The organism is Micromonospora sp. WMMD723, assembly GCF_049863385.1.
Classification (GTDB): Bacteria; Actinomycetota; Actinomycetes; order Mycobacteriales; family Micromonosporaceae; genus Micromonospora; species Micromonospora wenchangensis.
Genome location: NZ_JBMKNR010000001.1, coordinates 4,074,876 through 4,132,546, shown reverse-complemented (window position 1 = coordinate 4,132,546; position 57,671 = coordinate 4,074,876). Strand labels below are relative to the sequence as shown.

Annotated in this window: 28 protein-coding genes (2 of these 28 cut by a window edge); 7 read left to right on the top strand and 21 right to left on the bottom strand. The window is 73.9% G+C overall.

Going from position 1 to position 57,671, the window contains the following annotated elements; genetic code table 11:
- The 9 genes from ACN261_RS18365 to ACN261_RS18325 all read right to left on the bottom strand — a co-directional run.
- A protein-coding gene (locus ACN261_RS18365; protein WP_425851230.1) for an SDR family NAD(P)-dependent oxidoreductase crosses the window boundary here: on the bottom strand, positions 1–7,100 show its 5' portion. 8,917 nt of this gene lie to the left of the window's left edge; only the first 7,100 of its 16,017 coding nucleotides appear in the window; it begins with the start codon at positions 7,098–7,100; the stop codon falls past the left edge of the window.
- Between the two features lie 59 nt (positions 7,101–7,159).
- Positions 7,160–11,923 carry a type I polyketide synthase gene (locus ACN261_RS18360; RefSeq protein ID WP_425853622.1) on the bottom strand — a complete coding sequence of 1,588 codons (4,764 nt, stop codon included), beginning with the start codon at positions 11,921–11,923 and terminating at the stop codon, positions 7,160–7,162.
- 37 nt (positions 11,924–11,960) lie between these two features.
- Complete coding sequence (locus ACN261_RS18355) at positions 11,961–20,984, bottom strand: type I polyketide synthase (RefSeq protein ID WP_425851228.1); 9,024 nt, start codon at positions 20,982–20,984, stop codon at positions 11,961–11,963.
- Between the two features lie 48 nt (positions 20,985–21,032).
- The gene (locus tag ACN261_RS18350; RefSeq protein ID WP_425853621.1) at positions 21,033–26,414 is read right to left on the bottom strand and encodes an SDR family NAD(P)-dependent oxidoreductase; all 5,382 of its coding nucleotides are present in this window, start codon (positions 26,412–26,414) and stop codon (positions 21,033–21,035) included.
- Positions 26,415–26,779: 365 nt separating this feature from the next.
- On the bottom strand, positions 26,780–28,045 hold the full coding sequence (locus tag ACN261_RS18345) for a family 16 glycosylhydrolase (RefSeq protein ID WP_425851226.1): 1,266 nt from the start codon (positions 28,043–28,045) through the stop codon (positions 26,780–26,782).
- A gap of 279 nt (positions 28,046–28,324) precedes the next feature.
- A complete protein-coding gene (locus tag ACN261_RS18340) occupies positions 28,325–28,543 on the bottom strand; it encodes a hypothetical protein (RefSeq protein WP_088642133.1) in 219 nt (72 codons plus the stop codon).
- 75 nt (positions 28,544–28,618) lie between these two features.
- Positions 28,619–29,722, bottom strand: a complete 1,104-nt coding sequence (locus ACN261_RS18335; RefSeq protein WP_425851225.1) for an NYN domain-containing protein — start codon at positions 29,720–29,722, stop codon at positions 28,619–28,621.
- A 162-nt stretch (positions 29,723–29,884) separates the two neighbouring features.
- On the bottom strand, positions 29,885–30,898 hold the full coding sequence (locus tag ACN261_RS18330) for a cupin-like domain-containing protein (protein ID WP_425851224.1): 1,014 nt from the start codon (positions 30,896–30,898) through the stop codon (positions 29,885–29,887).
- Entirely contained in the window at positions 30,895–31,173 is a 279-nt protein-coding gene (locus ACN261_RS18325; RefSeq protein ID WP_363657283.1) for a hypothetical protein, read from the bottom strand. Before ACN261_RS18325 ends, ACN261_RS18330 begins: the two co-directional genes overlap by 4 nt.
- Positions 31,174–31,290: 117 nt before the next feature.
- On the opposite strand from ACN261_RS18325, the gene ACN261_RS18320 reads away from it, so the two are divergent.
- Both ACN261_RS18320 and ACN261_RS18315 read left to right on the top strand, forming a co-directional pair.
- Positions 31,291–31,980, top strand: coding sequence for a YoaK family protein (locus tag ACN261_RS18320; protein WP_425851222.1), 690 nt, complete (start codon positions 31,291–31,293; stop codon positions 31,978–31,980).
- 204 nt (positions 31,981–32,184) lie between these two features.
- Positions 32,185–37,650 (top strand): carboxyl transferase domain-containing protein, encoded by a 5,466-nt coding sequence (locus ACN261_RS18315; RefSeq protein WP_425851220.1) that lies wholly within the window; start codon positions 32,185–32,187, stop codon positions 37,648–37,650.
- 162 nt (positions 37,651–37,812) lie between these two features.
- Here the strand turns inward: ACN261_RS18315 and ACN261_RS18310 are convergent, their stop codons facing one another.
- The 4 genes from ACN261_RS18310 to ACN261_RS18295 form a co-directional block, all read right to left on the bottom strand.
- A complete protein-coding gene (locus ACN261_RS18310; RefSeq protein ID WP_421487040.1) occupies positions 37,813–39,426 on the bottom strand; it encodes a class I adenylate-forming enzyme family protein in 1,614 nt (537 codons plus the stop codon).
- A gap of 188 nt (positions 39,427–39,614) precedes the next feature.
- On the bottom strand, positions 39,615–40,379 hold the full coding sequence (locus ACN261_RS18305) for an ABC transporter permease (protein WP_145918663.1): 765 nt from the start codon (positions 40,377–40,379) through the stop codon (positions 39,615–39,617).
- 25 nt (positions 40,380–40,404) lie between these two features.
- Positions 40,405–41,385 carry an ATP-binding cassette domain-containing protein gene (locus tag ACN261_RS18300; RefSeq protein ID WP_425851218.1) on the bottom strand — a complete coding sequence of 327 codons (981 nt, stop codon included), beginning with the start codon at positions 41,383–41,385 and terminating at the stop codon, positions 40,405–40,407.
- 93 nt (positions 41,386–41,478) lie between these two features.
- Positions 41,479–42,660: a glycosyltransferase gene (locus ACN261_RS18295; protein ID WP_425851216.1), complete on the bottom strand. Its 1,182-nt coding sequence runs from the start codon at positions 42,658–42,660 to the stop codon at positions 41,479–41,481.
- A 168-nt stretch (positions 42,661–42,828) separates the two neighbouring features.
- Between ACN261_RS18295 and ACN261_RS18290 the strand changes: the two genes are divergently transcribed.
- A complete protein-coding gene (locus ACN261_RS18290) occupies positions 42,829–43,773 on the top strand; it encodes a 3-oxoacyl-[acyl-carrier-protein] synthase III C-terminal domain-containing protein (protein ID WP_421486574.1) in 945 nt (314 codons plus the stop codon).
- Positions 43,774–43,854: 81 nt separating this feature from the next.
- Positions 43,855–44,766, top strand: coding sequence for a 2-hydroxy-acid oxidase (locus ACN261_RS18285; RefSeq protein WP_421486573.1), 912 nt, complete (start codon positions 43,855–43,857; stop codon positions 44,764–44,766).
- A gap of 121 nt (positions 44,767–44,887) precedes the next feature.
- Here ACN261_RS18285 and ACN261_RS18280 read toward each other — a convergent pair whose 3' ends face one another.
- The 6 genes from ACN261_RS18280 to ACN261_RS18255 all read right to left on the bottom strand — a co-directional run bounded on the left by ACN261_RS18280 (position 44,888) and on the right by ACN261_RS18255 (position 52,197).
- Entirely contained in the window at positions 44,888–45,913 is a 1,026-nt protein-coding gene (locus ACN261_RS18280) for a histidinol-phosphate transaminase (RefSeq protein WP_425851214.1), read from the bottom strand.
- Between the two features lie 6 nt (positions 45,914–45,919).
- Positions 45,920–47,194: an FAD-dependent oxidoreductase gene (locus ACN261_RS18275; protein ID WP_425851212.1), complete on the bottom strand. Its 1,275-nt coding sequence runs from the start codon at positions 47,192–47,194 to the stop codon at positions 45,920–45,922.
- On the bottom strand, positions 47,191–48,891 hold the full coding sequence (locus ACN261_RS18270) for a prenyltransferase/squalene oxidase repeat-containing protein (protein WP_425851210.1): 1,701 nt from the start codon (positions 48,889–48,891) through the stop codon (positions 47,191–47,193). Before ACN261_RS18270 ends, ACN261_RS18275 begins: the two co-directional genes overlap by 4 nt.
- The gene (locus ACN261_RS18265) at positions 48,888–49,925 is read right to left on the bottom strand and encodes a UbiA family prenyltransferase (RefSeq protein ID WP_425851208.1); all 1,038 of its coding nucleotides are present in this window, start codon (positions 49,923–49,925) and stop codon (positions 48,888–48,890) included. Before ACN261_RS18265 ends, ACN261_RS18270 begins: the two co-directional genes overlap by 4 nt.
- Entirely contained in the window at positions 49,922–50,941 is a 1,020-nt protein-coding gene (locus ACN261_RS18260; RefSeq protein WP_357933093.1) for a polyprenyl synthetase family protein, read from the bottom strand. Before ACN261_RS18260 ends, ACN261_RS18265 begins: the two co-directional genes overlap by 4 nt.
- A gap of 230 nt (positions 50,942–51,171) precedes the next feature.
- Positions 51,172–52,197, bottom strand: a complete 1,026-nt coding sequence (locus ACN261_RS18255) for a methyltransferase (RefSeq protein ID WP_421486567.1) — start codon at positions 52,195–52,197, stop codon at positions 51,172–51,174.
- Positions 52,198–52,365: 168 nt separating this feature from the next.
- Between ACN261_RS18255 and ACN261_RS18250 the strand changes: the two genes are divergently transcribed.
- Positions 52,366–53,229, top strand: coding sequence for a TauD/TfdA dioxygenase family protein (locus tag ACN261_RS18250; RefSeq protein WP_421486566.1), 864 nt, complete (start codon positions 52,366–52,368; stop codon positions 53,227–53,229).
- 49 nt (positions 53,230–53,278) lie between these two features.
- On the opposite strand, the gene ACN261_RS18245 is transcribed toward ACN261_RS18250, so the two are convergent.
- Positions 53,279–54,451: a cytochrome P450 gene (locus ACN261_RS18245; protein ID WP_421486565.1), complete on the bottom strand. Its 1,173-nt coding sequence runs from the start codon at positions 54,449–54,451 to the stop codon at positions 53,279–53,281.
- A 187-nt stretch (positions 54,452–54,638) separates the two neighbouring features.
- Here ACN261_RS18245 and ACN261_RS18240 point away from each other — a divergent pair, with 187 nt between their 5' ends.
- Positions 54,639–55,820, top strand: a complete 1,182-nt coding sequence (locus ACN261_RS18240) for a nucleotide disphospho-sugar-binding domain-containing protein (RefSeq protein WP_421486564.1) — start codon at positions 54,639–54,641, stop codon at positions 55,818–55,820.
- A gap of 30 nt (positions 55,821–55,850) precedes the next feature.
- Positions 55,851–57,056, top strand: a complete 1,206-nt coding sequence (locus ACN261_RS18235; RefSeq protein ID WP_425851205.1) for a cytochrome P450 — start codon at positions 55,851–55,853, stop codon at positions 57,054–57,056.
- A gap of 82 nt (positions 57,057–57,138) precedes the next feature.
- Here the strand turns inward: ACN261_RS18235 and ACN261_RS18230 are convergent, their stop codons facing one another.
- Positions 57,139–57,671: the 3' portion of a condensation domain-containing protein gene (locus tag ACN261_RS18230; RefSeq protein ID WP_425851203.1), read on the bottom strand. The gene runs 865 nt beyond the window's last position; only the last 533 of its 1,398 coding nucleotides appear in the window; its start codon lies off the right edge, out of view; the stop codon is at positions 57,139–57,141.

Here is a 57,671-nt window from a genome sequence, read left to right as displayed (position 1 = left end):
TTGACGGCCGCAACGTCGATGTCGCCGAGGTCCAGCTCGGCAAGCGGCGCGGCGATCGCCAGCATCGCGCCACCGGCCGGAAGGGCCTGCATCAGACCACCCCGGGCCGCCACCACCTGGCAGGCGTCCTGCAGGGACCACACGCCGGCGACGTGGGCGGCGGCCAGCTCACCGATCGAGTGACCCGCCACGAAATCCGGCTTGAGACCCCACGACTCGGCCAGGCGGAACAGGGCCACCTCGACCGCGAACAACGCCGGCTGCGTCCACCCCGTCTGATCCAGCACCCCGTCCGGGTCGGTGAACATCACCTCCCGCAGATCACCATCGAGCAACGGCCCGAACGCCGCACACACCTCGTCCAACGCCTGCGCGAACACCGGGAACGCTTCGGCCAGCTCACGACCCATCCCGACCCGCTGCGCACCCTGACCGGTGAACAACACCGCCGTACGACCGGTGGTCAGGTGGCCGTGCACACCCTGTCCGGCGGCGAGGGCACGGAGACCGGCGACGCCGTCACCGACGGCCACCCCCCGGTGCTCCAGGGCCGCCCGGCCGGTGCCGAGGGTCAGCGCCACGTCGGCGGGGTTCAGGTCGGCGTCGACGAGGAAGTCGGCGAGGCGGGCGGCTTGGGCGGCGAGGCCGCTGGCCGACCGGCCGGAGACCGGCCACAGCGGCACCGGCGTCGGTGCCGGCGGGGCGGGCGGCGCGGTCTCGGGGGCCTGTTCCAGGATCAGGTGGGCGTTGGTGCCGCTGATGCCGAACGACGACACCGCCGCCCGACGGGGCCGGTCCAGCGCCGGCCACCGCACCTCGTCGGTGGCGAGCCGTACGTCACCGGAAGACCAGTCCACGTGCGGGCTCGGCGCGTCCACGTGCAACGTACGGGGAACCACCCCGTGCCGCATCGCCAACACCATCTTCATCACACCCGCCACACCAGCGGCGGCCTGCGTGTGACCCAGGTTCGACTTCACCGAACCCAACCACAACGGCTGCTCCCGATCCCGACCGTACGTCGCCAGAATCGCCTGCGCCTCGATCGGATCACCCAACGTCGTACCCGTACCGTGCGCCTCCACCACATCCACCTCGGCCGCCGACACCCCCGCGTTCGCCAGAGCCTGCCGGATCACCCGCTGCTGGGAGGGACCGTTCGGGGCGGTCAGCCCGTTCGACGCGCCGTCCTGGTTCACCGCCGAACCGCGAACCACACCCAGCACCCGGTGCCCGTTGCGCACCGCGTCGGACAACCGCTCCAACACCAGCACACCGACGCCCTCGGACCACCCCGTCCCGTCAGCCGCCGCCGCGAACGGCTTGCACCGACCATCAGGCGCCAACCCCCGCTGCCGCGAAAACTCCACGAACGTCTCAGGCGTCGCCATCACCGTCACCCCACCGGCCAACGCCAGATCACACTCACCCGACCGCAACGCCTGACCCGCCAGATGCATCGCCACCAACGACGACGAACACGCCGTGTCCACCGACACCGCCGGCCCCTCCAGCCCGAGCGTGTACGCCACCCGGCCGGTGACGACACTGCCGGCGCTGTGCCCGGAGACGTAGTCGTGGTACATCACCCCGGCGAACACGCCGGTGGACGAGCCGCGCAGGGTGCCCGGGTCGATGCCGGCCCGCTCGAACGCCTCCCACGACACCTCCAGCAGCAGCCGCTGCTGCGGGTCCATGATCACCGCTTCGCGGGGGGAGATACCGAAGAAGACCGGGTCGAACTCGGCGGCGTCGGTGAGGAACCCACCCCTGTCCACGTACGTGGTGTCGGGGCGGGTGCTGGTCGGGTCGTACAGCCGGGCCAGGTCCCAGCCCCGGTCGGTGGGGAAACCGTCGATGGCGTCCGCGCCGTCGGCGATCAGCCGCCACAGGTCCTCCGGGGAGGTGACGCCGCCGGGGTAGCGGCAGGCCATCCCGACGATCGCCAGCGGCTCGTCCTCGGCGACGGCCGTGGCGACCTTCCGGACGGCATCGACGCCGTCCGGGCCGGCGATCCCGCTGAGCAGGTGCCGGGCCAGGTCACGCGGCGACGGGTAGTCGAAGATCAGGGTGGCGGGCAGCCGCAGGCCGGTGGCGGCGGAGAGCCCGTTGCGCAACTCGACGGCGGTGAGCGAGTCGAAACCCAGCTCCTGGAACGCCCGGCCGGCGTCGATCCGTTCGGCGGAGGCGTGCCCGAGCACCGCCGCCACCTGGCTGAGGACCAGGGCGGTCGCGGCGCGGTCGCGTTCCTCGGTGGACAGCGCGGCGAGGTCCGCCGCCCACCCGGTGGCGACGCCCGCGGCGGCACGGGCGGCCGTCCGCCGGGCCGGGCGGACCAGGCCGTGGAACGGCAACGGCAGGTCCTCGCCGAGGGTACGCAGGGCAGCCAGGTCGAGCCGGGCCGGCACCGCGGTCGGGTACGGGTTGGCCACGGCGGCGTCGAGCAGGGCCAGCCCGTCGGCGGTGGCCAGCGGCAGCACCCCGCCCCGGGACATCCGCTCCCGGTCGGCGTCGCCGAGCCGGTCGGTCATCGCCGAACCCTCACCCCACAGGCCCCACGCCAACGACACCGCCGGCAACCCGGCGGCGCGACGGGACACCGCCAACGCGTCGAGGAACGCGTTCGCCGCCGCGTAGTTGCCCTGCCCCGGCGCACCCAGCACCCCGGACAGCGACGAGAACAGCACGAACGCCGACAGGTCCCGGTCCCGGGTGGCCTCGTCGAGCAGCCACGCCGCGTCCACCTTGGGCCGCAGCACCGCCGACAGCCGGGCGGTGGACAGCGACGACACCACGCCGTCGTCGAGCACGCCTGCGGTGTGCACCACCGCCGACAGGTCGGCGCGGGCGTCGAGGAGCGCCGTCACCTGCGCCCGGTCGGCCACGTCGGCGGCGACCAGGTCGACCTGCGCGCCGGCTGCGGTCAGCTCGGCGACCAGGTCGTCGGCCCCCTGCGCGGCGGGGCCCCGGCGGGACACCAGCAGCAGCCGGGTGACCCCGTGCGTGGTCACCAGGTGCCGGGCCACCGCCGTGCCGAGGGCACCGGTCGCGCCGGTGACCAGCACCGTGCCGCTGCCGTAGAGCGGGGCGTCGGGGGAGGCCGGCTCGACGACCTGACGGGTGAGCCGGGGCACCGAGACCACGCCGTCGCGGACCCGTACCTGCGGCTCGCCGGTGGCCAGGGCCAGCGCGAGCGTCCCGGCCACGTCGGCGGCGGGGTCGGTGTCGACCAGCAGCAGCCGGTCGGGGTTCTCGGCCTGCGCCGAGCGGAGCAGACCCCAGACGGCCGCCCCGGCCAGGTCGGTCCCGTCGCCGCCGACGGCACGCCGGGTGAGCACCACGAGCCGGTGGGTGTCGGGGCCGGCCAGCCACTCCTGCACCAGGCCGAGGACCCGGTTCACCTCGTCGTGCACCGCTTCCGGACCGGCGGCGTCCCCGGCGCTGCCGGCGGTCAGCACCAGCAGGTCCACGTCGGGGGTGGCCGGACCGGTGCCGGTGGCCGGGTGGTGGGCCCAGGCCGGGACGACCGTGCCGGTGGGGGTGCCGATCTCCGGCCAGGTCAGGTCGAACAGCGCGTCGGCGACCCCGCCGGGGCGGGTCACCTGGACGGGCCGCAGCACCAGCGAGTCGACGGTGGCGACGGGTGCGCCGACCGCGTCGGCGACCGCCACCCGTACCCCGGAGCCGACCGGGGTGAGCCGGACCCGGACGCTGGCCGCGCCGGTGGCGTGCAGGGTCAGGCCGGTCCAGGCGAACGGCAGTCCCCGGAAGGTGTCACCCTCGGCGAGGCCGAGGGCGTGCAGGCCGGCGTCGAGCACGGCGGGGTGCAGGCCGAACCCGTCGGCGTCCACCCCCTCCGGCAGGGTGACCTCGGCAAAGAACTCGTCGCCGCGCCGCCAGACCCGGCGCAGGCCCCGGAACACCGGGCCGTAGACGAGGCCGCCGGTCGCCAGGTGCTGGTAGAGGTCGTCGATGGGCACCGCTTCGGCGTCGGCCGGCGGCCACTGCGTGAGCGCGGTCCCGGTGGTACGCGGGCCGGGGGCGAGCACCCCGCTGGCGTGCCGGGTCCACGGGGCGTCGGCGTCGGCGCTGCGGGCGTACACCTGGAGGGTGCGGGTGTGGTCGGTGCCGGCGGGGCCGACGACGACCTGGAGCTGGACGCCCCCGTGTTCGGGCAGGACCAGCGGGGCTTCGATGGTCAACTCGTCGACGGTCTCGACGCCGACCTGCGCCCCGGCGTGCAGGGCGAGGTCGACGTAGCCGGTGCCGGGGAAGACCACCGCGCCGTCGACGGCGTGGTCGGCGAGCCACGGGTGCCGGTCGAGGGAGAGCCGGCCGGTGAGGACGGCCCCGTCGGCGTTGGCGAGGGTGACGGCCGCGCCGAGCAGCGGGTGGTCGGCGGAGTCCAGGCCCATGGCGGTGGCGTCACCGGGGTCGGCCGTGGCGTCCAGCCAGAACCGCTGGTGTTGGAAGGCGTAGGTGGGCAGGTCGACGGTCCGGCCGCCGGGGTTGACGGCCGTCCAGTCGAGGTCGACGCCGCTGATCCACGCCTGCGCCATCCCGGTGGCGTACGCCTCGACCTGCTCGCGCTTGCGGCGCTGCAGCGCGATGGCGGTAGCGTCCTCGACGCAGTCGGCGACCATCGCGGTGAGCACACTGTCCGGCCCGATCTCCACGAACCGGGTCACACCCCGCGCCGCCAGAGCGGCGACCGCGTCGGCGAACCGGACCGTGCCCCGCACCTGACCCTGCCAGTAGCCGACGCTGCCCAACTCCTCGTCGGTGGCCAGGTCACCGGACGCGGTCGACACCAGCGGGACGCCCGCCGGGTTGGCGGTCACCCCGTCGACGACCTGCCCGTACTGGTCGAGCATCGGGTCCATCAGGTGCGAGTGGAACGCATGCGACACCCGCAACCGACGCGTCTTCACCTCAAGCGACGCCTCCAGCGCCGCGATCTGCTCCTCGGTGCCGGACACCACCACCGCACGGGGACCGTTCACCGCCGCAACGTCCACGTCACCCAGGTCCAACTCATCCAACGGCGCGGCAATAGCCAACATCGCCCCACCCGCCGGAAGGGCCTGCATCAGACCCCCCCGGGCCGCCACCACCCGACACGCGTCGTCGAGGGACCAGACACCCGCGACGTGCGCGGCGGCCAGCTCACCGATCGAGTGCCCGGCGACGAAGTCCGGCTTCAACCCCCAGGATTCGGCCAGCCGGAACAGGGCCACCTCGACCGCGAACAACGCCGGCTGCGTCCACCCCGTCCGATCCAACACCCCGTCCGGATCGGTGAACATCACCTCCCGCAGATCACCATCCAACAACGGCCCGAACGCCGCACACACCTCATCAAGGGCCTGCGCGAACACCGGGAACGCTTCGGCCAGCTCACGGCCCATGCCGACCCGCTGCGCACCCTGACCGGTGAACAACACCGCCGTACGACCGGCGACGGTCCGACCCGACAGGCCAGCGCCGGTCGCCAGGGCCTCCAGGCCGGCCACGTCGTGGCCGAGCACCACACCCCGGTACGCGCCGGCGGCCCGGGTGGTGCCCAGCGAGAACCCGACGTCGACCGGACGCTCGTCGGTGAGGAACTCCCGCAGCCGGGTGGCCTGCCCGGCGAGCGCCGCCGCCGACCGGCCGGACAGCGGCCAGAGCACCACCGGCGGCTCGGCGGTCTCGTCCGGCGCGACGGTCTCCGCCGGGGGTGCCTGCTCCAGGATCACGTGCCCGTTGGTGCCGCTCACCCCGAACGACGACACCCCGCCCCGGCGCGGCTGGCCGTGGTCGGGCCACTGCCGCGCCTCGGTCAGTAGCTGCACGGTGCCGGCGGACCAGTCGACGTGGGTGGACGGCTCCCCCACGTGCAGGCTCTTGGGCAGGACGCCGTTGTGCAGCGCCATCACCATCTTGATCACGCCGCTGACGGCGGCGGCGGCCTGGGCGTGGCCGATGTTCGACTTGACCGAGCCGAGCCAGAGCGGCCGGTCCGCCGGCCGGTCGCGCCCGTACGTGGCGATCAGCGCCTCCGCCTCGATGGGGTCACCGAGGGTGGTGCCGGTGCCGTGCGCCTCGATCAGGTCGACGTCGCTGGAGGTGAGGCCGGCGTTGGCGAGCGCCTGGAGGATGACCCGCTGCTGGGCCACCCCGTTGGGGGCGGTGAGCCCGTTGGACGCGCCGTCCTGGTTGATCGCGGAGCCCCGGATGACGGCGAGCACCCGGTGGCCGTTGCGCTGGGCGTCGGAGAGGCGTTCCAGCAGCAGCATGCCGACGCCCTCACCCCAGCCGGTGCCGTCGGCGTCGTCGGAGAACGGCTTGCAGCGGCCGTCGGAGGCGAGCCCCCGCTGCCGGCTGAACGCGACGAACGCGCCGGGCGTCGACATGACGGTGACGCCACCGGCCAGGGCCAGCCCGCACTCCCGTTGCCGCAGCGCGTGCGCGGCCAGGTGCAACGCGACGAGCGAGGACGAGCAGGCGGTGTTGACGGTGACGGCCGGCCCCTCCAACCCGAGGCTGTACGCGACCCGGCCGGAGATGACCGCCCCGGAGCTGCCGGTGCTCATGTACGCCTCGACCGGCTCGGGCAGCACGGTGAGCCGGTCCCAGTAGTCCTGGCCGCCGCAGCCGACGAAGACACCGACCGGGCCGCCGCGCAACGTGTCGGGGTTGATGCCGGCCCGCTCGCACGCCTCCCAGCTCGCCTCCAGCACCAACCGCTGCTGCGGGTCCATCGCCAGCGCCTCGCGGGGCGAGATGCCGAAGAACTCGGCGTCGAACTCGTCGGCGTCGTGGACGAACCCGCCCTGTTGGACGTAGCTGCTGCCGGCGGCGTCCGGGTCGGCGTCGTAGAGGGCGGCGGTGTCCCAGCCCCGGTCGGTGGGGAACTCGCCGATGGCGTCGACACCGTCGGCGACCAGCCGCCACAGGTCCTCGGGTGAGTTGACCCCACCCGGGTAGCGGCAGGCCATGCCGACGATCGCGATCGGGTCCTGCTCCTGCGATTCGACCTCGCGCAGCCGCTCCCGGGTGCGGTGCAGATCGGCGGTGACCCGCTTCAGGTACTCGAGGAGCTTCTCTTCGTTCGCCATCCGAACCTCACCAAACTCGTTGCCAGCGGGACACGTTGCTCCGGGAGCGCGGTGGCGGCTCAGGTCATGCCGAGTTCCTTGTCGATCAGGTCGAACACGTCGTCGGCGGAGGCCGTTTCGAGCCGGTCGACGAGGGTGGCGCCGGTGGTGGTGCTGAGCGTCTCGTTGAGCTTCGCCAGCAGCGACTGGAGCCGGGCGGTGACCCGGTTGCGTTCGATCTCCTCCGGCGTCAGGCCGGCCACGGTCACCTCCAACCGGTCCAGCTCGGCGAGCAGGCCGCCGGCGGTGTCGCCGGTGTAGCCGAGTTCGGCCCGGAGCTGGTCGGCCAGGGCGGTCGGGTTGGGGTGGTCGAACACCAGGGTCGCGGAGAGCCGTACACCGGTGGCGGCGCTGAGCCGGTTACGCAGCTCGACGGCCGTCACCGAGTCCATGCCGAGTTCCTTGAACGCGCGCTGCGGCTCGACCAGGTCGGCGTCGCCGTAGCCGAGGACGGCGGCCACGTTGGTGCGGACGGTCTCCAGCAGTAGGGCGCGCTGCTCGACCTCGGACAGCGTGCCGAGCCGGTCGGCGAGCGCCGACGACGACCCCGCCTCGGTGGCCTCGGCGGCCTCCGGTGCGGCGTCGGGCAGTTCGGCCAGCAGCGGTCGGGGCCGGGCCAGGGTGTAGATGGGGCCGAACCGGGCCCAGTCGATGTCGGCGACGACGAGGTGACTCTCGTCGTGGTCGAGGGCCTGTCCGAGCGCGTCGACGGCGAGCCGCGGGTCCATCACGCCGACGCCGAGCCGGTCGAGGTGCGCCCCGACCTCGCCGCCGGCCATGCCACCGCCGCCGCCCCAGCTACCCCAGGCGACCGAGGTGGCGACCGCACCCCGGTTGCGCCGGCGGTGCGCCAACGCGTCCAGGTACGCGTTCGCCGTCGCGTACCCCGCCTGACCGGCACTGCCCCACACCGCCGCACCGGAGGAGAACACCACGAACGCGTCCAACGGCCGGTCGGCGGTCAACTCGTCGAGGTGCACCGCGCCGAGCACCTTCGCCCGGCACACGTCGGCGAAGTCGTCGAGGGCGGTCTGCCCCAACGGCACCTCGGGGTGCAGCACCCCGGCGGCGTGGAACACGGCGGTCAGCTCGTCACCGAGGTCGGCCAGCAGCGCGGCTACCGCGTCCCGGTCGGCCACGTCGACGGCGACGACCTCGACCTCCGGGTGCCGGGCCATCAGCTCGGCCGCGCCCGGGGCGTCCGGACCACGCCGGCTCGCCAGCACCACGCGCTGCGCGCCGTTGCCGACCAGCCATTCGGTGACGTGCCCGCCGACCCCGCCGGTGCCGCCGGTGACCAGGACGGTGCCGGCGGGTCGCCAGCGCCGTTCGGGTGCCCCGGTCACCGGACGGCGGACCATCCGGCGGGCCAGCGTGCCGGCCGCCCGCAGCGCCACCTGGTCCTCGCCGCCGCCGGTCAGCACGTCGGCCAGCCGGTCAACGGTCTGCGGCGTCCACTCGGCGGGCAGGTCGACCAGGCCGCCCCACCAGCCGGGATAGTCGAGGGAGAGCACCGTGCCCAGGCCCCACAGGGCACCCTGGGCCGGGTCGGCGACCGGCTCGAACCGGTCCACCCCGACCCCACCGGCGGTGACGCACCAGAGCCGGCCGGTGAAGTCGGACGCGGCCAGCGCGTGCACCAGCGACACGGTGGCGGTGATCCCGGCGGACAGGCCGACACCCAGCGGGTCGGGGCCGTCGTCCAGGGCGAGCAGGGAGAGCACCCCGGCGGGGGCCTCCCGGCCGCCGTGGTCGGTGCCGGTGACGGTGACCACCTCGGCGCCCCGGGCGGTCAGGCCGTCGGCGAGCGTACGCAGCCGCTCGTCGCCGGCCAGCGCCGCCGGGGCGACCACCCACCACACGCCGCTGAGCTGCCCGCCGGTGGGCACCTCGGTCGGCCGCCACACCACCCGGTACCGCCAGCCGTCCACGGTGGCGACGTCGCGCTGCCGGGACCGCCACGACGTCAGGCCGGGCAGCACCTCCCCGACCAGTGCGGTGTCGACGCCGAGGCCGTCGGCGAGCAGGTCGACGTCGGCGCGTTCCACGGCGTCCCAGAACCCGGCGTCGGTGCCGCCGCCGGTCGGGGCCGCGACGGTCGGCGCGATCCAGTAACGCTCGTGCTGGAAGGCGTAGGTGGGCAGGTCCACCCGGCGGGTGCCGGGCAGGGCGGCGGCCCAGTCCACGTCGACGCCCCGCACGTGCAGCTCGGCCAGGGAGGTGAGCAGCCGGTCCAGGCCGCCGTCGTCGCGGCGCAGGGTGCCGGTGACCACCGTCGGGCGGTCCGCCGACTCCAGCGTCTCCTGCATCCCCATGCCGAGCACCGGGTGCGGGCTGACCTCCACGAACCCGGTCCAGCCCTGCCCGGCGAGAGAGCGGATCGCCGGGTCGAACCGGACCGTGTTGCGGAGGTTGTCGTACCAGTAGCGGGCGTCGAGGGTGGCGGTGTCCACCCAGTCGCCGGTGACCGTGGAGAGCATCCGGATCGTCCCGGTACGCGGGTTGATCGGGGCCAGGTCCTCCAGCAGCCGGTGTTCCAGCAGCTCCACCTGCGCGGAGTGCGAGGCGTAGTCGACGGCGACCTGCTTGACCCGCACCCCCTCCTCGGTGAGGGCGGCGACGAGTTCCCGCAGCGCCTCAGGGGTGCCGGAGACCACCACCGAACCCGCCCCGTTGACCACGGCGAGGGAGATGTCGCCCGCCCACCGGGCGATCCGCTCCTGCGCCCGGTCGGCGGGCAGCCCGACCGAGACCATGCCGCCCCGGCCGGCCAGCTTCTCGCCGATGGCCCGGCTGCGCAGGGTCACCACCCGCGCCCCGTCGGCCAGGGAGAGCCCGCCGGCCACGCAGGCGGCGGCGATCTCACCCTGCGAGTGGCCGACGACCGCGTCGGGTTCGACGCCGTAGCTGCGCCAGGTGGCGGCGAGGGAGACCATCATCGCCCACAGGGCGGGCTGGACGACGTCCACCCACTCCAGGGAGGGTGCGCCGGGAACCCCCCGGACCACGTCCAGCAGGTCCCAGTCGACGTACGCGCGCAACTCGGCGGCGCAGCGGCCCATCTGCTCGGCGAAGACCGGCGAGGAGTCCAGCAGCGCGGCGGCCATGCCGACCCACTGTGCGCCCTGGCCGGGGAAGACGAAGACGACCCGACCGGCGGCGTCGGCGGTACCGGTGACCGCGGTGGGGGCGGGCAGCCCGTCGGCGACCGCGCCGAGCGCCGTCCGCAGGTCCGGAAGGTCGCCACCGAGCACCACGGCCCGGTGGTCGAGCCGGGCCCGACCGGCCAGCGTCCGCCCCACGGCGGCCGGGTCGGCCGGTACGGCGTCCAGGTGCGACAGCAGCCGCCGTGCCTGGGCCCGCAGTGCCCGGTCGGTGTGCCCGGAGAGCACCCACGGCAGCACCGCCGGGGTGGCCGGCTGCTCGTCCTCCTCGGCCGGGGCCGCCTCTTCGAGCACGACGTGGGCGTTGGTGCCGCTGATGCCGAACGAGGAGACCGCACAGCGGCGGGCGTGGCCGGTCTGCGGCCACTCCACCGGCTCGGTGAGCAGCTTGACCGTGCCGGGCGACCAGTCGATCTCGCCGCTGGGCTCGTCGACGTGCAGGGTGCGGGGCAGTACCCCGTGCCGCATCGCCTGCACCATCTTGATCACGCCACCGACACCGGCGGCGGCCTGCGAGTGGCCGATGTTGGACTTGAGCGAGCCGAGCCACAACGGGCGGTCGGCGGGCCGGTCCCGGCCGTACGTGGCGAACAGCGCCTGCGCCTCGATCGGGTCGCCGAGCCGGGTGCCGGTGCCGTGCGCCTCGACCGCGTCGATCTCCTGACCGGCGAGCCGGGCGTTGGCCAGCGCGGCCCGGATGACCCGACGCTGGGAGGGGCCGTTGGGGGCGGTGAGGCCGTTGGACGCGCCGTCCTGGTTGATCGCGGAGCCCCGGATGACGGCGAGCACCGGGTGCCCGTTGCGGCGGGCGTCGGAGAGCCGTTCCAGCACCAGCGACCCGGCGCCCTCGGCCCAGCCGGTGCCGTCGGCGGCGGCGGCGAACGACTTGCACCGGCCGTCGAAGGACAGCGCCCGCTGCCGGGAGAACTCGACGAACGCGTCGGGGGTGCCGATCACGGTGACCCCACCGGCGACGGCGAGCGACGACTCCCCGGAGCGCAGCGACTGGCAGGCCCAGTGCAGGGCGACCAGCGACGACGAGCAGCCGGTGTCGACGGTGACCGCCGGCCCCTCCAACCCGAGGGTGTACGACAGCCGGCCGGAGACGATGCTGCCGGCGCCCCAGCTGTTCGGGTAGTCGTGGTAGACGACGCCGGTGAACACGGCGGTGGGGCTGCCCTTGAGCGACAGCGGGTCGATGCCGGCCCGCTCCAACGCCTCCCAGGACGTCTCCAGGAACAGCCGCTGCTGCGGGTCCATCTCGGCGGCCTCGCGGGGCGAGATGCCGAAGAAGGTCGGGTCGAAGGCGGCGGCGTCGTAGAGGAAGCCGCCGTCGCGGGTGTAGCTGGTGCCGGGGTGGTCCGGGTCCGGGTCGTAGAGCCGGTCGAGGTCCCAGCCCCGGTCGGTGGGCATGCCGGAGATCGCGTCGGTGCCGGCCGCGACGAGGTCCCACAGGGCCTCGGGCGAGTCGACGCCGCCGGGGTAGCGGCAGCCCATGCCGACGATGGCGATCGGTTCGGCGGCGCGCTCCTCGATGTCGCGGAGCCGCTCGCTGGTCTCGTGCAGGTCGGCCGTGACCCGCCGCAGGTAGTCACGAAGCTTCTGTTCGTTGGACATCAGGAACCCATTCCCGGACGGCGCCGACGGAGCGGACGGATCATGAGGTGCCGAACTTGCTGTCGATGAAGTCGAAGAGGTCGTCGTCGGAGGCGGTGTCGAGATCCTCGGTGACGCTGGCGACCTCGGCCGGGCGTTGACCGGCGGTCCACGCGGCGAGCATGGTGCGCAGCCGCTCCCCCACCCCGGCCCGGGTGCTCTCGTCGAGTGCGGCGACCGCATCGGCATCCAGGGTGGACAGCGCCGCCTGGAGCCGGTCGAGGTCGTCGAGCAGGGTGACGCCCCCGGCGTCGGCGGGCACCAGCTCGGTGAGCAGTTGCTGGGCCAGCTCGGTCGGGGTCGGGTAGTCGAAGACCAGCGTGGCGGGCAGCCGCAGCGCGGTCTCGGTGGTGAGCCGGTTACGCAGCTCGACGGCGGTCAGCGAGTCGAAGCCGGCCTCCTTGAACGCCCGCTCCGGGTCGACGTCCGCGCCGGAGGCGTACCCGAGGACGGCGGCGACCTGGTCACGGACCAGCACCAGGACGGTGTCCAGGCGGTCCGGTGACGGCATCGCGGCGAGCCGACCGGCGAGGTCGGCGGTCACGGTGACCGGGGTGGCCGGTTCGGCCTCGGGTTGGGCGTCGGGCAGCGCGGCCAGCAGCGGCCGGGGCCGGGCCAGGGTGTAGATGGGGGTGAACCGGGTCCAGTCGATGTCGGCGACGACGAGGTGGCTCTCGTCGTGGTCGAGGGCCTCCCGCAGCGCCCGGACGGCGAGCCGGGGTTCCATCGGCGGGGTGCCCTGCCGGCGCAGGTGTGCGGTGGCCTCCCCGTCGGCCATTCCGCCGCCGGCCCAGCTGCCCCAGGCGACCGAGGTGGCGACCGCACCCCGACTGCGCCGACGGTGCGCCAACGCGTCCAGGTACGCGTTCGCCGTCGCGTACCCGGCCTGACCGGCACTGCCCCACACCGCCGCACCGGAGGAGAACACCACGAACGCGTCCAACGGCCGGTCGGCCAGCAACGCGTCCAGGTGCACCGCGCCGAGCACCTTCGCCCGGCACACCTCGGCGAACTCGGCCACGCTGGTCTCCGGGAGCGACTTCTCCTGGTGCAGCACCCCAGCGGCGTGGAACACGGCGGTCAAGTCGTCACCGAGGTCGGCCAGCAGCGTGGCCACCGACTCCCGGTCCGCCACGTCACACGCCACCACCTCGACACCCGGATGCCGGGCCGTCAGCTCCGCCGCACCCGGGGCCGCCGCGCCCCGCCGGCTCGCCAGCACCACCCGCCGGGCACCCTGACCGACAAGCCATTCGGTCAGGTGCCCGCCGATGCCACCGGTGCCGCCGGTGACGAGCACCGTGCCGGTGGGCGTGTAGCGCCGCTCGGGGTTGCCGGCGGCCGGCCAGCGGACCAACCGTCGGGCCAGCACCCCGGCGGTACGGACGGCCACCTGGTCCTCCGCACCGGCGGCGAGGACGTCGACGAGCCGCGCGACGTGCTCGTCGGTCCAGTCGGTCGGCAGGTCGGCCAGGCCACCCCAGGAGTGCGGGTACTCCAGGGACAGCACGGTGCCGAGCCCCCACAGCGCGCCCTGCGCGGGGTGCGGCAGCTCCTCGAACCGGTCGACGGCGACACCACCCGAGGTGAGGCACCACACCCGGCCGGCGAATTCGGTGGCGGTGAGGGCCTGGATCAGCGCGACGGTGTCGGTGACGCCGACGGACAGGCCGGCGTCGGTGACGTCCGGGGTGTCGTCGAGGGCGAGCAGGGACACCACCCCGGCGGGGGTGTCCCCGGCGGGCAGCTCGGTGCCGGTGACGGTGACGACGTCGGCGCCCCGGGCGGCGAGTCCGGCGGCGAGGGCGGACACCCGGGCGTCGCCCGTCGACGCGGCCGGTACGACGAGCCACCAGGTGCCGGTGAGTTCACCACCGTCGGGCAGTTCGGTGGAACGCCACACCACCCGGTACCGCCAGTCGTCCACGGTGGCCGCGTCCCGTTGCCGGGCCCGCCAGGCGGCGAGGCCGGGCAGCACCTCGGTGACGACGCCCGGGGCGACGCCGAGACCGTCGGCGAGCACGTCGGTGTCGCCCCGGTCGACGGCGTCCCAGAACCCGCCGTCGGCCTCGTCGGTGCCGGTGCCGGTGGTGGTCTCGGGCTCGATCCAGTACCGCTGGTGCTGGAAGGCGTAGGTGGGCAGTTCCACCTGCCGCCCGCCGGGGTTGACCGCCGTCCAGTCGAGGTCGACGCCGGTGGTCCACGCCTGCGCCATCCCGGTGGCGTACGCGGCGACCTGTTCCCGGTCGCGGCGCTGCAACGGGATGGTCACCGCGTCGTCGACGCAGTCGGCGACCATCGCGGTCAGCACACTGTCCGGCCCGATCTCCACGAACCGGGTCACACCCCGGGCGGCGAGGGCGGCGACCGCGTCGGCGAACCGCACCGTGCCCCGCACCTGACCCTGCCAGTATTCGACCGAACCGAGTTGATCGTCACCGGCCAGGTCGCCGGTGGCGGTCGACACCAACGGGATGCCCGCCGGGTTGGTGGTGACGCCGTCGAGGACCAGCCCGTAGCCGGCCAGCATCGGGTCCATCAGGTGCGAGTGGAACGCGTGCGACACCCGCAACCGACGGGTCTTCACCTCAAGCGACGCTTCCAAGGCGGCGATCTGCTCCTCGGTCCCCGACACCACCACCGCCCGGGGACCGTTCACCGCCGCGACGTCCACGTCGCCCAGGTCCAACTCATCCAGCGGCGCGGCGATCGCCAACATCGCCCCACCCGCCGGAAGGGCCTGCATCAGACCACCCCGCGCCGCCACGACCCGACACGCGTCGTCGAGGGACCAGACTCCGGCGACGTGTGCGGCGGCCAGCTCACCGATCGAATGACCCGCAACGAAATCGGGCTTCAGACCCCACGACTCCGCGAGACGGAACAACGCCACCTCGACCGCGAACAACGCCGGCTGCGTCCACCCCGTCCGATCCAACACCCCGTCCGGATCGGTGAACATCACCTCCCGCAGATCACCATCGAGCAACGGACCGAACGCCGCACACACCTCATCAAGGGCCTGTGCAAACACCGGGAACGCTTCGGCCAGCTCACGGCCCATCCCGACCCGCTGCGCACCCTGACCGGTGAACAACACCGCCGTACGACCGGCGACGGTCCGACCCGACACACCGCCACCCGAGGTCAACGCCTCCAGGGAGACGGCCAGGTCAGCGGCCGTACCGCCGACGGCGACGGCCCGATGGTCCAGGGCCGCCCGACCGACGGCCAGCGAATGCCCCACGTCGACCGGCCGTTCGTCAGTCAGGAAGTCACGCAGGCGGCCGGCCTGGGCGGCCAGCGCACCGGCCGACCGGGCGGACAGCGGCCAGAGCGCCACCGGCGGCTCGGGGGCCCCGTCCTGGCCGGCGGGCTCGACCGGCGGGGCCTCCTCCACGATCACGTGGGCGTTGGTGCCGCTGATGCCGAACGACGACACCCCCGCCCGGCGCGGGCGGTCCCCGGCCGGCCAGTCGACCGGTTCGGTGAGCAGCCGCACGTCCCCGGCGTCCCAGTCGACCTGCCGCGACGGCGTCTCGGCGTGCAGCGTGCGCGGCAGGGTGCCGTGCCGCATCGCCATCACCATCTTGATCACACCGGCCATGCCGGCGGCGGCCTGGGCGTGACCCATGTTGGACTTGATCGAGCCGAGCCACAGGGGGCGGTCCCGGTCCCGGCCGTACGTCGCGAGCAGCGCCTGGGCCTCGATCGGGTCACCGAGGGTGGTGCCGGTGCCGTGTGCCTCGACCGCGTCGACCGCGTCGGGGGTGATCCGGGCGTTGGCCAGCGCCGCCCGGATCACCCGCTGCTGGGCCGGCCCGTTCGGCGCGGTCAGCCCGTTCGACGCACCGTCCTGGTTGACGGCCGAACCCCGGATCAGCCCGTAGACGCGGTGCCCGTTGCGCTGCGCGTCGGAGAGCCGCTCCAGCACCAGCACCCCGACGCCCTCGGACCAGCCGGTGCCGTCGGCGTCGTCGGAGAACGACTTGCACCGGCCGTCCGGGGCGAGCCCCCGCTGCCGGCTGAACGCCACGAACGGGGTCGGGTTCGACATCACCAGCACCCCACCGGCGATGGCGGTGGTGCACTCCCCGGCCCGCAGCGCCTGGCTGGCGAGGTGCAGTGCGACAAGAGACGAGGAACACGCCGTGTCGACGGTCATCGACGGCCCCTCGAACCCGAACGCGTACGACACCCGGCCGGAGATCACCGACGCGGAGCTGCCGGTGCTCAGGTACGCCTCCGACTCGGCGGGGGCAAGGCCGAGCAGGTCGCCGTAGTCCTGGGCACCGGAGCCGACGAACACCCCGACGGGGCTGCCGCGCAGCGCCTCCGGGTCCATCCCGGCCCGCTCGCACGCCTCCCAGGTGACCTCCAGCATCAGCCGCTGCTGCGGGTCCATGGCGATCGCCTCACGGGGCGAGATGCCGAAGAACTCGGCGTCGAACGCGCCCGCCTCGTAGACGAAGCCGCCGGAGCGGACGTAGCTGGTGCCCGGCTGGTCCGGGTCGGCGTCGAAGAGGGCGTCGGAGTTCCAGCCCCGGTCGACGGGGAACGCGCTGATCGCGTCGGTGCCGCTGTCGACGAGCCGCCACAGGTCCTCCGGGGACCGGACGCCGCCGGGGTAGCGGCAGCTCATCCCGATGATGGCGATCGGCTCGTCGGGGTCGGAGCCGCCGACGCCGGACGCGACGGGGGTCGGGGCGGCGGTGCCGACGAGTTCGTCGTACAGGTGACGGGCCAGCACGGCCGGGGTCGGGTGGTCGTAGACCATGGTGGCCGGCAGGCGCAGCCCGACGGCCGCGCCGAGGGCGTTGCGCAGCTCCACGGCGGTCAGCGAGTCGAACCCGAGTTCCCGGAACGGCCGCTGGACGTCCACGGTGGTGGCCGCGTCGTACCCGAGGACGGTGGCGACCTGGGCGCGGACGGTGTCCAGCAGGTACGGCAGCCGCTCGGCGTCGGGCAACCCGGCCAGTACGGAGGTGTCGGTGGGCGCGGCCGGGGCGGCGGCTGGGGTCTGCTGGGCCTCGGGGAGCGCGGCGAGCAGCGGCCGGGGCCGGGCCAGGGTGTAGATCGGCGTGAACCGGGCCCAGTCGATGTCGGTGACCACGAGGTGGCTCTCGTCGTGGTCGAGGACCTGCTGCAACGCACCGAGGGCCAGACGCGGTTCCATCGGCGGGGTGCCCTGCCGCAGGAGCTGCTCGGTGGCCTGCTCGTCGACCATGCCGCCGCCGCCCCAGGTGCCCCAGGCCACCGAGGTGGCGGTCAGGCCCCGGCGACGGCGCTGGTGGGCCAGCGCATCGAGCCAGGCGTTGCCGGTGCCGTAGGCGGCCTGCCCGGCGCTGCCCCAGACGGCCGCGCCGGAGGCGAACAGCACGAACGCGTCGAGCGACCGGTCGCCGAGCAGCGCGTCGAGGTGGGTCGCGCCGAGCACCTTGGCCCGGCACACGGCGGCGAAGTCGTCGAGGCTGGTGTCGCCGAGCGGGGCCGGGTCGTAGAGCACCCCGGCGGCGTGGAAGACGGCGGTCAGGTCGTCGCCGATCCCGTCGAGCAGCGCGGCGACCGCGTCCCGGTCGGCCACGTCGCAGGCGACGACCTGAACGCCGGGCAGGCGGGCAGCCAGGTCGGCGGCCCCGGGGGCGGCCGGTCCGCGCCGGCTGGCCAGCACCACCCGCTCGGCACCCCGGTCGAGGAGCCATTCGGTGAGGTGTGCGCCGATGCCGCCGGTGCCGCCGGTGACGAGCACGGTGCCGGTGGGGGTGTAGCGCCGCTCGGGGCTGCCGGCGACGGGCCAGCGCACCATCCGCCGGGCCAGCGCCCCGGCGGTACGCAGGGCCACCTGGTCCTCGCCGCCGTCGGCGAGCACGTCGACGAGCCGGTCGAGGGTGTCGGGCGTCCAGTCGGCGGGCAGGTCGACCAGGCCACCCCACCAGCCGGGGTAGTCGAGGGAGAGCACCGTGCCGAGCCCCCACAGGCCGGCCTGGGCGGCGTGCGGCAGGTCCTCGTACCGGTCGACGGCGACGCCGCCCGTGGTGAGGCACCAGAGCCGGCCGGTGACGTCGGCGGCGGCGAGGGCCCGCACCAGTCGTACGGTGCCGGTGACCCCGGCGGACAGCCCGGCGTCGTACGGGTCCGGGGTGTCGTCGAGGCCGAGCAGGGAGAGGACACCGGTGGGGGTGCCCCGGCCGGCGAGCGGGTCGGTGCCGGTGAGCCGGGTGACGGTGGCCCCCCGGGTGGCGAGCGCGTCGGCCACGGCGGTGACCCGGGGGTCGTCGGTGAGGGTGTCCGGGGTGACGAGCCACCAGTCGCCGGTGAGTTCCGGCCCGGTGGGCAGGTCGGCGGCCCGCCACACGACCCGGTAGCGCCAGTCGTCGGTGACGGTGGCCGGTGCGGCGGTGGGGGCGGCCAGCCAGTACCGCTGGCGGGCGAAGGCGTAGCCGGGCAGCTCCACCTGCCGTGCCCCCGGGTGCACGGCCGTCCAGTCGAGGTCGACGCCGGTGGTCCACGCCTGCGCCATCCCGGTGGCGTACGCGGCCACCTGCTCCCGGTCGCGGCGCTGCAACGGAATCGCCACCGTGTCGTCGACGCTGTCGGCGACCATCGCGGTCAGCACACTGTCCGGCCCGATCTCGACGAACCGGGTCACACCCCGTGCGGCGAGGGCGGCCACCGCGTCGGCGAACCGGACCGTGCCCCGCACCTGACCCTGCCAGTAACCGACCGAACCGAGTTCGTCGTCGCTGGCCAGGTCACCGGTCGCGGTCGACACCAGCGCAATGCCCGCAGGGTTCGCGGTCACCCCGCCGACCACCTGCCCGTACTCGGCGAGCATCGGGTCCATCAGGTGCGAGTGGAACGCGTGCGACACCCGCAACCGACGCGTCTTCACCTCAAGCGACGCTTCCAGGGCGGCGATCTGCTCCTCGGTGCCGGACACGACGACCGCGCGGGGACCGTTCACCGCCGCGACGTCGACGTCACCCAGGTCCAGCTCGGCAAGCGGCGCGGCGATCGCCAGCATCGCGCCACCCGCCGGAAGCGCCTGCATCAAGCTGCCTCGGGCCGCTACCACGCGGCACGCGTCCTCCAGGGACCACACCCCGGCGACGTGGGCGGCGGCCAGCTCACCGATCGAGTGCCCGGCGACGAAGTCCGGCTTCAATCCCCAGGATTCGGCCAGCCGGAACAGGGCCACCTCGATCGCGAACAGGGCCGGCTGCGTCCACCCCGTCCGATCCAACACCCCGTCCGGATCGGTGAACATCACCTCCCGCAGATCACCATCGAGCAACGGACCGAACGCCGCACACACCTCATCAAGGGCCTGCGCGAACACCGGGAACGCTTCGGCCAGCTCACGGCCCATCCCGACCCGCTGCGCACCCTGACCGGTGAACAACACCGCCGTACGACCGGTGGTGATCCGACCCGACACACCGGTGCCGGCGGCCAGGGCGTCGAGACCGGCGGACAGCTCGCCGGCCCCACGGCCCACCGCCACCCCCCGGAACTCCAACCCGGCCCGACCCGCACCCAGCGAGAACCCGACGTCCACCGGACGCTCGTCGGTGTCGGCGGCGAACCCGGCGATCCGGGCGGCCTGACGGGCCATCCCCTCGGGGGACCGTCCCGACACCGGCCAGAGGACGACCGGCGGGGTCGGCCCCGGCGTGCCGGCCTCCACGGGCGGGGCCTGCTCGACGATGAGGTGCACGTTGGTGCCGCTGATGCCGAACGACGACACGCCCGCCCGGCGGGGCCGGTCCAGCTCCGGCCAGTCGACCGGTTCGGTGAGCAGCCGCACGTCCCCGGCGTCCCAGTCGACCTGCCGCGACGGCGTCTCGGCGTGCAGCGTGCGCGGCAGGGTGCCGTGCCGCATCGCCATCACCATCTTGATCACACCGGCGACCCCGGCTGCGGCCTGGGCGTGCCCGATGTTGGACTTGATCGAACCGAGGAAGAGCGGCGTCTCCCGGTCCCGGCCGTAGGTGGCGAGCACGGCCTGCGCCTCGATCGGGTCACCGAGGGTGGTGCCGGTGCCGTGCGCCTCGACCACGTCCACGTCGGCGACGGAGAGCCGGGCGTTGGCCAGCGCCGCCCGGATCACCCGCTGCTGGGCCGGCCCGTTCGGCGCGGTCAGCCCGTTCGACGCACCGTCCTGGTTGACGGCCGAACCCCGGATCAGCCCGTAGACGCGGTGCCCGTTGCGCTGCGCGTCGGAGAGCCGCTCCAGCACCAGCACCCCGACGCCCTCGGACCAGGCCGCGCCGTCCGCACCGTCGCCGAAGGACCGGCACCGGCCGTCCGGGGACAGCGCACGCTGCTTGCTGAACTCGACGAAGAGCTGCGGGGTGGCCATCACGGCGACCCCGCCGGCCAGGGCGAGCCCGCACTCCTCCTTGCGCAGCGACTGGCAGGCCAGGTGCATCGCCACCGACGACGACGAGCAGGCGGTGTCGACGGTGATCGCCGGCCCCTCCAGGCCCAGGTTGTAGGCGACCCGGCCGGAGACGAGGCTGCCGGAGGTGGTGCTGTCGACGTAGTCGTGGTGCATCACGCCGACGAACACGCCGGTGGCGGTGCCCTTGAGGGCGACCGGGTCGATGCCGCCGTGCTCGAACGCCTCCCAGGACGCCTCCAGCAGCAGCCGCTGCTGCGGGTCCGTCTCCACCGCCTCGCGGGGGCTCATCCCGAAGAACCCCGGGTCGAAGTCGGCGGCGTCGTAGAGGAAACCACCGTGCCGGGTGTAGCTCTTGCCGGGCTTGCCGGGTTCCGGGTCGTAGACGCCGTCGACGTCCCAGCCCCGGTCGGTGGGGAAGCCGGAGATGGCGTCGGTGCCGTCGGCGACGAGCCGCCACAGGTCCTCCGGCGACCGGACCCCGCCGGGGTAGCGGCAGCCCATGCCGACGATCGCGATCGGCTCCTGGTCCCGGCCCTCCACCTCACGCAGCCGCCGGTTGGCCTGTTGCAATTCGGCGGTGGCGCGCTTGAGGAAGGTCCGGAGCTTGTCGTCGTTCGCCATCGTTCACACCAATCTTTCCCGCGCCGGAAGGTTCGTCGGAGGCTGCCGTCAGGAGAGGCCGAGCTCGTTCTCCAGCACGTCGAACAGTTCCTCGTCGGTGGCGGACTCGTAGTCGTGCGGGGTGTCGTCGTCGGGGCGGCCGGTGCGGTCCTGCCAGCCGCGCAGCACCGCCTCGAGCCGGGCGGTCAGCCGGGCGTGTTCCGCACCGGGCACCTCGGTCAGGGCCTTCTCCAGCCGGTCGAGGTCGGCGAGCACCGCACCGGCCGGGTCGGCGTCGGGCACCACCAGGTCGGCCTTGAGGGCGCGGGCCAGGGCGGTGGGTTCGGGGTGGTCGAAGACCAGCGTCGCGGGCAGCCGCAGCCCGGTGACGGTGCTGAGCACGTTGCGGAACTCGACGGCGGCGAGGGAGTCGAAGCCGAGGTCCTTGAACGCGCGGCCGGGTTCCACCGACGCCGGGCCGGGGAAGCCCAGCACGGCGGCGGCGTGCGTGCGGACCAGGTCGAGCAGCAGGGTGTCCCGGTCGGCGTCGGAGAGGCCGGCGAGGCGCTGGGCCAGCGGCGGGCCGTCGGCCGCCGCGCCCGCACCGGCGGCGGTCGGCCGGGCGGGGGTACGGACCAGGCCGCGCAGCACGGCGGGCAGCGCGTCGGTGCGTCGCCGCAACGCGTCCAGGTCGAGCCGCACCGGTACGGTGGTGGGCCGCCCGGCGGCGACGGCCGCGTCGAACAACGCCAGCCCCTCGTCGGTGCTCATCGCGGGCATCCCGAGCCGGCGCATCCGGTGCAGGTCGGCGTCGTCGAGGTGACCGCCCATGCCGGTGCCGGTGGCCCACAGGCCGTAGGCCAGCGAGGTGGCGGGCAGGCCGTCGGCGCGGCGGCGTTGGGCGAGGGCGTCGAGGAAGAGGTTCGCGGCGGCGTAGTTGCCCTGCCCGGCCCCGGCCACCCAGCCCGCCGACGAGGAGAACAGCACGAAGGCGGTCAGCTCGTGGTCGCGGGTGAGGTCGTGCAGGTGCCAGGCGGCGTCCACCTTGGGCCGTAGCACCCGGTGCAGTTGCTCGGGGGTGAGGGCGTCGACCAGCGCGTTCTCGGCGGTGCCGGCGGCGTGCACCACCGCGCCGACCGGGTGTTCGGCGAGCAGGGCGGCGACCGCGTCCCGGTCGGCGACGTCGCAGGCCGCGACCGTCACGTCCGCACCGGCGGCGGTGAGGTCCGCGACCAGGTCCGCCGTGCCGGGCGTGGCCGCGCCGCTGCGCCCGGTCAGCAGCAACCGACGTACGCCGTGCCGGGTGACCAGGTGCCGGGCGACGAGGCTGCCCAGCCCGCCGAGCCCACCGGTGATCAGGACGGTGCGGTCGGTGGCCCAGCCACCGTCGGCTGGCGCGTCGCCGCCCACCCGGGTCAGTCGGGGCACCAGCAGCCCGCCGTCGCGGACGGCCACCTCGGGTTCGCCGGTGGCCAGCGCCGCCGCCAGGTGGTCGGTGCCGCCGTCGTCGGTGTCGACCAGGACGAACCGGCCCGGGTGTTCGGCCTCGGCCGCCCGGACCAGCCCCCACAGGGCCGCCGCGGCGGGGTCGACCGGGGTGTCGCCGGCACCGACGGCGTCCCGGGTGAGCAGGGCGAGCGTGCTGTGGGCGTACGCCGGGTGGGTGAGCCAGCGGCGCAGCAGCCCCAGCAGGCGTTCGGTGGCCCCGTGCACGGCGGCCGGCGGGGTGCCGGGCGGGTCGAGGGTTACCACGACGGTGCCGGGTGCGGGTTCGGGCAGTTCCGCGTCGACGTCGAGCGCGGTCCAGGTGCCGGTGGCGGCGGCCGGGGTGGGGACGGGCTGCCAGCTCACCTCGTACAGGTGGCGGTGCCGGTTGCCGGCGGCGCCGAGCGCGTCGGCGGCGACCGGCCGGGCCACCACCTGGTCGATCGTGGCGACCGGGTTGCCGTGTCCGTCGGCGACGGTGACGGCCAGCTTGTCGCCGGTGGCCGGGGAGATCCGGATGCGCAGGGTGGCGGCGTGCGCGGCGTGCAGGGTGACGCCGCGCCAGGAGAACGGCAGCGGGGTGTCGCCCGCGCCCTCGTCGACCAGGTTGGCGTGCAGGGCGGCGTCGAGCAGCGCCGGGTGCAGCAGGAACCGGGTCGCGTCGGCGGCGGCCACCTCGGGCAGCGCCGCCTCGGCCCACACCTCGGCGGCGTCGCCGTCGCCGCGCCGCCACACCGCGCGCAGCCCCTGGAAGACCGGCCCGTAGCCGTAGCCGTGGTCGCGCAGCCGGTCGTAGAGGCCGTCGAGGTCGACGGGTTCGGCGCCGGCGGGCGGCCATTCGGTGAGGTCGGCGGCGGCCGGGTCGGCCCCGGCCTGCCGGACCAGGACCCCTTCGGCGTGCCGGGTCCAGTCGGTGTCGTCGGCCGCGTCGTCGGCCCGGGTCCAGATCCCGAGGGTACGCGCGCCGCTGTCGTCGGCGGCGTCGACGGTGACCCGCAGGGCCAGGCCCCCGTCGGTGGGCAGCACCAGCGGCGCGTTGATGGTCAGCTCGTCGAGGACCGGGCAGCCGACCTGGTCACCGGCGCGCAGGGCGAGTTCGACCAGCCCGGTGCCGGGGACGAGGACGGTGTCGAACACGGCGTGGTCGGCGAGCCACGGCTGGGTGCTGCGGGAGAGCCGGCCGGTGAGGACCACGCCGCCGGTGTCGGGCAGGTCGACGACCGCGCCGAGCATCGGGTGGTCGGCGGGGAGCTGGCCGAGTCCGGTGGTGTCGCCGCTGCCGGGCGGCATGTCGAGCCAGTACCGCTGGTGCTGGAAGGCGTAGGTGGGCAGGTCGACCTGCCGGCCGCCCGGGTTCACCACCGCCCAGTCCAGGGCGGTCCCGCTGGCCCACGCCTGGGCCATGCCGACCGCGTACGCCTGCACCTGGCCGTCGTCGGGCGCGCTCTCGTCCTGCCCGCGCTTGCGGCGCTGCAGCGCGATGGCGGTAGCGTCCTCGACGCAGTCGGCGACCATCGCGGTCAACACACTGTCCGGCCCGATCTCCACGAACCGGGTCACACCCCGCGCCGCCAGAGCGGCCACCGCGTCGGCGAACCGCACCGTCCCCCGCACCTGACCCTGCCAGTACCCGACGCTACCCAACTCCTCGTCGGTAGCCAGATCACCCGTCGCGGTCGACACCAACGGAATGCCCGCCGGGCTGGCGGTCACCCCGCCGACCACCTGCCCGTACTCGGCCAGCATCGGGTCCATCAGGTGCGAGTGGAACGCGTGCGACACCCGCAACCGACGCGTCTTCACCTCAAGCGACGCCTCCAGCGCCGCGATCTGCTCCTCCGTCCCCGACACCACCACCGCACGGGGACCATTCACCGCCGCAACGTCCACGTCACCCAGGTCCAACTCATCCAACGGCGCGGCAATAGCCAACATCGCCCCACCCGCCGGAAGGGCCTGCATCAGACCACCCCGCGCCGCCACGACCCGGCAGGCGTCCTCCAATGACCAGACACCCGCGACGTGTGCGGCGGCCAGCTCACCGATCGAATGACCCGCCACGAAGTCCGGCTTCAATCCCCAGGATTCGGCCAGCCGGAACAGGGCCACCTCGACCGCGAACAACGCCGGCTGCGTCCACCCCGTCCGATCCAACACCCCATCCGGATCGGTGAACATCACCTCCCGCAGATCACCATCGAGCAACGGCCCGAACGCCGCACACACCTCGTCGAACGCCTGCGCGAACACCGGGAACGCTTCGGCCAGCTCACGACCCATCCCGACCCGCTGCGCACCCTGACCGGTGAACAACACCGCCGTACGACCACCGGTCACCCGACCCGACACACCGGTGCCGGCGGCCAGGGCGTCGAGACCGGCGGACAGCTCGCCGGCCCCACGGCCCACCGCCACCCCCCGGAACTCCAACCCGGCCCGACCCGCACCCAGCGAGAACCCGACGTCCACCGGACGCTCGTCGGTGAGGAAACCGCGCAGCCGGGCGGCCTGCCCGGCCAGGGCCGCCGCCGACCGGCCGGACAGCGGCCAGAGCAGCACCGGCGGCTCGGCGGCCGGCGTCGGTGCGGCGGTGTCGTCCGGGTCGGCGGCCTCGGCCGTCGGGGCCTGTTCCAGCACCACGTGGGCGTTGGTGCCGCTGAGCCCGAACGACGACACGGCAGCCCGCCGGGGCCGCCCGGTGGCCGGCCAGTCGACGGCGTCGGTGAGCAGCCGGACGTCGCCCGCCGTCCAGTCGACGTGCGGGGTGGGCTGGTCGACGTGCAGGGTGCGGGGCAGCATGCCGTGCCGCATCGCCAACACCATCTTGATCACCCCGGCGACGCCGGCGGCGGCCTGGGTGTGACCCAGGTTCGACTTCACCGAGCCGAGCCAGAGCGGCTGTTCCCGGTCCCGTCCGTACGTGGCGAGCAGTGCCTGCGCCTCGATCGGGTCACCGAGCCGGGTGCCGGTGCCGTGCGCCTCGACGGCGTCGACCTGGTCGGCGGTGAGCCGGGCGTTGGCGAGGGCGTCGGCGATGACCCGCCGCTGCGAGGGACCGTTGGGGGCGGTGAGGCCGCTACTCGCGCCGTCCTGGTTGACCGCGGTACCCCGGACGACGGCCAGCACCCGGTGCCCGTGCCGCTGGGCGTCGGAGAGCCGCTCGACCAGCAGCATCCCGACACCCTCGGCCCAGCCGGTGCCGTCGGCGGCGGCGGCGAACGGCTTGCACCGGCCGTCGGCGGCCAGCCCCCGCTGGCGGCTGAAGTCGACGAACGTCTCCGGGGTGGCCATCACGGTCACCCCACCGGCAAGCGCCAGGGTGCACTCCTCGCGGCGCAGCGACTGGATGGCCAGGTGCAGCGCGACCAGCGAGGACGAGCAGGCGGTGTCGACGGTGAGGGCCGGGCCCTCCAGACCCAGCACGTAGGCGACCCGGCCGGAGAGGATGCTGCCGGTGTTGCCGTTGCCGATGAAGCCCTCAAGCTCGGCGGGCACCTGCGGCAACCGGCTGGAGTAGTCGTGGTACATCAGCCCGGCGAACACCCCGGTGCGGCTGCCGCGGACCGAGGTCGGGTCGATGCCGGCCGATTCGAACGCCTCCCAGGACGCCTCCAGCAGCAGCCGCTGCTGCGGGTCCATGGCGATCGCCTCGCGTGGGGAAATGCCGAAGAATTCGGGGTCGAATAGCGCGGCGTCGGAAAGGAAACCGCCGGTCCTCGCGTACGTCTTGCCGGTCTTGGAATCGTCGGGGTCGTAGATGTCCTCGACGTTCCAGCCGCGGTCGTCGGGAAAGTCGGAGACCGCGTCCGTCCCGTCGGCCAGCAGCTGCCACAGGGCGGCCGGACCGTCCACACCACCCGGGAAGCGGCAGCTCATACCGACGATCGCGATCGGGTCGTACTCGCGGCGTTCGGCCTGACGCAACTGCCGACGGGCCTCACGCAGATCGGTGGTGGCCCGCTTCAGGTACCCGAGAAGCTTCTCCTCGTTCTCCATCTACGTCTCCCGCCACTAGCCCCAGCCGGGCAGACCCGGGCCAATATCGGCACACGGGTCGGCGCGGCGGCAATTGTCGAAACAGAGAGCTTCTTCAGGCATTCTTGGTTGTTCGCGATGACCCTACGGCCGCCCGGCGCAGCACTAACCCCCTACCGCCCCCAGAGCGCCCCCTAGCCCTCGACGCCGCTACCTCGACCCTCGGGCGTCGCCGGCCGGGCCACCCCGGTGGAGGCTGGGGTTGCGGGCCGGCCGGCTGACCGGGGCACGACGACGGACGGCCCCCCGGCGGGTGCCGGGGGGCCGTCCGTCGCGGTGCTACCGCCGGGCCGTGGTCAGAAGCGGGACCACTTCTGACTGGCGACGCCGAGGCAGTCCCACAGGTGCAGTTTGCCGCCGTTGTTGGGGTTCTGGTCGCGTACGTCGACGCACCTGTTGGCGCTGAGGTTGACCAGGTCCCCGGCGCCGTTGAGGGTGAACCGTTGGGCCGGGTTGCCGTTGCAGGTGACCAGGTTGACCTCGGTGCCGTTGGCGGTGCCGGCCCAGGCCGGGTCCATGCACTTGCCCATCGCGCGGACGGTGCCGTCGGCGGCGAAGGTCCAGGCCTGCGCGGCGGTGGTGTTGCAGTCCCAGATCTGGAGTTTCGCGCCGTCGACCGGGTTGGCGCTCGGGATGTCGATGCACCTGCCGCTCTGCGTGCCGCGCAGCCGGGTGGTGCCGGGTTGCGGGTTGCCGCCGCCGGGGACGTAGCTGGAGACCCGGACGTAGTCCACGAGCATCTGCTGGGGGAACTGGGTGGAGCCGTCGGGGTAGCCGGGCCAGTTCCCGCCCACCGCCACGTTGAGGATCATGAAGAACGGGTGGTCGTAGACCCAGCGGTTGCCGCCGAGCCGGGACGGGTCGACGCGGTGGTACTCGACGCCGTCGAGGTACCAGACGATCAGGTTCGGCTCCCAGTCCACCCGGTAGGTGTGGAAGGTGTCGGCGAGGGGCTGGCCGATGGTGCGGCTGCCGGTGATGCCACCCCCGCCGGAGTAGCCGGGGCCGTGCACGGTGCCGTAGACGGTGTTGGGTTCCCGGCCGATGTTCTCCATGATGTCGATCTCACCGGCGGCGGGCCAGCCGGCGCTGCCCATGTCGTTGCCGAGCATCCAGAACGCCGGCCAGATGCCCTGACCCCGGGGGATCTTGATCCGGGCCTCGAACCGACCGTACGCCTGGGTGAAGGTGGCGGCGGTGAGCAGCCGCGCCGAGGTGTACTCGCACCGGCCGTAGTGGCACTGGTAGTTGGCCGGGTTCTCCTTGCGGGCGGTGATGACGAGGTTGCCCTGTCCGTCGTGGACGGCGTTGCTGGTGCTGTTGGTGTAGTACTGCCGTTCGTTGTTGCCCCAGCCGCCACCGCCGATGTCGAAGCGCCACCGGTTCTGGTCGACGGGGGTGCCGGCGGCGGCGTTGAACTCGTCCTGCCAGGTGATGCCGCTGATGGCGGCCGAGGCGGGCTCGGCCTGGGCGGGCAGGACGAGGGCGGCGGCGAGGGTGACGAGGGCGACCGCCGCGCGGGCGAGGGATCGGGGCCGGGGGACGGCTCGGGCTCCTGGCACGGGAGGCTCCTTGGGGCGACATCGGGGGCGGGGAGCACGCCGGGGAGAGCGCTCTCCTCGAAGGATGTCGATACCAGGCTCTTCTGTCAAGAATGTTGCCAGTTAGCTCGCCCTGTTCAGGGCCTCGCCGACCAGCCAGTGAGAAGAAAACTACTTTGCGTAATCAGAGCCGTTGCGCGCCACCCAGTCCGGAAGTCCCCACGGGGCGCCCGGCCGGGACCGGCCGGAGGGCGGGGCGGGCGGGACGCGGTGCGGACCGCCCGCCGGCGCCCGGACCGATCAGCGGTGCAGCCCGCGCCAGGAAGGATTGCTGCCGCGCCAGGCGTCGGCCAGGATGACCGCCGCCGCCCGGCTCGGGCACTGCTGCACGCGGGAGCGACCCGACGCCCCGCCGATCTGCGCCTGGACCTCCCAGGCCTCCCCGTCGGTACGGATGTAGACGTCCCGCCGCCCGCGTGGGCTCGGGTCACCGTTCCACCAGTGCTCCTCGACCATCATTCACCGACCGTATAGCAACTCGGCCGTGGAACGTGAGTCACGAATTCGTCGAGGCCCGAAGCCGACCCCGCCCGGTCACCCCTGCCGGGGCGTGAGCAGGTAGTCGTCGGCCTCCGCGCTCCAGGCCAAGGCGACCTCACCGGCAGTGGCGGCGGCCTTACCGAACTGGAGGAAACTGCGGTAGCCGAGCTTCTTCTCGCTGAATTCGGGACGGGCGCGGCGGAGCTGGTTCTTGAGTCCGGAGAGCGCCACCGGGCCACCGGCCGCGGCCAGCTCCGCCACCACCGTACGCAGCAGCGCGAAGGCCACCTCCTGGTCGCCGTGCTCAGGCAGGGAAACCTCCGGGTCGCCCTTGGCCGGCCCCTCGGCCAACTCGACGACGTTGTGCCCGGCGAGGTGGCGCAGCAGCTCGCCGAAGGTGCGGAACCCGTAGTCGGACTCGCTGAACGTGGGGTCCTTGCGCAGCAGGGTGCGCTTGAGCCGGGAGGCGGTCACCTCTCCCTCCGAGCTGCCCTGGAGGCCGGCGACGGTCTGGGCGACCAGCACCGCGAGCGCGTCGGCGTCGCGTACCGGCTCCTCGGCGGCGGGCGAGGACTCCGGCTGCTCCGGCTGCTCCGGTGTCGGCTCCACCGCCGTCGGCTCCGGCTGCTGCGGTCCGGCCGGCTTGGCGGGGCGTCCGCGTCGGGCCCGTACGGGCGGCAGGTCGACGCCCTCCAGCCGGTCGTAGTAGAGGAACTCGTCGCAGGCGGGCGGGAGCAGCGCCGAGGTCGATTTCTCCACCCCGACCCCGATCACCCGCTTGTTGAGTTCACGCAGCTTGTGCACCAGCGGGGTGAAGTCGCTGTCCCCGGTGCAGATGACGAAGGTGGAGATGTAGCCGCGCTCGAAGGCCAACTCCACCGCGTCGACGGCCATCTTGATGTCGGCGGCGTTCTTGCGGGACGCCCCCATCCGCTGCGGGATCTCGATCAGCTCGACGTGCGAGCGGGTGAGCATCCGACGGTCCTCGTCGAAGTACGACCAGTCCGCGTACGCCCGGCGGACCACCACCCGTCCCCGCTCGGCGAGGGCGTCGGCGATCGGCCGGAAGTCGAACGCCCGCCCACCATGGTGTTCCCGGGCACCCAGGGCAAGGTTCTCGTAGTCGAGAAAGAGCGCGATTCGATCCTCGTGATCCACCGCAACACCCTAATCCCGCACCCCTGCCCCACCACCCCGCCACGTCGCACACACCCCGCCCAAGCCCGGTGATCACGAGGAAAAGGTCAGCCGCCGGGCAACTTCCTGACGCATTTCTCTTGATCACCGGGGGTCAGCGCCGGGCCGGGCGGGAGGGGTGGGTCAGCGGGGTGGGGTGGCGGCGGGCGGGGTGGCCATCTTGTGGTTCTGGCCCGGGATGGCGAAGTGGTGGAAACTGACCGTGGCGCTGACCTCCAGCGCCTGCACCCAGTGCCACCAGCCCACCGGCACGAACAGCAGCTGCCCCGGCTCCAGCACGACGTCGAGCACCGTCGCCTCGGCGTAGCGGGGGTGCCGGGTGAGGTCCGGGTCCGCCGCGTCGACCGCGCTGAACGTGCCGCCGCGCGGATAGACCAGGTGCCGCTCGTACGACGGGACCAGCCGGACGTGCTTGCGGCCGAGCACCTGGCCGAGCAGCACCGAGCTGTTGTCCACGTGCAGCGGGGTCACCGTGCCGGCCGGTCCGAGCAGCAGGTGACCCAGCCCGGACGGGTCCACGATCCCCCGCGGGGCGCGGATGTCGGCGACGAGCGGGCGCAGCGCGCCTGACCAGTTCTCGTTGCGCGGCACCATGTAGTAGTCGTTGGTGCGCCGGCCCGAGGCGAGCAGCGCCAGGTACTCGCGGAACGGCATGCTGGTGCGGTGCCTGTCGTACTGCCAGGCGTGGTCGGGGTTGGCCTCCCGCCCGGTCATCACCTCGACCACGGCGTCACCGCAGGCCGCCGCCAGGCCGGGAAGCGTCCAGCCGAGGGCGGGCCAGTCGGCCATCAGGCCGTCCAGCACCACCGGCCGGTTGCCGAAGTAGTAGCGGGAGAAGAACTCCCCGGGGTCGAGGTCCGCGCGCCGCTCCAGCGTCCGCCCGCCGTCGCTGTCGCGCAGCGTCCGGTACGTGTCGAGCACCGACTCCAGCCAGTCGTAGCGCAGCGCGAGCCGCCGGCACACCGCGAAGTACGGATGGTCGGTCAGCTCCCGCAGCTCGGCGTCGACGGCCTGCGGGTCGGCGGACCCGGCGACGGCCACCGCCCGCGCCTGCGCCACCGACGCGCCCATGGCCAGGTTCTCGACCAGCCACTCCCGCCAGGCGGGGTCGAGCCGGGGCGGGACGACGGTGGTCATGCCCCGGCCGCCGGCACGAGGGTGAGCCGGGGCGGGCGGACCGCCTCCTGGCAGGTCGGGTACGAGTTCTTCACGTGCTCGGGGAAGTGCTCGGCGGCCGGCGGCGGGGTGAGCCGCAGCTGGCGGGTGTACTCCTGGCAGTTGACGTAGGAGTTCTTCACGTGGGCCGGGATGTGCTCCGGCGGCGGGGTGAGCCGCGCCTCGCGGGCGTACTGGTCGCAGTTGACGTAGGAGCCCTTGACGTGGGCGGGGAAGTGGTCCGGCAGCTCGGTCATGGGTGCCAGTCAACGGGCCCCGGCGTCCCGGCCACCAGGGGTCGGTGTCCCGGCCGCCCGGGACGTTCCCGCAGGTCATGGGTAGACTGCCGGCCGGAAACGATCATCGGAAGGGTCATGACGAAGAGCTACGAGGTGCCGCTGCTGGTGCTGACCGCGGCGACCGGCGCGGTCGACGGCGTCAGCTATCTCGCCCTGGACCGGGTCTTCACCGGCAACATGACGGGCAACGTGCTCTTCATCGGGTTCGGGCTGGCCGGGGTGTCCGGCCTGCCGGTGCTCAACAACCTGGTGGCGTTGCTGACCTTCATGCTCGGCGCGGTGCTCGCCGCCCGGCTGACCCGGGGCGCGCCGGGGCCGGCGGCGTTGCCCGCCGCCGGACTGGCCATCCTGGTCGGCGGCAGTGTGCTCTCGCTCGCCCTGGCCGGGTTCTGGCTCGTCACCGGCCCACCGGCGCACGGGGTGATGCTGGTCGTCACCGGTCTGCTCGCCCTGGTGCTCGGCGCGCAGGCCGCGGCGGTCAGGCACATCGGCATCCGGGACCTCTCCACGGTGGTGGTGACCATGACCATGGTGAACCTCTCCGCCGACAGCCGGGCCGCCGGCGGTCCGGGCACGGCCTGGCTCCGCCGGTTCGGGGCGATCACCACGATGGGCCTGGGCGCGTTCGTCTCCGCCGTGCTGACGTTGCGGGTGAACGGGGCGGTGGCGCTGGTCGTGGCCGGCGCGCTGTTGACTGTCGGCACGGCGCTGGTCGCGGTGGTCCGCCGCCGGGAGGTCGCCGCGGCGGCGGCGGCGCACGGCTGACCCCGGCGACCTGCGGGGGGTGCCGCAGAGTCTCCGGCGCGGGCGGGGAAGACCAAAAACTTTTGTGGGGTTCCTACAACGGTCACCGCTCAGGGTTCGGTGATTACGACATGGCGCTACCGGCCGGCACGCGGAAGGGTGATCGCTGTCGGGGGTCGATGCCTTGCGGCGCGTACTCGTGGATCTACCGGAGGAGTCGGTCGGGTGTTCAGCCGTGTCGCCATCGTCAACCGGGGTGAGGCCGCGATGCGCCTCATTCACGCGGTCCGAGAGCTGGCCGCGCAGACCGACACTCCCATCGAGACGGTGGCCCTCTATACCGATGTCGACCGCACCGCGACCTTCGTCCGCGAGGCCGACATCGCCTACGACCTGGGTCCGGCGTCCGCCCGGCCGTACCTCGACCTGAAGAAGCTCGAACAGGCCCTGGTCGAGACCGGGGCCGACGCGGTGTGGGTCGGGTGGGGTTTCGTCGCCGAGGACCCGGCCTTCGCGGAGCTGTGCGAGAAGATCGGCATCACCTTCGTCGGGCCGAGCCCGGACGCGATGCGCAAGCTCGGTGACAAGATCGGCGCGAAGCTGATCGCCGAGGAGGTCGGCGTGCCGGTCGCGCCGTGGAGCCGGGGCGCGGTGGAGACCCTGGAGGCCGCGATCGCCGCCGCCGCCGAGATCGGCTACCCGCTGATGCTCAAGGCGACCGCCGGTGGTGGCGGGCGGGGCATCCGGGTGGTCACCAGCGATGCCGAGCTGGCCGACGCCTACCAGCGAACCAGCCAGGAGGCGGCCCGCGCCTTCGGCAGCGGGATCGTGTTCCTGGAGCGCCTGGTCACCGGCGCCCGGCACGTCGAGGTGCAGGTGATCGCGGACGGTCAGGGCACCGCCTGGGCGCTCGGCGTACGGGACTGCTCGGTGCAGCGGCGCAACCAGAAGGTCATCGAGGAGTCGGCCTCCCCGGTCCTCGGCCCGGAGCAGACGGCCGAACTCAAGTCCTCGGCCGAGCGGCTGGCCGTCGCGGTCGGCTACCGGGGTGCCGCCACCGTCGAGTTCCTCTACCACCCGGGTGACCGGCTGTTCGCCTTCCTGGAGGTCAACACCCGCCTCCAGGTGGAGCACCCGATCACCGAGCTGACCACCGGATTCGACCTGGTCAAGGCGCAGTTGCACGTCGCGGCGGGCGGCCGGCTCGACGGGGTGCCGCCGGTGGAGCGCGGGCACGCAATCGAGGCCCGGCTCAACGCCGAGGACCCGGACCGCGACTTCGCCCCCGCCCCGGGCCGGATCGCCCGGCTGGACCTGCCCGCCGGTCCCGGCATCCGGGTCGACACCGGGGTCAGCGAGGGCGACACCATCCCGGCCGACTTCGACTCGATGATCGCGAAGATCATCGCGTACGGGCGGGACCGGGACGAGGCGCTCGGTCGGCTGCGCCGGGCGATGGCCGAGACCACGGTGATCATCGAGGGTGGCGCGACGAACAAGAGCTTCGTGCTCGACCTGCTCGACCAGCCCGAGGTGATCGACGCCAGCGCCGACACCGGCTGGATCGACCGGGTGCGCGCCGAGGGCCGGCTCGTGTCGCACCGGCACTCCGCCGTCGCGCTCGCCGCCGCCGCGATCGAGGCGTACGAGGAGCAGGAGCAGGCCGAGCAGCAGCGGCTGCTGTCGACGGCGTTCGGCGGGCGACCCCAGGTGCAGCACGCCAGCGGCCGGCCGCTGGACCTCAAACTGCGTGGCGTCGGCTACCGGATGCGGGTGGCCCGGGTCGGCGCGCACCGGTTCCGGGTCGGCATCGAGGCCGGCGGCGACGTGCACACCGCCGACGTCGAGCTGGACCGGTTCGACAGGCACACCGGGCAGATCGCCGTCAACGGCACCCGGTACCGGCTGCTCACCGGCACCCACGGCGCGATCCACCTGGTCGAGGTGGACGGCGTGACCCACCGGGTCGGCCGCGACGAGGGCGGCGTGGTCCGCTCGCCGATGCCGGCGCTGGTCGTCGCCACCCCGGTCGAGGTGGGCGCCGAGGTCGAGGCGGGCGCACCGGTGCTGGTGCTGGAGGCGATGAAGATGGAGACGGTGCTGCGGGCACCGTTCCGGGCCCGGCTCAAGGAGTGCGGCGTCTCCGTCGGCAGCCAGGTGGAGGCCGGCGCGGCGCTGCTGCGGCTGGAGCCGCTCGCCGACGACACCGACGACGCCCCGGTCGCCGAAGCCGCCGCGCCGGTCGCCCTGGACCTGCCCGCCCCGCCCGACCAGGCCCCGGCGGTGGAGCGGTCCCGACGCGGCCAGGAGGACCTCCGTGGGCTGCTGCTGGGCTTCGACGTGGATCCGCACGACGACGGCCGGGTGCTCGACGAGTACCTCGCGGCGCGGCGGGCCGCCATCGAGGACGGCCACCGCCCGCTGGCCGAGGAGATCGACCTCGTCGACGTCTTCGCCGACCTCGCCGAGCTCAGCCGCAACCGGCTGACCGGGGAGGACGTCAGCGGCGACAACCACGTCCCCAGCGCCCGCGAACACTTCCACACCTACCTGCAGAGCCTCGACGTCGAACGGGCCGGTCTGCCGGCGCCCTTCCAGGCCAAGCTAGCCAAGGCGCTCGGCCACTACGGCGTCACCGAGCTGGACCGCTCCCCCGCCCTCGAGGCCGCCGTGTTCCGGATCTTCCTGGCCCAGCAGCGGGCGGCCACCGACGCGACGGTCATCGCGACGTTGCTGCGCGCCTGGCTGCGTGAGCCGCCGCCGGACGCGGTGCTGCGCGAGCCCGCCGGCCTCGCGTTGGAGCGGCTGGTGGCGGCGACGCAGGTGCGTTTCCCGGTCGTCGCCGACCTGGCCCGGGGGGTGGTGTTCGCCTGGTTCGCCCAGCCGCTGCTGCTGCGCAACCGCGCCCGGCTGTACGCCTCCGTCCGGCGGCACCTGCGTCACCTGGACGCGAACCCGGACGCGGCGGACCGCACCGAGCGGGTCGCGGAGATGGTCCGCAGCACCGAACCGCTGGTGCGGGTGCTCGGCCAGCGGCTCGTGCGGGACCACCTCGACAACGCGGTGATGCTGGAGGTGCTGACCCGGCGGTACTACGGCAACAAGGGCCTGGCCGACGTGCGGACCCGGCGGGTGGCGGACTGCACGTTCGTCGTCGCCGAGCGGGCCGACTCCAGCCTGCTCTCCGCCGCCGTCCGGTTCGACGCGCTGGGCGACGCGCTGCGCGGGCTCGCCGAGCTGGCCGCTGACGGCTCCGCCGTCGACGCCGACATCTACCTCGGCTGGGAAAACCAGCCGGAGGACTTCGACGCGATGGCCGCCGCGCTGCTGGAGGTCGTCAACGCGCACCCGCTGCCGGCCCAGGTCCGTCGGCTCACCACCACCGTCGCCGGGCGCGGCGGCGCGGTGATGCACCACCACTTCACGTTCCGCCCGTCGAGCACGGGGATGAGCGAGGAGCGGCTGATCCGGGGCCTGCACCCGTACATCGCGCAGCGGATGCAGCTGGAGCGGCTGCGCAAGTTCGACCTGACCCGGCTGCCGTCGTCGGACGAGGAGGTCTACCTCTTCCAGGCCGTCGCGCGGGAGAACCCGTCCGACGAACGGCTCGTCGCGTTCGCCCAGGTGCGTGACCTGACCGCGCTGCGGGAGCACGACGGGCGGCTGGTCGCCCTGCCCACGGCCGAGGACATCGTCGCCACCTGCCTGGACTCGATCCGCCGGGCGCAGACCCGCCGCCCGGCCAAGACCCGCTTCAACACCAACCGGATCGTCATCTACGTCTGGCCGCCGAGCGACCTGACCCGCGAGGAGATGGAGATGATCGCCGGGCGGGTCCGCCCGACGACCGTCGGCGCGGGGCTGGAGGAGATCCTGTTCATCGCGCGGCAGCGGGACCGCCGGACCGGCGAGCTGAACAAGATCGCGGTGCGGATCGCGTTCGACGCCACCGGCGGGGCCGAGCTGACCATGGGTGAGCCGCCGGTCGACCCGGTCGAGCCGCTCGACGACTACCGGCTGAAGGTGCTGCGGGCCAGCAGCCGCAATACGGTCTACCCGTACGAGCTGACCGGGCTGCTCGGCCAGTTCGTCGAGCACGACCTCGACGACGACCACGCGCTGGTGCCGGTGGATCGGCCCCGGGGACGCAACACGGCGGCGATCGTCGCGGGTGTGGTCACCACGCCGACCCCGAGGCACCCGCAGGGCGTCACCCGGGTGGTGCTGCTGGGCGACCCGACCAAGTCGCTCGGCGCGCTCTCCGAGGCCGAGTGCCGGCGGGTGATCGCCGCCCTGGACCTCGCCGAGCGGTTGCAGGTGCCGCTGGAGTGGTACGCCCTGTCGGCCGGCGCGCGGATCTCGATGACGTCGGGCACCGAGAACATGGACTGGGTGGCGGCGGCGCTCAAGCGGATCGTCGAGTTCACCCAGGACGGCGGCGAGATCAACATCGTGGTCGCGGGGATCAACGTGGGCGCCCAGCCGTACTGGAACGCCGAGGCGACGATGCTCATGCACACCCGGGGCATCCTGGTGATGACGCCGGAGGCCGCGATGGTGCTCACCGGCAAGCAGTCGCTGGACTTCTCCGGCGGGGTGTCCGCCGAGGACAACTTCGGCATCGGCGGCTACGACCGGGTGATGGGCCCCAACGGGCAGGCGCAGTACTGGGCGCCGAACCTGACGGCCGCCCGGGACGTGCTGATGGCGTACTACGACCACACGTACGTCGCGCCCGGGGAGAGCCAGCCGCGCCGGGCGACCACCGTCGACCCGGTGGACCGGGACATTTCCGCCTTCCCGCACACCGTGGCGGGCAGCGACTTCACCACCGTCGGCGAGATCTTCTCCGCCGCCGCCAACCCGGACCGCAAGAAGCCGTTCGACATCCGTACGGTGATGCGGGCGCTGTCCGACCAGGACCACCCGGTGCTGGAGCGGTGGGCGGGCATGGCCGACGCGGAGACCGCGGTGGTGCAGGACGTCCACCTCGGTGGTATCCCGGTCTGCCTGCTCGGCATCGAGTCGCGGTCGGTGCCCCGGCGGGGCTTCCCGCCCACCGACGGCCCGGACACCTACACGGCGGGCACCCTGTTCCCCCGCTCGTCCAAGAAGGCCGCGCGGGCGATCAACGCGGCCAGCGGCAACCGGCCGCTGGTGGTGCTGGCCAACCTGTCGGGCTTCGACGGCTCACCCGAGTCGATGCGCAAGCTGCAACTGGAGTACGGGGCCGAGATCGGCCGGGCGATCGTCAACTTCCGCGGGCCGATCGTGTTCTGCGTGATCTCCCGGTACCACGGCGGGGCGTTCGTGGTCTTCTCCAAGGCGCTGAACCCGAACATGACGGTGCTGGCGCTGGAGGGATCGTTCGCCTCGGTGCTCGGCGGCGCCCCGGCGGCGGCGGTGGTGTTCTCCGGCGACGTCAACGCCCGTACGGCGGCCGACCTGCGGGTACGCGACCTGGAGACGCGGGTCGCGGCGGCCACCGGCACCGAGCGGGCTGCGCTCACCGCCGAACTCGACGAGACCCGCGCGGCGGTCCGCGCGGAGAAGCTCGGCGAGGTGGCGGCGGAGTTCGACCGGGTGCACAACATCGGGCGGGCGGTGGAGGTCGGCTCGGTCGACGCGGTGATCCGGGCCGCCGAGTTGCGCCCCCGCATCATCGAGGCGATCGAGTCCCGACTGGGCTGACGCCGGGGTGGGGCCGGCGGAACCCGCCGGCCCCGGGTACCCGCCCGGGGAGTGCCGTCGTGAACGGCCCTGTGCCCCACCCGCATGTTCATGCGGGTGGGGCACAGGGCCGTTCGGACGGGTGCCCGGCCCGGCCACACGGCGGGCGCAGCGGGCGACGGGTCAGCCGGTGCTGGCCGCCCCGGCGTCGGCCAGCAGCCGCTGGCGCATCAGGAACTTGCGGACCTTGCCCGTCGGCCCCATCACCACGCCGTCGGCGGGCACCGTGACCACCCGCCGCAGCGTCGCGGCGACCACCGGGCCGAGCGCGGCGCGGACCTGGTCGGAGCGGTCGAGGTCCGGGTCGGCGTCCTCGGCGAGCACGAGCAGCACCTCGGTGACGGTCCGCTCGTCGGCCTCCCGGGCCGCGATGACCGTGCAGTCGCGGACGTCGGGGCAGTGCTTGAGGATGCGTTCCTCGGACAGCGCCGTGTAGAGCCAGTTGCCGTCGCCCAGGTCGACCGCGTCGCTGGCCCGGTCGACGTGGTGGTAGTTGCCGTCCGGGTCGCGGTACATCAGGTCACCGGTGAGGTAGTAGCCGCCCAGCCGGGTGCGGAACGTGTTGACCGAGTCGTTCCAGTACCCGAGCGCCAGGGTCGGCGACTTGAGCCCGACGTGCCCCACCTGCCCCTCGGGAACCTCCTCGCCGGTGGTCACGTCGAGCAGGGCGATCTGCGCGAACGGGTACGGCTTGCCGACGCAGCGGTCGTAGTGGTCGCTGCCGAGGCGGTGGCTGATCCGGAACGCGCCGTGGCCCATCTCGGTGGAGCCGAGCATGTCGACGAACTTGGACCCGGGCACGTCCACCATGCCCTGCCGGGTGTACGCCGGGTGGCTGCCCACGGCGACCAGCCGCCGGATGTGCGACTCGTGGGCGCAGTCCCCGGTGTTGAACCAGTTGCGCACGGAGCTCAGGTCGCGGGTGGTCAGGTCGTGGCGGGCCAGCTCGGACCAGGTCACCGCGAAGCCGAAGACGCCTGTCGGCCGCCAGCGTTCGATGGCGTCGAGGATCGTCTCGGCGCTGCTGGCGAACGGGCCGCCCTGTGCCGACAGGTAGAGCAACTGGTAGCTGTTGCACAGCGCCTGGTTGACCGTGATGATGCCGGCGGTGTGCGCGGCCGGCAGGACGGACAGCTCACGCACCTCGCCGTACGGGCGGGACTCGGTGAGCCGCACGGCCCGGATGGCGGCGAACAGCCCGTGGTGCGAGTGGACGATCGCGGCCGGCACCCGGGTGGTGCCCGACGAGTGGGTGATGGCGACCGGGTCCTCGGGGTGGTGGCGGTAGTGCGGTGGGGCCTGGTCGGGGTCGCCGGTGCCGGTCTCGGCGGCGTCGCCGAGGATCGGCACCCCGAGGTCGTGCTCGCGCAGCGCGGCGTGGTCGGCGTCGACGACGACCCCGACGCCGCGCAGCCGCCTGATGAACTCGGCCGCCAACTCGATCGGCATGTTGCCGTTCATCAGGGCCGGGATCGCGCCGAGCCGGTTGAGGGCGAAGAAGTTGAGGAACACGTCGGGCGCGGACGTCACGTAGACCGCGACCGGGTCACGCCGGCCGACGCCCCGCCGCCGGAACCAGTCGGCGCGGGCGGCGACCCGCTCGGTGAGGGTGGCCAGCGACAGCGGCGTCCAGGCGGGGATGCCGTCCACGTCGACGTCGAAGGTCACCCGGGGCAGGTCCGGGTCGGCGCCGTGTTCGGCGAGCCGGAGCAGCACGTTGCCGGCCCCCAGCTCCATGTCGGCCGCGAGCGTCGCCCGGAAGTTGTCGGCACCCAACGAGTTGTCTCCTCACCTGGCACGCTCACGGTCACCGCACCCCGGCGCAGCAGCCGATCTGGGACACGCTCAGGCTAGATCGCCGATCACCTGCGGACAATGGTCAACATCAATCCTGGTCACACCGGCCCGGCCGCCGGCGGTCCGGCTCAGGAGACCTCGCGGTTGAACAGGTGCGACGACCAGACCAGGCTGATCGCGGCCAGCACGATCATGATGAGGGCGCCCTGCCAGACCACGGGCTCGGTGAGCTGCCCGTTGAACAACGCCCGCATGCCGTTGGTGGCCCAGGAGAACGGGTTCCAAACCGCGACCTGCTGGATCCACAGTGGTGCCAGCACCAGCGGGATGAGCACCCCGGCGAGCAGCGAGATCGGCTGGCCGACGGTGTTGACCAGCACGCCGAGGCTGTTCTCGTTGCGTACCAGCAGGGCGATGTCGTACGAGATCGAGGTGCTCAGCAGCACCATCACCGACAGCAGCGCGTACGAGATGAGCAGGTTGCCCAGGTGCACCCGCAACCCGAACGGCAACGCCACGATCGTGATGATCACCGCCTGCACCACGTTCAGGCAGACGTGCATCAGGGCCCGGCCCAGCAGCAGGCCGGTACGGCTCACCGGGGTCACCCGGCACCTGTCGATGATGCCGGCGCGCAGCGCGCTGAGCAGCCCGTACCCGGCGAACAGGCCACCGAACAGGCCCATCGCCACGAACAGACCGGGCACGTAGATGCGGTAGGCGTCGGCGTACGAGGAGGCACCCCGGTCGACCATCACCACCTTGAGGAAAGGGGCGAACAGGATGAGGTAGGTGACCGGCTGGGCCAGGCTGAACGCCACCATCACCGGGTTGCGCACCATCAGACCGACCTCCTGTTGGAAGATCAGCCAGGTGTCGCGGACCAGTTTCACTGCGGCTCCTCTCGTACCGGCCGGGTCACTCCTGGAGGGAGCGGCCGGTCTTGGCCAGGAAGACGTCGTCGAGGCTGGGCCGGCGGGCCTCGATCGCCCCGGGTTCGATCCCCCGTGTCAGCAGGGTGCGCATGATCTGCGGGATCGCCGTCGCGGCGCTGTCCACATAGAGCCGCAGGGTGCCGTCGACCGCCTCCGACGAGTGCACGTACGGCTGCTCGGCCAGCAGTTTCGTGGCGATCGTCAGGTCGGCGTCGGCCGGGCCGTCCGTCACGTCGGCGCGGGTCAGGTCGATCGCGACCACGTCGCCGGAGATCTCCCGCTTGAGATCCGACGGGGTGCCCTCGGCGACGATCCGGCCGTCGTCGATGATGGACAGCCTGTCGCACAGGGTGTCGGCCTCGTCGAGGTAGTGGGTGGTGAGGAAGACCGTCATGCCCTCCGCGCGCAGCCGCCGGACCTCCTGCCACATCCGTACCCGGCTGGGTGGGTCCAGCCCGGCGGTCGGTTCGTCGAGGAAGATGACCTGCGGAGAGTGGATCACCCCGAGCGCCACGTCGAGCCGCCGACGCTGCCCCCCGGAGTACGTCCTGATCCGCCGGTCGGCGAAGTCGTCGAGCTGGAACGCCCCGATCGCCGCCTCGGCCCGGCGCTGCGCCTCGGCCTTGCCGAAGCCGTACAGCCGGGCCTGGAGCACCAGGTCCCGGCGGGCGGTCGAGTCGTCGTAGGTGCCGCTGGCCTGGGCCACGAAACCGATCTGCCGGCGCACCTGGGCCGGGGCCCGCAGCAGGTCGACGCCCGCGATCGACGCCCGGCCCCCGTCGGGGCGGATCAGCGTGGCCAGCATCCGCATGGTGGTGGACTTGCCCGCGCCGTTGGGGCCGAGGAACCCGACGATCTCGCCCCGCTCCACGGCGAAGTCCACCCCCCGCACCGCCTCGACGGTGCCGGCGTTGCGGCCACGGCCGACCCGGTAGGACTTGCGCAGGCCGGTGGCCTCGATCATCGAGCCTCCTCGGACGGGGACGACGCCGGGCCACGGGGTGCCGACCCACGGGGTGTCGACGGTGGACGGCGACACCCCTGCGGGTGCGTCAGGTCAGGCTAGTGTGGCCGTACCCGAAGGACAATGGTCGATGGGCCGGGCCGCCAGGGCGGCGAGGTGCCGGGCGGCGGCGGTCGCGCCACCGGCGGCGGCGAACGACTCGCCCACCCGGCGGGCCGCCGCCCGGTAGCCCGGATCGTCGAGGACGGCGGTGAGCGCGGCGGTGAGGTCCGCCGGGGTCGCCGAGGCGAACGCGACCTCGATTCCGGCGCCCGCCTCGGTCACCTGACGGGCCACCGTCGGGTGGTCGTGCCGGATCGGCGCGACGACCACCGGCACGCCGTGCGCCAACGCCTCGGTGACGGTGCCCAGCCCGCCGTGCGACACCACCGCGTCCAGCCGGGGCATCAGCTCCAGCACCGGCACCCGGGGGGCGGCCAGCACGTGCGCGGGCGGGTCGGGCAGCACGTCGGGCGAGGCGGTCACCACCACCTGCACCTGGTCGGCCAGGGCCGCCGTCGCCGCCATCATCCGCTGGTAGAAGTCCCGGGCCAGGTGCTCGGCCATCGTCCCGACGGTGACCAGCAGGTGGCGGCGGGAAGGGTCCCAGGTGGCCCAGTCGAAGGCCGGCGCGTCGGGGCGGTGACCCAGGGCCGGGCCGGTCAGCACGCACCGCGCCGGCAGCGGCGTCGCACCGGTCAGCGCCGTGCTGGTCAGCCCGAGCACCAGGTACGGCGAGAACCGCAGGTCGATCGCGTCGTCGACGGGCAGGTCGGTCATCGCCCAGACCCTGGCCAGTTGCGCGCGCACGTAGTCGGTGAACCCGGGCAGGTCCGGCGGGGTGAGTTCCAGCGCGCCCACGCAGAAGGTCGCCCACGGCACCCCGTGCCGGTGCGCGGCCAACGCGCCGGCCAGTGCGTACTGGTCGACGACGACGACGTCCGGCCGGTGCTCGGCGACCGCCCGGTCCACGGCGTCCCGGATGAACCGGTTGACCGGCAGCACGTGCCCCTCCCAGAGGCTGCGCACGGACGCCATGCCGGTCTCGCCGTCGAGGCGGAAGTACCGCTTACCGGTCGGGTAGAGCGTCGCGTCGGGGCCGATCAGCGGACGCAGGTCGGTGCGGGGGCCGCACCACGCCACCTCGTGCCCGGCGGCCCGCAGCGCCTGGCCGATGGCGAGCGGGGCGTTGAGGTGCGACGCCACCGGCAGGACGACGAACAGGAAGCGGGCCACGTCGATATTCTGGCACGCGTTGACAGCGACGGACGCCGCTGATGGGATTCCTGCCGTGGCGGTCGACGAGCAACGTTCCCGGGTCCGACCGTCCACTGTGCCCTCCGGCGGTGGGGCGCGTCCCGGCCCGGTCGCCGGCCGTCCCCGGTCGACTCCGGCGCCGGCGGCATGACGGCGCTCGACGCGGTCGCGGTCCACCTGCCGCCGCACCGCGTCCCGATCGAGAGCCTGGCCGGCCCGCTGGAGTTGACCGAGATGCAGGTCCGGCTGTTCCGCCGCTTCCACGGTCTCGACCAGGTCCGCCGCGATCCCGACCGGCCCCTGGCCGACCTGCTCCGGCACGCCGCCACCGGGCTCACCGCCCTGCGCGGGCAGGAACACCGGGTCCGGTTCGTGCTGTACGGGCGGGCGTTCCCCGTCGTCGTGCCGTACCCGGTCAACCCGTTGCACGACGTGTGTCGCGCGCTGGGGCTCGGCCACGCGGTCGCCTTCACCCTGACCCAGCAGTCCTGTGCCAGCGCGCTGCTCGCCATCGAGATGGCCGGTCGGCTGCTGGCCGCCGAGCCGGGGCCGCACGCGCCGGGCGAGGGACCGTTGGCGCTGGTGCTCACCGCCGAGAAGGCGTTCACCCGGGACGCCCAGTTCATCCCGGAGACCTCCGTGTTCAGCGAGGGGGCGTCGGCGTGCCTGGTCAGCCTCGACGGTCCCCGCGACCGGCTGCTCGGCTACGCGTGCCGGCAGCGGGGCGAGTTCGACGTCGCCGGTGGCGCGTCCGGCGCGCAGTTCCAGCGCGAGTACCGGCCGGCGCTGGCGGACGTGATCGGCCGGGCCCTCGCGGTGGCCGGGGTTACCCTCGACGACATCCGGCTGATCCTGCCGCACAACGTCAACGTGGTGACCTGGCAGCGGTTGAGCCGGCTGATCGGGTTCCCCCGCGACCGGGTGCTGCTGGACAACGTCCGGGAGACCGGCCACGTGTTCTGCGCGGACGCGTTCACCAACTACCTGACCGCCCGCGACCGCGGCCTGCTGAACCCGGGTGACCGTTACCTGGTCGCGGCGGTCGGGGCCGGCGAGGGCGCGACCTTCGCCGCGATGGTCTTCGCCCACTGAGACCGCGATGGTGTCTTCGCCCACCGGGACCGCGCGCCGGCCGGACACCGGGGAACCGGACACCGGGGAAGGAGCACCGCGATGGCGGTCCCGTCGACCGACCTGCACCTGATCCGGGCCGCCCGGCGGGTCTTCACCGGGCCGGCCACGCTGCTGGACGATCCGGACCAGCGGGCCCGGTCCGCCCGCTACCTGGCCGACCTGACCCACCCGTACGGGCTGGAACTGCCCGACGGCCCGGGGCAGGACGCGCTGGGCCGGTCCCACGCGGAGATGGCCGAGGCGCTGATCGGGGCGCTCGTGCCGCCGGAGGAACCGGTCGACCTGCTCGTGCTGGCGTTCGCCCGGCACGACGTGCTGCCCGGCCGGGCCACCGCCACCTACCTGAGCCACCTCTGCCCGGGGACGCCGCTCTCCTTCGCCGTCTGCGACCAGGGGCCGGCGGCGGTCGTCAGCGGTCTCCGGCTCGCCCACGCGTACGCGTCCCCGGGCGACCGCACGACGGCCCTGTTGATCGCCGTCGACCAGGCCGTGCTTCCCTACCGCACGCCGCCGCCCGCCCCGGCCCGGCAGCAGGCCGTCGCCATGCTGTACCGCACCGCCCCGGCGGCCGGGGCGGTGCCGGAGCACACCGGCGACGTGGTGCGCGCCCCGGCCCGGATGACGGCGCTCCGCCAGCATCCGGACGTGGCGGCCGGCGACGTCGCCGCGCTGGCCGGGTCCGAACTGGCCGCGCTGTCGGCGGGCCGGCCCGACGCCCGGGTGGTGCTCGGCGTCGACCTCGCGGCGGCCTGGCCGGCGCACCCGACCGACGGGGTGACCGTCGCCCCGCCGGGACAACCGGTCACCGGACCGTGGTGGACCCTGCTCGACGTGCTCGCCGCCGACCCGGACCGGTCCCGGCCGGTGCTGACCGCCGACTACGACCCCGACCTGCGCTACCTCTGCCTGACCGGCTGGGAGCCCACCCCGGCCGACATCCGGCCCCGCTGACCGGGCCCCGCCGACCCGTCAGTCGCCGGCGACCCGTCGATCACCGCCGACCCGTCGATCACCGGCCCCTGCGATCACCGGCCCGTCGACCACCGGCGGCCCGTCGATCGCCGCCGACCCGTCAGTCGCCGACGGCCAGGATGGTCCGGGCGACGGCGCACAGCCGCTCGTTCGCCTCGTCGGTGCCGACGGTGATCCGGACCCCCGCGCCGGGCAGCGCCATCACCAGGATGCCGGCGTCGCGGGCCCGCTCGGCGAACGGCGCCGCCCGCTCCCCCAGCGGCAGCCAGACGAAGTTCGCCTCGCTGGGGGCCACGGTGAGGCCGATTTCGCGCAGCCCGTCGGTCAGCCGGGCCCGTGCGGACGCCAGGTCGGCGCAGCGCCGGGTCAGCTCGGGGGTGACCGCCTCGTCGAGACTCGCCACCGCCGCCGCCTGGGCCAGGCTGTTCGGGAAGAACACCGCGCCCACCATGCCGGCCAGCGGCGTCACCCGGGGTGGCACCACCGCGTAGCCGACGCGCAGCGCGGCCAGCCCGTACGCCTTGGAGAAGGTGCGCAGGACGCAGACGTTGTCGTGGGCACGGAACAGGTCCATCCCGTCGGGCACCTGCGGGTCGGTGACGAACTCCCGGTACGCCTCGTCGATGATCACCGGCACGTCGGCCGGGATCCGGGCCAGGAACGCCTCGATCTCGTCGCGGTGCAGCACCGCCCCGGTCGGGTTGTTCGGGTTGCACAGCAGCACGCAGCGGGTCTGGTCGGTCACGGCGGCGGCCATCGCCGGCAGGTCGTGGCGGTAGCCGTCCATCGGCACCGGCACGCCCCGGGCCCCGACGTTGCGGATGATCAGCGGGTAGCCCTCGAAGGACAGCGCCGGGTGCACCACCTCAGGGCGCGGCCCGAGCGCCTGGACGAGGTGCTGGCACAGCCCGGCCGAACCGGGCCCGACGAGGATCGACTCCGGTCCCACGCCCAACCGCGCGGACAGCGCGCCCCGCAGCGCGGCGGCGGTCCGGTCCGGGTACCGCTGGAGGGCGGCGGCCCCGTCCTCGACGATCCGCCTGATGCTCGGCAACGGCGGGTACGGCGTCTCGTTCATCGACAGGTCGGCCGGCGGCTGGGTGCCGACGGGGGTGGCAGTGGTCATCGTCGCTCACTTCGTCGCGGGGCCGGCGGGAACGGGTTGCTGGGCGTGCCGGTCGGTGAGCAGCCCGAGCTGGTACATCCGGTCGACCAGGGACAGCGGTCGGACGTTCGTGCCGGACAGGTTGCCGGCGGTGAGCCCGAGCAGCCGGGGGTTGGCCGCGGTGCGCCGCATCATCCGCGCCCCGAGCAGCCGGGGCAGCCCCGACACGCTGGTGATCATGCGGGCGGCGTTGTGGCTGACCGTGGCGACGTGGTCGAGCTGGGGCCGGCGGGCGGTGTCGTAGTCGCGCAGCGCCCGGTCCACGGCCGCGTCGTCCAGGCCGCCCCCACCGGTGGCGAGGCCGGCGGCGAGGGTCTCGGCATCGGCGAGGGAGCTGTTCACGCCCTGCGCCGCCATCGGGTGCACCGCGTGGGCGGCCTCCCCGAGCAGGGCGAGGCCGGGCACGGTCAACCGTGCCGCCCGTAGCCGGTAGACGGCGAGGAGCTGCCGCCGGTGCAGGTTCGCCCGCAGGGCCGCACCCAGCGGCCGGACGGCCGGCACCCCGGCGAGCAGCCGGTCGCACCAGTCGGCCAGGTCGGCGGTGCTGCGGCCGCGGAACTCGTCCGGGGTCACCTGGACGTAGACCCGGCACCGCCCGCCGGGCAGCGGGTAGACCAGGCACAGGCCCCGCTCGGTGCGGTAGGCCGACACCTCGTCGGCCACCTGGACCCCGGGCACGTCGAAGGCGACCAGGCCGTGCGGGTACTCCCGCCGCTCGACGTCGATGCCCACGGCCTTGCGCAGCGGCGAGGACATCCCGTCGGCGGCGACCACCAGGGCCGCCCGGATCTCCTGCTCGCCGTCGCCGCCGCTGACCCGGACCCCGGTGACCCGGCCGTCGGCGGCACGCAGCGGGCCGGTGACCCGCTGCCCCCACCGGATCTCGACGCCGGCGGGCAGCCCGTCGGCGAGCACGGCACGCAGGTCGCCGTAGTCGGCGCAGAGGATCTGCCGGTACCCGCCGGGCAGGGTCCCGTAGTCGAGGGCGAGCAGCGGACGGCCCTGCGGGTCGCGGATGGCCAGCCGGTCGACCGGGCACGCGCCGGTGGCCCGCAGGGCGTCCAGCACGCCCCAGCCGTCCAGGATGCGTACCGTCTCGGGTTGCAGGATCTCGCCCTTGGCGATCGACGCGGGGGTGCGTTGCCGGTCGAGCACCAGCACCCGCAGCCCCCGCGCGCCCAGCGCGCGGGCGGCGGCCAGGCCGCCCGCCCCGGCACCGACCACGACGACGTCGGCGCTCATCGGGCGACCGCACCGGGGGTGACGCCCGCCCGGCCGGCGACGGCACGCCGGTACTCACCGAGCGCCCGCAGCGCGACCGCCTGGGTGATCACCGCGTTGGGGTAGCGCAGGTGGTGGCGGATGTAGTTGCAGACCCGGGTGGCCGGCCAGCCACCGTCGGGGCCGGCGGCGGCGAGCAGCCAGGAGACCCCCCGGTCGACCGCGTCGGTGGCCTCCGGGTCACCGCTTGCCAGCAGGCCCTGCACGGCCCAGCCGGTCTCCTCGACCGACCCGGCGCTGCCGTCGCCCGGCCCCCACGACCCGTCGGGCAGTTGGGTGTCGCGCAGCCAGCGCACCGCCCGCCGGACCACGTCGTGCCGGGCGTGGCCGACCCGGGACAGCGCCGCCACCACCACCGCCGTGCCGGAGGTGTGGTCGCGGTACCAGAGGTTCTCGTAGCTGCCGTCGGGACGCGCGGCGGTCAGCAGCCAGGCCGCCCCGGCGGCGATCGCCGGGTGGTCGTCGGGGTGCCCCGCGTCGTGCAGGGCGTGCAGCGCCTGGCTGGTGATGGCGGGGCAGGGGCCGTCGTTGGCGAGCTTGGTGTCGCGTACCCACAGGCTCCACGAGCCCCGGCTGTCCTGCCGGCCGACGAGCCAGTCCAGGCCGCCGCGCAGCACCGGGTCGGCGTCGGCGTCGGGAAAGCCGGCGAGCGCCGAGAGGATCTCGGCGGACTCCAGCGTCACCGGCCAGCCGCCCACGTTGGAGTAGCTCCACCCGCCCGGGGGCACGTCCAGCACCGTGAACGCGGTCGGCTTCCGGGTGGCGTGGAAGAACTCGCGGGTGGGACGCAGCCGGGGGTCGGCGGCGTACCCGGCGGCGATCAGCCCGGTCACCGCGTACCCGGAGCGGGTCAGGTCGAGGTTGGCCACCGCGTCCCAGGCGCCGTCGGGACGCACCGCGCGGCGCAGCCAGCCCACCACGGCGGCGGCGATGTCGGGGGCCTCGCCTGCGCGGGCCAGGCCGAGCAGCACCAGGGCGGCGGGCCACGGGTCCTCGCTCAACGCGCCGGTGCGGCCCTCGTGGTCGTAGATCGCGCGCAACAGCCGCAGCGCCGCCGGACGGGCCCGCCGCAGGGTGGCGCGGCGCAACCGGCCGGTGGGCAGCAGGTCGGCCTGCATCAGGGCCAACCCGATGAACGGCGCGGTACGGAACGACAGGCGCTGGCGGCGGACCCGGTCGAACAGGACGATCTCCAGCGGTAGCCGGCGCAGCGGACCCGCCTCGGCGGTCAGCCCGGCCATGGTGAGCAGTTGCCGGCAGAGCAGTGAGATGGCCGGGTCGGTGACCGTGTCGACGCCGCCCATCGCGGCCAGCCGGGCGCGGCCGGCGGTGATCGCCTCGGCGCTGGCCCCGGGTGCGGTCAGGGCCAGCGCGGCGACCGCGACAGCGGTGGCGACGACCTCGCTGTCGGCCCCCACCACGCCGCCCCAGCCGCCGTCGTCGTGCTGTTGCCGACGCAGCCATGAGGTGCCGGCGTCGACCAGGTCGGCGCTGCCCACCGGGTCGGCGGCGTGCAGGGCGGCCACCGTGCCGGCGGTGCCGAGCACCGAGGCCGGCGGGTCGTCGCCGAACACCCCGTCGGGGCGCTGCCGGCGCAGCAGCGCCTCCGCGCCGCGGGTGATGGCCCGGTCGAGGGCCTCGGTGGGCACAGCGGTCATGACACGTCCTCCATGGCGGCTCGACGGGGGGTGGCCAGCGCCAGCACGGGTCGGCCGGTGCCGAGTTCGTGCCCGGCGCGCATCATCCGCTGCGCCCACCAGGTCAGGGCGACCATCGGCACCGCCAGCAGCAGTTGCGGGCCGATCCCGAGCCCCAGCCCGACCAGGGCCGAGGCCAGCACCACCCGCTCGACCACCAGGACGGCGTGCGCCCGCAACGCCACCAGCACGGGCATGTCGGCCCGGTGCGCGACGAGCGGGGCCAGGGCGACGCCCCCCAGCGCCACCACGACGGCCAGCGTCGCCAGGTAGCCGGCCCGCCGGTCCGGGTCGGCCAGCAGCCCGGCGACCAGCGCGGCGGTGACGGTGCCGGCGTAGAGGGCCAGCACCGTACGCACCGCGAACGGCGCGCCCCGGCGGACCGGCAGGGTGCGGTAGCCGCCGGCCCGGTCACCGTCCATGTCGCGCAGTGCACCGACCAGGTTGGACATGGTGTCGTGGGCCCAGAAAGCGAGCATCGAGGCGAGCAGCACCGGCACCGCCGACGGCCGCTGCGGGGACAGCCCGACGGTCAGCGTGCCGTAGAGCAGCGCGATCGCGCCGAGCGCGCCCCGGACCAGGTTGCCGGCGATGCCGCGCGCCTTGCACCAGCGGCTGTAGGCGACGATGCCGAACCCGGCGAGCACGGCCGCCGACATGGTGCCCCAGCCACCGAGCACCGCCAGCAACGCGAGGACGGCGAAGCAGGCGCAGCCGCACCACAGCGCCGTACGGGCGGCCAGCCGGCCCGACGGGATCGGCCGGTGCGGCTTGCTGCCGGCGTCGAGGTCCCGGTCGAAGTAGTCGCCGAGGTAGTGGCCGCCGAGCCAGCCGGCGGTCGGGGCGGCCCAGGCCGACAGCAGCAGCCAGGGGTGGTGCGGCCCGTCGGCCAGGGCCGCACCGGCGAGGCCGACCAGCCCGACGTACCACAGGGTGTACGGCCGCCAGGTCTCGACGTGGGCCCGCAGCGCCCGTACCGCGCCGGCCGCGCTCACGCCGTCTCGCTCGTCATCCAGTGCGCGATGCCGGCGAGCACGGTGGCGCTGGGGGACGGGGCGAGCCCGGCCAGCTCGGCCAGTGCCCGCTCGGCGTGCTCCACCATCTGCCGGCGGGCGCTGCGTACCGCGTCGACCTCGGCGAGCAGGCCGGCGACCCACTCGACGTCCCCGGGGCCGGCCCCGCGCCGGTGCAGCACCGCCATCAGTTCCACCCGGCCGGCGTCGGTGGCGGCGTCGTAGGCGAGCAGCAGCGGCAGGGTGGGCCGGCCGTTGTTGAGGTCGCTGGTGGCCGGTTTACCGGTCTGTTCGGGGGTGGCCACGTAGGACAGCAGGTCGTCGCGGATCTGGAAGGCGACGCCGAGGTGCTCGCCGTAGCGGGCCAGTGCGGCGGCGACCTGCGGTTCGGCACCGCCGAGCAGCGCGCCGACGTGGCAGACGGCGCGGAACAGCGCGCCGGTCTTGAGCCGGATCATCTCGGCGTAGCTACGGGCGCCCTCGTCGAGGTCGCCGACGAGCTGCGTTTCGAGCATCTGCCCCCGGCACAGGTCCCGGCCGGCCTCGGCCAGGGCCGCGACGGCGGCGGCGACGTGCCCGGCCGGCACGGCGGCTCCCGACTCCACAATGGACTGGAAGGCCGTGAAGATGAGGTGGTCGCCCACCACGATGGCGTTGGGGATGCCGAAGGCGACAGGCACCGCCGGGCGACCCCGACGCAGCGTGTCGGCGTCGATGATGTCGTCGTGCACGAGCGTCGCGACGTGCAGGTACTCCATCCCCAGCGCGGCCGGCAGGACGTCGGCCGGCGAACCGCCCACCGCCTCCGCCGCGTGCAGCGTCATCATCGGACGGAGCAGTTTGCCCGCCGGCAGAAGGGCGTAGCGGGCGATGCCGACCAACGGGTCGGTCGACTCCGGCCACCGGCGTCCGAGTTCCGCGTGCAGCAGCCGCCCCGATTCACTGCGGGCAAGGTCGTCGATGAAGGGCGGATATCGCGTGAAACCAGTAACCGTCATAGCGTGTCGACCCTTTCGCAAAGGCTCGGCCCAGCCGGCACGCGAGACGTTACCTGCCGGTCCGTCCATGAACAACCTTCGGAAAACTGCGCAGGCTATGGAGAAACACGAATGTCACGAACCTATTCACCGGCAAATCGGTCGATGCCAGAGAAATCCGCTGAACCGCTTACCGTGTGTCACACGGCAGCGCGAAAACAGGTACGAACGTCTGATCACCCGTCGCCGGATCAGGCGTCCACAACGAACTCCAACAGCGTCAGTCCCCCGGTGCCGCGGTAGGTCCCGACCGGTTTCAGACCCGCCGCCGCCGCGAGCGCCACGTGCTCGGCCACCCCCCGCTCGCGGCCACCCACCAGCACCAGCATCTGCAGGTCGTACGGGGAGCGGTACGGCACGTACGGGTCGGTCGGCAGCACCTCCACCACCAGCACCCGACCGGTGCGCCCGGCCGCCTCGGCGCACCGGCGCAGGATCGCCGTCGCGTGCCCGTCGCTCCAGTCGGTCAACGCCCGGGACACCACGTACACGTCGGCCCCGGCCGGCAGCTCGGCGAAGAAGTCCCCGACCACGGCCTCGACCCGGTCGGTCAGCCCGTGCGCGGCGAACGTCGCCGTCGCCGTCGCCACCGGCTCGTCGCGGTCGACCAGGGTTCCCCGCAGGTGCGGGTGGGTCGTCAGCAGCTCCCGCAGCAGCCCGCCGGCACCTCCGGCGACGTCGGTCACGTGGGCCACCCGCTGCCACGGGTAGAGCGCCGCCACCTGCGGCGCGGTGAACCGCTGCTGGCTGAGCATCAACGCGTCGAAGTAGGCCCGGTAGGACGGGTGCGCGTCGAGGTCGGCCCAGAAGTCCCGCCCGTGCACCGCCTGGTAGCCCGGCCCGCCGGTGCGCACCGCGTGCGGCAGCCCCGTGTAGGCGAGGTCCATCCGCGCCCCGAGACCGTCGAGGTCGAGGTAGCCGCCGTGGCCGCCGCCGTCGCGCTCGCAGAGCAGCTCGCCGACGTCGGTCAGCGCGAACACGTCAGGCGCGGTCTCCACGAACACGCCCCGGTGGACCAGGTAGCGCAGCAGCCGGCCGAGCGCGTCCGGGTCGGCGTCGCAGGCGGCGGCCAGCTTGTCCAGACCGGTCACGCCGGCCGCGATCCGCTCCGGCACCCGCAGGGTGACCGCCGTGCGTACGGCGAACGGGGTGGCCAGGTCGGTCAGCCGGCCGAGCCGGGCCGCCGGATCGTCATCGGTCGAGGTCTCGATCGTCACCGGGACAGCCTCCCCGTCGCGAGGCGCGTCCACGATGGCCGTGGCCTCCGCCGGCCCGAATGCTCCCAGGGACGGCGCGACGACGTCAATATCAACGGTGGAGATCCCATTCACCGTCGTGGAACAATGCGCCGACGGGCCCGGGCGCCCAGACCGGAGGAAGCACCGATGACCACGTCCCTCGTGCCGCAGGTACGGCTCGTCGCGGGCGCCCTGGGCGCCGAGGTCCACGGCATCGACCTGAACACCCTGACCGACGAGGGGTTCGCCCACCTGCACCGGCTGCTGCTCGCGCACCAGGTGGTCTTCGTCGCCGGGCAGACCGCGCTGACGCCGCAGGCGCACATCGCCTTCGGCCGGCGTTTCGGCGAGGTCGAGCTGCACCCGTACCTGCCCCGGCTGGAGGGGCACCCGGAGATCGTCCTGATCGACTCCGAGGACGGCGGCAAGGTCGACGTCTGGCACACCGACATGACCTTCCACCAGAGCCCACCGATCGCCTCGATCCTGCACCTAGTGCAGCTGCCCGAGACCGGCGGCGACACCATGTGGACCAACCAGTGCAAGGTGTACGAGGCGCTCTCCGCCCCCATGCGCGACCTGCTCGACGGGTTGACCGCCATCCACGTCATCCGGATCGGCACCGAGTTCACCAGCCGGGCCGAACACCCGGTGGTCCGGGTGCACCCCGAGACCGGCCGCCGCTCGCTGTACGTCAACCGGCTGTTCACCTCGCACATCCCGCAGTTGAGCCGCAACGAGAGCGACGCGCTGCTGGAGTACCTGTTCGCCTTCTCCGAGGGCCCCCAGTTCACCTGCCGGTACCGCTGGCGGGTGGGCGACGTCGCGATCTGGGACAACCGGGTCACCCAGCACTACGCGATCAACGACTACGCGGGGGTGCGGCGCGGGCAGCGGATCACCGTGCTCGGCGACCACCCGACCGGCGACGCGCCCCGGTGGGAGCACTACGTCGCCGCGCCCGGCCAGCGCTACTGGCCGGACCGGGTCAACGCGGTGGAGAGCTACTGACCGCCCGCGTCGGCGGGGTGGCCGCCGCCGGCCGGTGACCGGGGCGGCCTCACCAGGTGACCGGGAACGACGCGATGCCGCCGTTCATCCGGTCGTGCCGCCAGGGGATCTCGTCGAGCGGCACTGCGGGGGCCAGCCCCGGCAGCCGCCGCAGCAGCTCGCCGATGGACAGCTCCACCTGCATCCGGCCGAGCGCCGTGCCCAGGCAGAAGTGCGGCCCGAAGCCGAACGTGAGGTGCGGTGCGGTCGGCACCCGGTCGATGTCGAACACGTTGGGGTCCGGGAAAACGCGGGGGTCACGGTTGCCGACCCACGGGATCGCCATCACGCAGTCCCCGGCGCGCATCGCCACCCCGCCCAGGGTGAGGTCCTCGCGGACCACCTGGACCCGGAACATGCTGCTCACCGACGTGTACCGGAGGATCTCGTCGGTGGCCGAGGAGAGCTTGGCCGGGTCGGCCCGCAGCTTCGCCAACTGCTCGGGGTGCTGGAACAGCGCGCGCAGCCCGGCACTGGTGGAGTTGATCTCCAGCCCGCCGAGCAGCACCCCCATCGCCAGCTCCACCAGCTCCGCGTCGTCGAGTTCGTGCGCGTCGCGGCCCAGCACCCAGGCCGAGAGCAGGTCGTCGCCGGGGTTCGCCCGCTTGCCCGCCAACTGCCCGGCCAGGTACGCCCGCAGCTCCGCCTGGGCGGCGGCGGCGTCGGCGGACCCGTACGCGGTGACCGAGTTCAGGCCCTCGATCCAGCCGTAGAACCGGGGCCGGTCGGCCACCGGCACCCCGAGCACGTCACAGACCACGTGCACCGGCAGCGGCGCCACCAGCGCGGCGACCAGGTCGGCGGGGCGGGGCCCGGCCAGCAGATCGTCGATCAACGCGTCGACCAGCCGGCGTACCCGGGGGCGGAAGGTGTCGATGCGGCGGGCGGTGAAGGCCCGGCTGGCCACCCGGCGGACGACCGCGTGCGCCGGACCGTCCATGTTCAACTCGCGGGGTCCGCCGCCGTCGGGGGTCCCGGTCGCGCCCAGCGGCAGCCGGGAGAACCGGGGGTCGGCCAGCACCGTGCAGCAGTCGTGGTAGCCGAGCACCAGCCAGGCGGGCCGCCCGTCGGGCAGCCGCACCCGGCTGACCGGCTCGGCCACCACCATGTCGAGCAGTTCGGCGGGCAGGTCGCCGGTGAACGGCGCGAAGGGGTAGTCCCGCAGCTCCGAGACGACGGTCATGGCGAGCTACCCACCTGTCGGTCGGCGGTCCACATCGGGCACCGGTAAGACTCGGTCATCGGTACGGCCGGCGTCAATATCCATTGGTCGCCGCGACGATCTTCCGGGTGCGGACACCCATCGCCTAGCATCGGTGCACCAGGACTGCCGGGTGGTACGCGCGGATGGGTCGGACTTGACTGCGGCTTTGCGGATTCTGTTGTCGACGTGGGGCTGGCGGTCGCATTTCTACGGCCTGGTGCCGCTCGGTTGGGCCCTGCAGGCTGCCGGCCACGAGGTGCGGGTGGCCAGCCATCCGGCGCTGGTGCCGGCGATCACCGCGGCCGGGCTGGCGGCGGTGCCGTTGGGCGCGGACGTCGACTTCGCCACCGCCTTCGCGGGCCGGATCGGCGCGGTGGGTGCCCTGGACCGGGCCGAGGACGAGCCGGACGACACGGTCGAACCGGCGATCACCGCCGACGGCGGCGTGGTCCGGTTCGCCGACGCCCTCCTCGACGACCTGGTCGGTTTCGGCCGCTCCTGGCGACCGGACCTGATGGTCTGGGAGCCGTTCAACCTCGCCGCCGCGGTGGCCGCCGCCGCGCTGGGCGTGCCCGGGGTGCGGCACCTGTGGGGGCCGGACTCCTCGGTCACCCTCCGGCTCGACCCGGAGCCGGTGCTCGGCCCGCTGGCCGGCCGGTTCGGGCTGGCCGCCGCCGACGTGGACCTGGCCGGGGTGCTGACCCTCGACCCGGTGCCGCCCCCGATGCAGGTGCCGGCGACCGGCCCGACCCGGCCGGTCCGCTACGTGCCGTACAACGGCCCGGCCGTGTTGCCGCCCTGGCTGCACGGCCCGGCGGACCGGCCCCGGGTCTGCGTGACGGCCGGCACCATGATGGCCGGCGCCGGGCTCGACGACCGGCTGGACCTCCCCCGGGTCGTGCGGGCGGTGGCCGGGCTGGACGTGGAGGTCGTCGTGCTGGTCGAGCCGGCCCAGCAGGCGGCGCTGCGCCCGCTGCCGGACAACGTCCGGCTGGTCGACAGCCCGCTGGCCCTGCGGCTGGTGCTGCCGACCTGCGCCGCGCTGGTGCAGCAGGGCGGCGCGGGGACCACGATGACGGCGCTCGGCCTCGGGGTGCCGCAGCTCGTCCTGCCGCAGGTCAGCGATCAGCACTTCAACGCCGAGCGGCTGGCCGTCACCGGGGCCGGCACCTGGCTACCCGGCGGCCGGGCCGACGACGACACGCTGCGCGGGCTGGTCGGCGAGCTGATCGCCGACGGCCCCCGGCGCGCCGCCGCCGCGCTGATGCGCGACCGGGTCCGGGCGATGCCCGCCCCCGCCGAGGTGGTGCCGGCGCTGGTGGCCCTCGCCGCGGGCACCCGGAGCTGATCCACCGTCAGACCACCCTAGGAGTCGCAGATGACGCAAGAGCCCATTCCGTACCCGCTCGCTCCGGCTCCGACGATCTACCACCCGTCACCTGACTACACCCGGCTGCGGGAGACCTGCCCGGTGGCGCCGATCGCGCTGCCCGACGGCGGCAGGGCCTACCTGGCCACCCGGCACGCGGACGTCCGCCGGGTCTTCACCGACCAGCGGTTCAGCCGGGCCGCCGCGGCCGGGCCGGACCGGCCGACCCGGGAGTTGGGCTCGCTGGCCGAGGACTCGTTGATCGGGATGGACCCGCCCCGGCACACCACGATGCGCCGGGCGGTGTCGCACGCGTTCACCGTCCGCCGGGTGGAGGCGCTGCGCCCGACGGTGGCCGCGCTCGTCGACCGGATGATCGACGACCTGGTGGCGGCGGGCCCACCTGCGGACCTGATCCCCCACCTGTCCGCGCCGCTGCCGATCTACGTGATCAGCAAGCTGTTCGGCATCGCGGACCAGGACCAGGACCGGGTACGCGAGTGGTCCGACGCGCTCGTCGGCGACTGGGACGCCGATCCGGCGGCCCCGCAGGCCGCCCTCGACGCGTTCGGCGAGATGATCGTCGCGCGTCGCCGCGAGCCGGGCGACGACCTGATGAGCGCCCTGATCAAGGCCTGGGACGAGCACGACGACCTCACCGAACGGGAACTCGTCTCGGTGACCGCAGGCATCTTCGTCGGCGGCCACGAGACCACCACCAACCAGCTCAACCTGTTCCTGCTCGTGCTGGCCCGGCACCCCGAGCAGCTCGCCGGCCTGCGCGGGGACGACCCGGTGGCGGTGGCCCGTGCGGTGGAGGAGCTGTCCCGCTTCATCCAGCTCGGCGACAACGGGGTGCTGCTGCCCCGGGTCACCACCGAGGAGGTGGAACTGGGCGGGGTGTGCCTGCCGGCGGGCACCCCGGTGCTGCCGGCGATCGCCTCGGCCAACCGGGACGCGTCGGTGTTCACCGGGGCGGACACCCTCGACCTGACCCGGGCCGACAATCCGCACCTGGCGTTCGGGGCCGGCCCGCACCACTGCCTCGGCGCGGCGCTGGCCCGGATGGAGTTGCAGGAGGCCCTCGGTGCGCTGCTGCGCCGGCTGCCCGGCCTGCGGCTGGCCGTGCCCGAGGAGGAGCTGCGGTTCAAGCCCGGCCTGGTGGTACGCAGCCTGGAGGCACTGCCGGTGACCTGGGACCGGGTCGAGCGGTGACCCTGCCCCGGGCCGTGGAGCGGTGACCGTCGCGGCGGCGGTCACCGGGTGGCACGCCGCCCGGTGACCGTCACGCGACGGGTCAGCCGGCGACCCGGGTCGGTGTCGTCGGGTCGAACGCCGCCTCGACGGCCACCTCCTCCACCCCGCGCAGCAGCGCCTCGGCCTGGGTCTCGGTGAAGCAGCCCAGGTCGAAGATCACCTGGAGGAAGATCGTGTCCGGCTGGTCCTCCACGGTGATGAACGCCTGCTCGGGCAGGTGGTCGAGGGTGCCGTCCCAGACCAGGAACGTCTCGCCCGCCCGGCGGCGGATCTGCTCCGGGGTCACCTCGGCGGCGCGGGCCGCGTCCTCCGCCGCCTGCCGGGTCACCACCCGCCGGTCGTTGATCCGGAGGGTCACCCGGGCCGGGTAGCCGCGCTCCTCGTCGAGCCGGGCGCCGGCCTCGGCGAGCTGCACCGGGTCGTAGTAGGCGTACATGCCGGCGGCGACGGAGGCGCGACGGGCCCGGGTCACCACCTCGTCCACGGTGGTGTCGGCGGCGTCCACGGTGAGCACCCCGTTCTGGCTCAGCGGGGCGATCGCCTCGGCGAATCCCGGCCGGAACCGGTTGCCGA

Bases quoted from the DNA above. Each gene is read 5' to 3' on its own strand.
- ACN261_RS18280 (WP_425851214.1), bottom strand. From the start codon at position 45,913: ATGACCACTGCCACCCCCGTCGGCACCCAGCCGCCGGCCGACCTGTCG.
- ACN261_RS18260 (WP_357933093.1), bottom strand. From the start codon at position 50,941: ATGACGGTTACTGGTTTCACGCGATATCCGCCCTTCATCGACGACCTT.
- ACN261_RS18250 (WP_421486566.1), top strand. From the start codon at position 52,366: ATGACCACGTCCCTCGTGCCGCAGGTACGGCTCGTCGCGGGCGCCCTG.
- ACN261_RS18275 (WP_425851212.1), bottom strand. From the start codon at position 47,194: ATGAGCGCCGACGTCGTCGTGGTCGGTGCCGGGGCGGGCGGCCTGGCC.
- ACN261_RS18235 (WP_425851205.1), top strand. From the start codon at position 55,851: ATGACGCAAGAGCCCATTCCGTACCCGCTCGCTCCGGCTCCGACGATC.
- ACN261_RS18310 (WP_421487040.1), bottom strand. From the start codon at position 39,426: ATGGAGCTGGGGGCCGGCAACGTGCTGCTCCGGCTCGCCGAACACGGC.
- ACN261_RS18300 (WP_425851218.1), bottom strand. From the start codon at position 41,385: ATGATCGAGGCCACCGGCCTGCGCAAGTCCTACCGGGTCGGCCGTGGC.
- ACN261_RS18330 (WP_425851224.1), bottom strand. From the start codon at position 30,898: ATGACCACCGTCGTCCCGCCCCGGCTCGACCCCGCCTGGCGGGAGTGG.
- ACN261_RS18285 (WP_421486573.1), top strand. From the start codon at position 43,855: ATGGCGGTCCCGTCGACCGACCTGCACCTGATCCGGGCCGCCCGGCGG.
- ACN261_RS18325 (WP_363657283.1), bottom strand. From the start codon at position 31,173: ATGACCGAGCTGCCGGACCACTTCCCCGCCCACGTCAAGGGCTCCTAC.
- ACN261_RS18290 (WP_421486574.1), top strand. From the start codon at position 42,829: ATGACGGCGCTCGACGCGGTCGCGGTCCACCTGCCGCCGCACCGCGTC.
- ACN261_RS18320 (WP_425851222.1), top strand. From the start codon at position 31,291: ATGACGAAGAGCTACGAGGTGCCGCTGCTGGTGCTGACCGCGGCGACC.
- ACN261_RS18355 (WP_425851228.1), bottom strand. From the start codon at position 20,984: ATGGCGAACGACGACAAGCTCCGGACCTTCCTCAAGCGCGCCACCGCC.
- ACN261_RS18245 (WP_421486565.1), bottom strand. From the start codon at position 54,451: ATGACCGTCGTCTCGGAGCTGCGGGACTACCCCTTCGCGCCGTTCACC.
- ACN261_RS18340 (WP_088642133.1), bottom strand. From the start codon at position 28,543: ATGATGGTCGAGGAGCACTGGTGGAACGGTGACCCGAGCCCACGCGGG.
- ACN261_RS18270 (WP_425851210.1), bottom strand. From the start codon at position 48,891: ATGACCGCTGTGCCCACCGAGGCCCTCGACCGGGCCATCACCCGCGGC.